This is a genomic window from Methylobacterium nodulans ORS 2060 (assembly GCF_000022085.1).
Classification (GTDB): domain Bacteria; phylum Pseudomonadota; class Alphaproteobacteria; order Rhizobiales; family Beijerinckiaceae; genus Methylobacterium; species Methylobacterium nodulans.
The window spans coordinates 5,360,056-5,414,698 of sequence record NC_011894.1 but is presented as its reverse complement, the minus strand read 5'-3'; the positions used below and the strand labels follow the sequence as shown (position 1 = coordinate 5,414,698).

Annotated in this window: 53 protein-coding genes and 2 tRNA genes (1 of these 55 cut by a window edge); 30 read left to right on the top strand and 25 right to left on the bottom strand. The window is 71.4% G+C overall.

Going from position 1 to position 54,643, the window contains the following annotated elements; translation table 11 throughout:
• The 4 genes from argC to MNOD_RS25245 all read right to left on the bottom strand — a co-directional run.
• On the bottom strand, positions 1-269 hold the 5' end (the start) of the coding sequence (argC, locus tag MNOD_RS25255; protein WP_015931791.1) for an N-acetyl-gamma-glutamyl-phosphate reductase. 679 nt of this gene lie to the left of the window's left edge; the window shows 269 of its 948 coding nt (coding positions 1-269); the start codon lies at positions 267-269; the stop codon falls past the left edge of the window.
• Positions 270-564: 295 nt separating this feature from the next.
• A complete protein-coding gene (locus MNOD_RS25250; RefSeq protein WP_015931790.1) occupies positions 565-2,052 on the bottom strand; it encodes a caspase family protein in 1,488 nt (495 codons plus the stop codon).
• A gap of 92 nt (positions 2,053-2,144) precedes the next feature.
• The gene (locus tag MNOD_RS50075; RefSeq protein ID WP_015931789.1) at positions 2,145-2,270 is read right to left on the bottom strand and encodes a hypothetical protein; all 126 of its coding nucleotides are present in this window, start codon (positions 2,268-2,270) and stop codon (positions 2,145-2,147) included.
• Positions 2,271-2,347: 77 nt separating this feature from the next.
• The gene (locus MNOD_RS25245) at positions 2,348-3,241 is read right to left on the bottom strand and encodes a DUF4399 domain-containing protein (RefSeq protein ID WP_015931788.1); all 894 of its coding nucleotides are present in this window, start codon (positions 3,239-3,241) and stop codon (positions 2,348-2,350) included.
• A 190-nt stretch (positions 3,242-3,431) separates the two neighbouring features.
• Here MNOD_RS25245 and MNOD_RS25240 point away from each other — a divergent pair, with 190 nt between their 5' ends.
• The 3 genes from MNOD_RS25240 (at position 3,432) to ssuD (ending at position 7,212) form a co-directional block, all read left to right on the top strand.
• Positions 3,432-5,102 carry an SUMF1/EgtB/PvdO family nonheme iron enzyme gene (locus MNOD_RS25240; RefSeq protein WP_244424559.1) on the top strand — a complete coding sequence of 557 codons (1,671 nt, stop codon included), beginning with the start codon at positions 3,432-3,434 and terminating at the stop codon, positions 5,100-5,102.
• A gap of 78 nt (positions 5,103-5,180) precedes the next feature.
• On the top strand, positions 5,181-5,672 hold the full coding sequence (locus tag MNOD_RS25235) for a glutathione peroxidase (RefSeq protein WP_015931786.1): 492 nt from the start codon (positions 5,181-5,183) through the stop codon (positions 5,670-5,672).
• Positions 5,673-6,048: 376 nt separating this feature from the next.
• A complete protein-coding gene (gene ssuD, locus MNOD_RS25230; RefSeq protein WP_015931785.1) occupies positions 6,049-7,212 on the top strand; it encodes an FMNH2-dependent alkanesulfonate monooxygenase in 1,164 nt (387 codons plus the stop codon).
• Positions 7,213-7,528: 316 nt separating this feature from the next.
• Here the strand turns inward: ssuD and MNOD_RS25225 are convergent, their stop codons facing one another.
• The 4 genes from MNOD_RS25225 to MNOD_RS25210 all read right to left on the bottom strand — a co-directional run bounded on the left by MNOD_RS25225 (position 7,529) and on the right by MNOD_RS25210 (position 12,320).
• Positions 7,529-8,284 (bottom strand): ABC transporter ATP-binding protein, encoded by a 756-nt coding sequence (locus MNOD_RS25225; protein ID WP_015931784.1) that lies wholly within the window; start codon positions 8,282-8,284, stop codon positions 7,529-7,531.
• Positions 8,281-10,041 (bottom strand): branched-chain amino acid ABC transporter ATP-binding protein/permease, encoded by a 1,761-nt coding sequence (locus tag MNOD_RS25220; RefSeq protein ID WP_015931783.1) that lies wholly within the window; start codon positions 10,039-10,041, stop codon positions 8,281-8,283. The genes MNOD_RS25225 and MNOD_RS25220 overlap by 4 nt, the downstream gene beginning before the upstream one ends.
• Positions 10,042-10,045: 4 nt before the next feature.
• Positions 10,046-11,083: a branched-chain amino acid ABC transporter permease gene (locus MNOD_RS25215; protein WP_015931782.1), complete on the bottom strand. Its 1,038-nt coding sequence runs from the start codon at positions 11,081-11,083 to the stop codon at positions 10,046-10,048.
• 79 nt (positions 11,084-11,162) lie between these two features.
• Positions 11,163-12,320 carry an ABC transporter substrate-binding protein gene (locus MNOD_RS25210; protein WP_015931781.1) on the bottom strand — a complete coding sequence of 386 codons (1,158 nt, stop codon included), beginning with the start codon at positions 12,318-12,320 and terminating at the stop codon, positions 11,163-11,165.
• Between the two features lie 304 nt (positions 12,321-12,624).
• Between MNOD_RS25210 and MNOD_RS25205 the strand changes: the two genes are divergently transcribed.
• On the top strand, positions 12,625-12,960 hold the full coding sequence (locus MNOD_RS25205) for a hypothetical protein (protein ID WP_015931780.1): 336 nt from the start codon (positions 12,625-12,627) through the stop codon (positions 12,958-12,960).
• A 7-nt stretch (positions 12,961-12,967) separates the two neighbouring features.
• Here the strand turns inward: MNOD_RS25205 and MNOD_RS25200 are convergent, their stop codons facing one another.
• The 8 genes from MNOD_RS25200 to MNOD_RS25165 all read right to left on the bottom strand — a co-directional run bounded on the left by MNOD_RS25200 (position 12,968) and on the right by MNOD_RS25165 (position 19,309).
• Positions 12,968-13,213, bottom strand: coding sequence for a hypothetical protein (locus tag MNOD_RS25200; protein ID WP_015931779.1), 246 nt, complete (start codon positions 13,211-13,213; stop codon positions 12,968-12,970).
• Between the two features lie 366 nt (positions 13,214-13,579).
• Positions 13,580-14,515 carry a YVTN family beta-propeller repeat protein gene (locus MNOD_RS25195; RefSeq protein ID WP_015931778.1) on the bottom strand — a complete coding sequence of 312 codons (936 nt, stop codon included), beginning with the start codon at positions 14,513-14,515 and terminating at the stop codon, positions 13,580-13,582.
• Positions 14,512-15,051 carry an SRPBCC family protein gene (locus MNOD_RS25190; protein WP_015931777.1) on the bottom strand — a complete coding sequence of 180 codons (540 nt, stop codon included), beginning with the start codon at positions 15,049-15,051 and terminating at the stop codon, positions 14,512-14,514. The genes MNOD_RS25195 and MNOD_RS25190 overlap by 4 nt, the downstream gene beginning before the upstream one ends.
• A 15-nt stretch (positions 15,052-15,066) precedes the next feature.
• Complete coding sequence (locus tag MNOD_RS25185) at positions 15,067-15,666, bottom strand: DUF447 domain-containing protein (RefSeq protein ID WP_015931776.1); 600 nt, start codon at positions 15,664-15,666, stop codon at positions 15,067-15,069.
• 4 nt (positions 15,667-15,670) lie between these two features.
• Positions 15,671-17,086, bottom strand: coding sequence for a DUF6513 domain-containing protein (locus MNOD_RS25180; protein WP_015931775.1), 1,416 nt, complete (start codon positions 17,084-17,086; stop codon positions 15,671-15,673).
• A 354-nt stretch (positions 17,087-17,440) separates the two neighbouring features.
• Positions 17,441-18,055 carry an amino acid kinase family protein gene (locus MNOD_RS25175; RefSeq protein ID WP_015931774.1) on the bottom strand — a complete coding sequence of 205 codons (615 nt, stop codon included), beginning with the start codon at positions 18,053-18,055 and terminating at the stop codon, positions 17,441-17,443.
• A 10-nt stretch (positions 18,056-18,065) separates the two neighbouring features.
• The gene (locus MNOD_RS25170) at positions 18,066-18,782 is read right to left on the bottom strand and encodes a (5-formylfuran-3-yl)methyl phosphate synthase (protein ID WP_015931773.1); all 717 of its coding nucleotides are present in this window, start codon (positions 18,780-18,782) and stop codon (positions 18,066-18,068) included.
• Positions 18,783-18,784: 2 nt separating this feature from the next.
• On the bottom strand, positions 18,785-19,309 hold the full coding sequence (locus MNOD_RS25165) for a DUF3280 domain-containing protein (RefSeq protein ID WP_015931772.1): 525 nt from the start codon (positions 19,307-19,309) through the stop codon (positions 18,785-18,787).
• A 168-nt stretch (positions 19,310-19,477) separates the two neighbouring features.
• On the opposite strand from MNOD_RS25165, the gene MNOD_RS25160 reads away from it, so the two are divergent.
• From MNOD_RS25160 to MNOD_RS25130, 7 genes are all read left to right on the top strand, one after another.
• Complete coding sequence (locus tag MNOD_RS25160) at positions 19,478-20,752, top strand: ABC transporter substrate-binding protein (protein WP_015931771.1); 1,275 nt, start codon at positions 19,478-19,480, stop codon at positions 20,750-20,752.
• Between the two features lie 102 nt (positions 20,753-20,854).
• Positions 20,855-21,847, top strand: a complete 993-nt coding sequence (locus MNOD_RS25155; RefSeq protein ID WP_015931770.1) for a YVTN family beta-propeller repeat protein — start codon at positions 20,855-20,857, stop codon at positions 21,845-21,847.
• Positions 21,848-21,974: 127 nt separating this feature from the next.
• Entirely contained in the window at positions 21,975-22,409 is a 435-nt protein-coding gene (locus MNOD_RS25150) for a cupredoxin domain-containing protein (RefSeq protein ID WP_015931769.1), read from the top strand.
• 67 nt (positions 22,410-22,476) lie between these two features.
• Positions 22,477-22,716, top strand: a complete 240-nt coding sequence (locus MNOD_RS25145; protein ID WP_015931768.1) for a hypothetical protein — start codon at positions 22,477-22,479, stop codon at positions 22,714-22,716.
• On the top strand, positions 22,713-23,462 hold the full coding sequence (locus MNOD_RS25140; protein ID WP_015931767.1) for an ABC transporter ATP-binding protein: 750 nt from the start codon (positions 22,713-22,715) through the stop codon (positions 23,460-23,462). Before MNOD_RS25145 ends, MNOD_RS25140 begins: the two co-directional genes overlap by 4 nt.
• A complete protein-coding gene (locus MNOD_RS25135; protein WP_015931766.1) occupies positions 23,459-24,337 on the top strand; it encodes an ABC transporter permease in 879 nt (292 codons plus the stop codon). The genes MNOD_RS25140 and MNOD_RS25135 overlap by 4 nt, the downstream gene beginning before the upstream one ends.
• A 19-nt stretch (positions 24,338-24,356) precedes the next feature.
• Entirely contained in the window at positions 24,357-24,962 is a 606-nt protein-coding gene (locus MNOD_RS25130) for a hypothetical protein (protein WP_015931765.1), read from the top strand.
• Here the strand turns inward: MNOD_RS25130 and MNOD_RS25125 are convergent, their stop codons facing one another.
• The 3 genes from MNOD_RS25125 to MNOD_RS25115 all read right to left on the bottom strand — a co-directional run bounded on the left by MNOD_RS25125 (position 24,963) and on the right by MNOD_RS25115 (position 28,527).
• Positions 24,963-25,757 (bottom strand): pentapeptide repeat-containing protein, encoded by a 795-nt coding sequence (locus tag MNOD_RS25125; protein WP_015931764.1) that lies wholly within the window; start codon positions 25,755-25,757, stop codon positions 24,963-24,965.
• A 560-nt stretch (positions 25,758-26,317) separates the two neighbouring features.
• On the bottom strand, positions 26,318-26,569 hold the full coding sequence (locus tag MNOD_RS25120) for a hypothetical protein (protein WP_015931763.1): 252 nt from the start codon (positions 26,567-26,569) through the stop codon (positions 26,318-26,320).
• 503 nt (positions 26,570-27,072) lie between these two features.
• On the bottom strand, positions 27,073-28,527 hold the full coding sequence (locus MNOD_RS25115; RefSeq protein ID WP_015931762.1) for an FAD-binding oxidoreductase: 1,455 nt from the start codon (positions 28,525-28,527) through the stop codon (positions 27,073-27,075).
• A 111-nt stretch (positions 28,528-28,638) separates the two neighbouring features.
• On the opposite strand from MNOD_RS25115, the gene MNOD_RS25110 reads away from it, so the two are divergent.
• From MNOD_RS25110 to MNOD_RS25095, 4 genes are all read left to right on the top strand, one after another.
• Positions 28,639-29,337, top strand: a complete 699-nt coding sequence (locus MNOD_RS25110) for a fumarylacetoacetate hydrolase family protein (RefSeq protein WP_015931761.1) — start codon at positions 28,639-28,641, stop codon at positions 29,335-29,337.
• Positions 29,338-29,346: 9 nt separating this feature from the next.
• Positions 29,347-29,817, top strand: a complete 471-nt coding sequence (locus MNOD_RS25105; RefSeq protein WP_015931760.1) for an NUDIX domain-containing protein — start codon at positions 29,347-29,349, stop codon at positions 29,815-29,817.
• Between the two features lie 99 nt (positions 29,818-29,916).
• Positions 29,917-29,991: transfer RNA gene (locus MNOD_RS25100), tRNA-Gly, on the top strand.
• A gap of 195 nt (positions 29,992-30,186) precedes the next feature.
• Positions 30,187-30,261, top strand: a tRNA-Gly gene (locus MNOD_RS25095).
• Positions 30,262-30,351: 90 nt separating this feature from the next.
• On the opposite strand, the gene MNOD_RS25090 is transcribed toward MNOD_RS25095, so the two are convergent.
• Entirely contained in the window at positions 30,352-30,765 is a 414-nt protein-coding gene (locus tag MNOD_RS25090) for a VOC family protein (RefSeq protein WP_015931759.1), read from the bottom strand.
• Positions 30,766-31,049: 284 nt separating this feature from the next.
• Here MNOD_RS25090 and MNOD_RS25080 point away from each other — a divergent pair, with 284 nt between their 5' ends.
• From MNOD_RS25080 to MNOD_RS25070, 3 genes are all read left to right on the top strand, one after another.
• Positions 31,050-33,404 (top strand): xanthine dehydrogenase family protein molybdopterin-binding subunit, encoded by a 2,355-nt coding sequence (locus MNOD_RS25080; protein ID WP_015931758.1) that lies wholly within the window; start codon positions 31,050-31,052, stop codon positions 33,402-33,404.
• The gene (locus MNOD_RS25075) at positions 33,401-33,712 is read left to right on the top strand and encodes a DUF2218 domain-containing protein (protein WP_015931757.1); all 312 of its coding nucleotides are present in this window, start codon (positions 33,401-33,403) and stop codon (positions 33,710-33,712) included. Before MNOD_RS25080 ends, MNOD_RS25075 begins: the two co-directional genes overlap by 4 nt.
• A gap of 64 nt (positions 33,713-33,776) precedes the next feature.
• Complete coding sequence (locus MNOD_RS25070) at positions 33,777-35,033, top strand: aminopeptidase (protein WP_015931756.1); 1,257 nt, start codon at positions 33,777-33,779, stop codon at positions 35,031-35,033.
• A gap of 362 nt (positions 35,034-35,395) precedes the next feature.
• Here the strand turns inward: MNOD_RS25070 and MNOD_RS25065 are convergent, their stop codons facing one another.
• Both MNOD_RS25065 and MNOD_RS25060 read right to left on the bottom strand, forming a co-directional pair.
• On the bottom strand, positions 35,396-36,355 hold the full coding sequence (locus MNOD_RS25065) for a copper chaperone PCu(A)C domain-containing protein (RefSeq protein WP_015931755.1): 960 nt from the start codon (positions 36,353-36,355) through the stop codon (positions 35,396-35,398).
• A gap of 62 nt (positions 36,356-36,417) precedes the next feature.
• Positions 36,418-36,780: a hypothetical protein gene (locus tag MNOD_RS25060; RefSeq protein ID WP_015931754.1), complete on the bottom strand. Its 363-nt coding sequence runs from the start codon at positions 36,778-36,780 to the stop codon at positions 36,418-36,420.
• 249 nt (positions 36,781-37,029) lie between these two features.
• Here MNOD_RS25060 and MNOD_RS25055 point away from each other — a divergent pair, with 249 nt between their 5' ends.
• From MNOD_RS25055 to MNOD_RS25030, 6 genes are all read left to right on the top strand, one after another.
• Positions 37,030-38,310: a L,D-transpeptidase family protein gene (locus MNOD_RS25055; RefSeq protein WP_015931753.1), complete on the top strand. Its 1,281-nt coding sequence runs from the start codon at positions 37,030-37,032 to the stop codon at positions 38,308-38,310.
• A gap of 86 nt (positions 38,311-38,396) precedes the next feature.
• Positions 38,397-38,606: a SlyX family protein gene (locus tag MNOD_RS25050; protein ID WP_015931752.1), complete on the top strand. Its 210-nt coding sequence runs from the start codon at positions 38,397-38,399 to the stop codon at positions 38,604-38,606.
• A 328-nt stretch (positions 38,607-38,934) separates the two neighbouring features.
• A complete protein-coding gene (gene glyA, locus MNOD_RS25045; protein ID WP_015929983.1) occupies positions 38,935-40,236 on the top strand; it encodes a serine hydroxymethyltransferase in 1,302 nt (433 codons plus the stop codon).
• A 115-nt stretch (positions 40,237-40,351) separates the two neighbouring features.
• Entirely contained in the window at positions 40,352-40,933 is a 582-nt protein-coding gene (gene nrdR / locus MNOD_RS25040; protein ID WP_015931751.1) for a transcriptional regulator NrdR, read from the top strand.
• 41 nt (positions 40,934-40,974) lie between these two features.
• On the top strand, positions 40,975-42,096 hold the full coding sequence (gene ribD, locus MNOD_RS25035) for a bifunctional diaminohydroxyphosphoribosylaminopyrimidine deaminase/5-amino-6-(5-phosphoribosylamino)uracil reductase RibD (protein ID WP_083786691.1): 1,122 nt from the start codon (positions 40,975-40,977) through the stop codon (positions 42,094-42,096).
• Positions 42,060-42,701 carry a riboflavin synthase gene (locus MNOD_RS25030; RefSeq protein ID WP_015931749.1) on the top strand — a complete coding sequence of 214 codons (642 nt, stop codon included), beginning with the start codon at positions 42,060-42,062 and terminating at the stop codon, positions 42,699-42,701. Before ribD ends, MNOD_RS25030 begins: the two co-directional genes overlap by 37 nt.
• A 23-nt stretch (positions 42,702-42,724) precedes the next feature.
• Here the strand turns inward: MNOD_RS25030 and MNOD_RS25025 are convergent, their stop codons facing one another.
• Positions 42,725-44,005, bottom strand: a complete 1,281-nt coding sequence (locus MNOD_RS25025; protein WP_015931748.1) for a c-type cytochrome — start codon at positions 44,003-44,005, stop codon at positions 42,725-42,727.
• A 155-nt stretch (positions 44,006-44,160) separates the two neighbouring features.
• On the opposite strand from MNOD_RS25025, the gene MNOD_RS25020 reads away from it, so the two are divergent.
• Positions 44,161-45,075: a manganese catalase family protein gene (locus tag MNOD_RS25020; protein ID WP_015931747.1), complete on the top strand. Its 915-nt coding sequence runs from the start codon at positions 44,161-44,163 to the stop codon at positions 45,073-45,075.
• A gap of 80 nt (positions 45,076-45,155) precedes the next feature.
• Here the strand turns inward: MNOD_RS25020 and MNOD_RS25015 are convergent, their stop codons facing one another.
• A complete protein-coding gene (locus MNOD_RS25015; protein WP_015931746.1) occupies positions 45,156-45,593 on the bottom strand; it encodes a MerR family transcriptional regulator in 438 nt (145 codons plus the stop codon).
• A gap of 537 nt (positions 45,594-46,130) precedes the next feature.
• On the opposite strand from MNOD_RS25015, the gene MNOD_RS25010 reads away from it, so the two are divergent.
• From MNOD_RS25010 to MNOD_RS25000, 3 genes are all read left to right on the top strand, one after another.
• Positions 46,131-49,730 carry an SEL1-like repeat protein gene (locus MNOD_RS25010; RefSeq protein WP_015931744.1) on the top strand — a complete coding sequence of 1,200 codons (3,600 nt, stop codon included), beginning with the start codon at positions 46,131-46,133 and terminating at the stop codon, positions 49,728-49,730.
• Between the two features lie 376 nt (positions 49,731-50,106).
• Complete coding sequence (locus MNOD_RS25005) at positions 50,107-51,030, top strand: sulfite exporter TauE/SafE family protein (protein WP_015931743.1); 924 nt, start codon at positions 50,107-50,109, stop codon at positions 51,028-51,030.
• Positions 51,030-51,797: a TIGR02186 family protein gene (locus tag MNOD_RS25000; protein ID WP_015931742.1), complete on the top strand. Its 768-nt coding sequence runs from the start codon at positions 51,030-51,032 to the stop codon at positions 51,795-51,797. The genes MNOD_RS25005 and MNOD_RS25000 overlap by 1 nt, the downstream gene beginning before the upstream one ends.
• 51 nt (positions 51,798-51,848) lie before the next feature.
• On the opposite strand, the gene MNOD_RS24995 is transcribed toward MNOD_RS25000, so the two are convergent.
• Positions 51,849-52,757, bottom strand: coding sequence for a LysR family transcriptional regulator (locus MNOD_RS24995; protein ID WP_015931741.1), 909 nt, complete (start codon positions 52,755-52,757; stop codon positions 51,849-51,851).
• Between the two features lie 118 nt (positions 52,758-52,875).
• Between MNOD_RS24995 and MNOD_RS24990 the strand changes: the two genes are divergently transcribed.
• Together MNOD_RS24990 and MNOD_RS24985 are read left to right on the top strand one after the other, a co-directional pair.
• Positions 52,876-53,805 (top strand): ring-cleaving dioxygenase, encoded by a 930-nt coding sequence (locus MNOD_RS24990; protein ID WP_015931740.1) that lies wholly within the window; start codon positions 52,876-52,878, stop codon positions 53,803-53,805.
• Between the two features lie 95 nt (positions 53,806-53,900).
• Positions 53,901-54,509: an alpha/beta hydrolase gene (locus MNOD_RS24985; RefSeq protein WP_015931739.1), complete on the top strand. Its 609-nt coding sequence runs from the start codon at positions 53,901-53,903 to the stop codon at positions 54,507-54,509.
• Positions 54,510-54,643 lie beyond the last annotated feature (134 nt).

Below are 54,643 nucleotides of genomic sequence, written 5' to 3'. Positions count from 1 at the left end.
CTCGCATCGAGGATGCGCGGGCCGCCGCCCGGCAGCCCGTCGGCCATCGCGACCGTCTCCCTGGCCGCGTCGTCGGGCAGGCAGAGGACCACGAGGTCGACCTCGGCCAAGAGCGTGCGCTTGGCCGCCGGATCCTTGCGCTGCTCGTGCGGGATCGAGCGCAGCGCGATGTCGTCGAAGGCCTCCAGGCGCTCGCGGATGCCGAGGCCGGTCGTGCCGGCCTCGCCGTCGATGAAGACGCTGGGGCGCTGCAGGGGAGTGCGGCTCATGGGTGGCTCCGCGCGGCGTTGAAGGAGGGACGCCGGGACGGATGCTGGATGAGGTCAGAGACGTCGCAAGTCAATCGCCCGGGGATCGTCATCGCGCCATCGCCCGCCATCGCGCCGCGGAGCCCCGCCGCGCCGCCGGGGCCGGCTCATCCGAAATCCGATCGCTTGCTCGGCGATTGCTGTCGCAATCGCGCGGCAATGCGGATTTCGGCTCCGCTCAGGGAGGCGCGGAGCTCTGCTCCGCGCCGCGCGGGCTTGGTGATCCGGGTTCCGAACCGATCGTCCGGAACCCGGATCACTCGTCGTCCACGCTCTCGCGCAGCCGCATCACCTGCGGACGCAGATCCTGGCAGGTGAGGTCGCGGGCGAAGCGGTCGATGGCCCGCTTGTCGCGGGTGTTGCGCAGCGTCGCGAGGGTCTGCGCCTCCTGCTCGCAGCTCGAGGCGGAGGGCGTGGCCCGCGCCAGCGCGGGCGAGGCGGGATCCGGCTCGCGGAAGGGCTGCGGCGGAACCGGATCGGGTACCAGCTTCGGCCGGGCCGGACCGTCCGGCGGCTCCATGCTCTCGATCAGGCGTGCCACCTGCGGGCGCAGTTCGTCGCAGACCAGCTCGCGCTGGAAGCGCAGGATCTCGTCGGGCACGCGGCGGGCCCGCAGGCGAGCGAGCGTCTCGGCATCCCGCTGACAGGCTCCCGCCCGCCCGGCGCCCGGCGGCTGGGCCGCGGGACCCGGCGCCACCGCGGCCGTCGCCGGATCATGGGGAATCGGGCGTGTCTGCGGCAGCGGCTTGCGCTCGGGCAGTGGCGGTGGCGGCGGCGGCACCGCCGCCGTCCCCGTGCTGCCGGTGAGCTTGGCCACCTGCGCCCGCGCCAGATCGGCGTAGAACCCGGTCGGATGGGCGGCCAGGAAGGAGCTCCAGGCCTCCCGCGTGCCCACCCGCTCGGCGAATTCGTAGTCGCGCCGGGTCTCCCGCTGCGCGCGCTCCGCGCCGCCGGGGTCGAGGGTCTTGTCGTCCGGGACGAGGGCCGTGATGGCGCCGCCGAGGGAGCCGTAGACGAAGGGCTCCTGCTTGCCGCCCGTGAGCCGCAGCACCTCGTCGCGCACTCGCCCGAAGGCGACCCGCACGTCGAGGCCCGGCACCGGCAGGTGTTTGAGGAGCGCAGTGGTGAAGGGGCTGTGCTCGCCGGCGCCGTCCTCCGCGACGGAGCCCGCCCGCGCCGCGAAGGCGACGAGCGTGTCGCTGACCGCGGGCTCGACCTTGGCGAGGCCGTTCGCCACCGCCCGCACGCTCACCATCCGCTGCATCGCGGCATTGAAGGGGTTGTTGCGGCAGGCATCCAGGATGACGAGGCGCAGCCGCCGCGCGGGCTCGATGGCGCGCACCACGCGCTCCAGCGACAGGCCCTCGTCCTCCACATCGAAGTCGCTCTTGAGCCGCGCATCGGTCGGGATGAGATAGTTGATGCCCGAGACTTCGATGCCGTGGCCGGCGAAATAGACGAGCGCGATATCCGCCTCGCGGGCGGTCTGCATGAATTCGCGCGTGGCGCGCTTGAGCTCGACGGTCCCGAGATCCTGCCGCAGCTCCACCGAATCGAAGCCGGCGCGGCGCAGCATCTCGGCCACGGCGGCGGCATCGCGGCCCGGATTGGCGAGCACCGGGACCGAACGGTAGGCGGAATTGCCGATCACAAGAGCCACCCGGCGTTCCGCCGCAACGCCGTTCGTGGTGATCACGAGGAACCCGGCCAGTACCAACACGGGCGCGAGGATCCACCTCTGCATCGCTGGCCTCCGCTCGCGGCGGCATGGGGTCGCCACGCCCCGCCGATCGTTCCTCTGCCTCCCGGGGGCTGTCTCCGCTGCGTCGTCGGCGGTCAGGCCCTCGCCTTGGCGGGGTGGGGGATCACCCGCGCGGGCGCCGGCTGCGGCTGCGCCGGTTTGTCGGGAAACCACATCTTCACCGTCGTCCCCGTGCGGGGGTCCAAGATCGTGAGGGTCATCGACGCCTCCTGTTGCCGTGATCCGGACCATTTCAGTTTTCGGCGCAGGCGGATGTGCCGGGCCGCACGCGGGGTGGTCAGGGCCGGACGGGCCGTGCCACCCGGGCCCGGGGCGGCCGTCCGGACACGGTGACGAGCACCCGGATCGGCTTCGAGTAGATCGGGGGATCATGCGGCACGTGATCCTCGTCCGCCAGGAGCAGCTGCAGCGTGTGGCGGCCGGGGGTCAGGGTCACGCGCGCCTCGGTCTGGCCGGCGCCGAAATGCAGGTGGTTGAAGTCGTTCGGGATCGGCCGGTCGGGGGGCGGAAGCGGCGTGTCGATCAGCAGGTGGTGGTGGCCGGTATTGGCCTTCACGACGCCGGCCGGCGCGACGCCCATGCCGATGAGACCGAATCGCACCAGCACGGTCCGGGGCACGACGGCGCCGTTCGGCGGGCTCGCGATGTAGACCTTGGCGCCCTTCGGCGAGGGATGGCGCGTCCCCGGCTTGCGCGCGGCGACGCCCGGCACGGGGGCGCCCTCGCGCACCACGATGCGGATTCGCTCGGACAAGATCGGGGGCGTGTGCGGGATGTGCTTGTGGTCTGCCAGCAGGAGCTGGAGGGTATGCTCGCCGGGGGGCAGGTTCAGCTCCGCCTCGGTCTGGCCGGCGCCGAAATGCAGGTGGTTGAAGTCGTTCGGGATCGGCTCGCTGAGATTCGGCAGCTCCGTGTCGACCAGCAGGTGATGATGGCCGGCATTGTCGCGCTGGATGCCGGCGGGCGCGATGCCCATCCCGCGCAGGCCGAAATGGATCGTCGTGTTGGGCGGGATCACCGCGCCGTCCTTCACGTCCACGAAGTAGACGCTCGCCCCGGCCGGCGCCGGGGACGGCCCACCCTTCAGCGCCTCCTGCGCGGTGCCGGGCCGCGACAGGCAGAGAGCCGGCAGGCTCATCAATAGGACCGGCACAAGCCTGATCGGTCGCATCGTCCTCTCCCTGTCCGGTCGGTCGCGACAGTCAGATCTCACCAGATGATCACCCGCATGCAAAGCACAAGATGATGTTTTACTGCCCGGTCGTCAGTCGAGAGACGTTTTGTGATGCGGCAAAATGCCGCTATCTGAGTTTTTCCCTATGACGCTCCGGCAATCCGTTGTTGGCTGTGCTGCGGGTTGCATGATGACGTGGTTCTGCGGAGCGAGCACAGACGGAATCGGGAGGGACGCCGCGGCGCGAGCGGCCGCGCGCAGCGTCGTCATCCTGCTCTGGCTGGTCATCGGCATCGGCGCCGCCGCGGCGCAGAGCCGGGCGGTCGTCACCGACACGAGCCCGCGGCTCGCCCTCGTCCTCAGCAACTCGGCCTATGCGGGCGGCGGCCCGGACCCCCTCGGCACCAATCGCAGCGCGCGCCTCGTCGCCGAGGAGCTGGCGCGGCTGGGCTTCGACGTCGAAGCGGGGGAGAATCTCACCAAGGCCCAGATGCAGCAGCGCGTCGCGGAGGTCACGGCCCGGGTGGGCCGCGGCTCGGCGGTGGTGTTCTTCTACAACGGCTACGCGATCCGCTCCGGCCAGCAGAATTTCCTGATCCCGGTCGGCGCCACGGTGCGCTCCGAGATCCAGGTGCGTCAGGAGGGCCTCGAGCTTGATTCGATCCAGGCCGAGTTCGCGCGGCGCGGCGCGTCACCCCGAATCGTGATCATCGATGCCGCCCGCCGAAATCCCTTCGAGGAGACCTTCCGGCGCCCGCCCGAGGGCTTGGCGGCGCTTGAGATGCACGACGGCATGCTGGCGATCTTCAGCGCCGCCCTCGACAGGCCGCCGGAGGAGGCAGATGACGGCAGCCTGTTCGTGCGCGAGCTGCTGCGCCAGATTGCGACGCCGGACCTGAGCGCCGAACAGGCCTTCGCCCGCACCCGCATGGCGGTCGCCCGGGCGACCGGGGCGAAGCGCGTGCCCTGGGTCTCCTCCTCGCTCCTGGAGGATTTCTACTTCGTCGCGCCGGGCATGGCCCCCAAGGCGCCGCCTCCCGCCCCGGCGCCGTCTGCGGGCGCAACCCCGCCACCCGGCGCGGCGCCGCGTCAGGCCGCACCCCCCTCCGTCGCGGAGGCACCGCCGCCGGGGAGCCTGCCCAAGCCGGGCGAGACCTTCCAGGACTGCCCGACCTGTCCGGAACTCGTCGTGGTGCCGCCCGGCGACTTCGTCATGGGCGGCGATGCCCCGTACGAGAAGCCCGCCCACCGCGTGACCATCCGCAAGCCCTTCGCCATCGGGCGCCATGAGGTGACCTTCGCGCAGTGGGACGCCTGCGTCGCCGCCGGCGGCTGCAAGGCCGATATCGACGACCACGGCTTCGGGCGCGGCGACCGCCCGGTCATCGACGTGAGCTACGACGACGCGCAGAGCTACCTGCGCTGGCTTTCGGCCCAGACGCGCCAGACCTATCGCCTGCCGAGCGAGGCCGAGTGGGAATATGCCGCCCGGGCGGGGGCGAGTTCGCCCTTCTGGTGGGGCTCCACGGTGGGGAGCGGGCGGGCCAATTGCGAGGACTGCACCCAGAGCCCGGCCCACCGGACAACCGCCGTCGGCTCCTACCGGCCGAACGGCTTCGGGCTCTACGACACCGCCGGCAACGCCGCCGAATGGGTCGAGGATTGCTGGAACATGGGCTATCGCGGGGCGCCCACGGATGGGTCGGCCTGGCGCAGCGGCCAATGCGACCTGCGGGTGCTGCGCGGCGGCTCCTTCACCGGCCGCTCCGCCACCGCGCGCTCGGGCGCCCGGTTCCGCTACGACCACGACATCCGCTACTACGCCAACGGCTTCCGGGTGGTGCGCGAGCTGCCGTGAGCGCCCCCGGGGTCTTGCCTTGCCGCATGGTCGGGCGGAGAACTGGCCCCCCTGGGACAGGCCTGAGCCGCCGACCGCATGACCGCGATCTACGACTTCTCCCCCGCTGCGGCCGATGGCACGCCGCACCCGCTCGCCGCCTACCGCGACCACGTCCTGCTCATCGTCAACACGGCCTCGCGCTGCGGCTTCACTCCGCAATACGAGGGGCTGGAGGCGCTCTGGCGCCGGCACAGGGCGGCGGGCCTCGTGGTGCTCGGCTTCCCCTGCAACCAGTTCGGCGCCCAGGAACCCGGCGATGCCGACGAGATCGCCCGCTTCTGCCGCCTCACCTACGCGGTCTCCTTCCCGGTGCTCGCCAAGGTGGCGGTGAACGGGCCGGGGGCCGATCCGCTCTTCGTCTACCTCAAGCGCGCGCGGCCGGGGCTCCTCGGCACCCGGTCGATCAAGTGGAACTTCACCAAGTTCCTGGTCGGGCGCGACGGAAGCGTCATCGGCCGCTACCCGCCGCGCACGCGGCCCGCCGCCCTGGAGGGCGCCATCGTGGCGGCACTGCGCGCAGCCGCCTGAGCCGCCCGGTGCGGCCCGTCGTCGTTCGGGGGCACCGCGGTCCGGAAGACCCGCCACGGCCGAACTCTCGCTGACGATCGCGACGAAAGACCGCTGGCATCCCGATTTATGGAGAATCGATTTCTCCACGCTGCCGAATAAATAGCATAAATGGCTCCAATCGCACCATAATGTGAAATTGACTGGATCGGCATCCGCCTCTATTTCCTGTGAAAGATCATCCAAGACAGTTGGATACGCCCGGCGAGATCGTTCCAGATCTGTCGAGACGGCGATCATTGTCGTGGAAGGACGCCGCGATGCGGCGGCTTTCTGAGGAAATTCGGGGCGTCTCCGACCGGGCCGGAGGCGCCGTGGCTGCGTGTGGAGACCGCCGATGAGCGCACAGACCGATGTCCTCTGGTTCCTGCCCACCCACGGCGACGGACGCTATCTCGGCGCCAGCGAGGGCGCCCGCGAGGTCTCGCTCGCCTATCTGCGCCAGATCGCGCAGGCGGCCGACGAACTCGGCTATTTCGGCGTGCTGCTGCCGACCGGCCGCTCCTGCGAGGATTCCTGGATCGTCGCCTCGGCGCTGGCGCCGCTCACCAAGCGTCTGCGCTTCCTCGTCGCCGTCCGGCCCGGCCTGCAGGAGCCCTCGATGGCTGCCCGCATGGCCGCGACGCTCGACCGCATCTCGGACGGGCGGCTCCTCATCAACGTGGTGACGGGGGGCGACCCGGTGGAGCTGCGCGGCGACGGCGTCTTCCTCGGCCACGACGAGCGCTATGCGGTGACGGACGAGTTCCTGCACATCTGGCGCGGCCTGATGGCGGGCGAGAGCGTCACCTTCCAGGGCAGGCACCTGCGCGCCGAGGATGGGCGCCTGATCTTCCGGCCCGTGCAGGACCCCTATCCGCCGCTCTATTTCGGCGGCTCGTCGGATGCGGGCATCGAGGTCGCGGCCGATCATTGCGACGTCTATCTCACCTGGGGCGAGCCCCCGGCCCAGGTGGCGGACAAGATCGCCCGCGCCCGGCAGGCCGCCGCGAGGCGGGGCAGGAGCTTCTCGTACGGCATCCGCCTGCACGTGATCGTGCGCGAGACGGAAGGCGAGGCCTGGGAGGCGGCCGAGTCGCTGATCTCGCGGCTCGACGACGCCACCATCGCCCGCGCGCAGGAGACCTTGAAGCGCCAGGACTCGGTCGGGCAGAGCCGCATGATGGCGCTGCACGGCGGCGACCGCGGCCGGCTCGTGGTCTCGCCGAACCTGTGGGCCGGGGTCGGCCTCGTGCGCGGCGGCGCGGGCACCGCCCTCGTCGGCTCGGCCGATCAGGTGGCCGACCGGATGAAGGAGTACATCGATCTCGGCATCGACCGCTTCATCCTTTCCGGCTACCCGCATCTGGAGGAGGCCTATCGCTTCGCCGAGCTGGTCTTCCCGAAGCTGCCCCTGCGCAGCACCACCGGCACCGGCCCCCGGGTGGCGCGCAACGACGGCCCCTTCGGCGAGGTGATCGCGAACGACATCGTGCCGGCGCGCCGGGTCGGGGCGCATTGAGCCGGGATCGCAGTCCGCGGAAGCCGGACGCCGCGAGGCGGAAGGGATCCTGGGAATCGAGAACTCGCCACCTTGGGATGCGGCACTCCGCAGGGCGGTTCGTGACGCTTCATCCGTCAGGGGCGGCCCGGCCGGTGGCACCTGATCCGGTTTCCGGACGGACCGTCCGGAGACCGTCGGCTCGCCCGGCTTCCTCTCGCCTTCTCCTTCCGCTGGCGCTGCAGTCGTGCAGGCCCGAACGGGCCCGGAAAGAGGGTGCGGGGAAGGGGCGGAGACCCTATGATCCGGTTGGCGAACGCTCCGTCCGGAAACCGGATCACCCGCGCGGGAGGGGCCCCTCCGGCGCGGTCTGATCCGCCGAGAGCACGCCGAGATAGGTCTCGACCACCCGCTCGTCGGCCCGGAGCGCCGCGCTCGGCCCCTCCAGCACCACCGCGCCGCCGTCGAGCACGTAGCCGTAATCCGCCACCTGCAGGGCTGCGCGGGCGTTCTGCTCGACGAGAAGCGCGGCCACGCCCTCGTCGCGCAGGTGCGCCACCTTGCGCATCACCTCCGCGACGACGAGAGGAGCCAGCCCCAAGCTCGGCTCGTCGAGCATGAGGAGACGGGGCCGGCCCATCAGGGCGCGGGCCATGGCGAGCATCTGGCGCTCGCCGCCCGAGAGCGTGCCGGCGAGCTGGCGGCGGCGCTCCTTCAGGCGCGGAAACAGCGCGAACATCGCGTCGAGGTCGCCGCCCCCGCCGCGGCCCCGGAACCGGAAGGCGCCGAGCCGCAAATTGTCCTCGACGCTCATGCTCCCGAACAGCTCGCGCCGCTCGGGGATCAGGCTCAGGCCCACCGCCACCCGCTCCTCGACGGGGAGCCGCGCGAGGTCCCGGCCCTCGAAGCGGATGCTTCCCCTGGCCGGCAGGATGCCCATGAGCGCGTTGAGCAGCGTGGTCTTGCCCGCCCCGTTCGCGCCGAGCACCGTGACGACGCGGCCCGCCGGGACCGTGAGCAACACGCCGCGCACCGCCTCGACCTTGCCGTAGGCCACCCGGACGTCGCGGGCCTCGAAGAGCGGCGGGCTCATGCGGCGCGCCCGAGATAGGCCTCGATCACCGCCGGGTCGGAGCGGATCGCGGCGGGCGGCCCCTCGCAGAGCTTGGCGCCGAAATTCATCACCACGAGCCGGTCGGCGAGGCCCATCACGAAATCCATGTCGTGCTCGACGAGGAGGATGCCGAGCCCGTCCGCCCGCAGGCGGCGCAGCAGATCGGCCAGGGCCTGCTTCTCGCGCAGGCGCAGGCCCGCGGCCGGCTCGTCGAGGAGGAGCAGCGCGGGCGACAGGCACAGCGCCCGCGCGATCTCGACGATGCGCTGCTGGCCCAGGGCCAGGCTCCCGGCGGGCCGCTCGGCGAATTCGGCGAGCCCGACCCGCGCGAGCTGCCGGCGCGCCTCGGCGAAGATCGCGGCCTCCTCGGTGCGGTCGAGGCCGAGCGCGCCGCGCAACGCCCCCGCCCGGCCGCGCAGATGCGCGCCGAGCGCCACGTTCTCGATCACCGACATGCCGCCGACGAGCTTCACGTGCTGGAAGCTGCGGGCGACGCCGAGCCGCGCGATGGCCCGGGCCGGCTGCCCCGCAACCTCGCGGCCGAACAGGGTGATGCGCCCCGCATCGCAGCGCGCGACCCCGGTGACGAGGTTGAAGGTCGTGCTCTTGCCCGCCCCGTTCGGGCCGATCAGCGCGACGATCTCGCCGGCCCGCACCGCGAGGTCGATGCCGTCGACCGCGACGAGGCCCCCGAAGCTCTTGCGCAGGCCCTGCGCGTCGAGGAGGGGAGTGCCCGCCGGCGCGGACGGTCGCGCTGGGAGGACGGCGTCCGTCTCGGGGTGGCGCGGCGGCAGCGGCGTCGCGCGCCGCGTCAGCAGCGGCCAGAGGCCGTCCGGCGCCCGCTGCAGGATCAGCACGAACAGCAGGCCGAACACGATCGCCTCGAAGTTGCCCTGCGTGCCGAGAAGGAGCGGCAGCACGTTCTGGAGCTGGTCCTTGAGGACCGTCACCAGCGTCGCCCCGAACACCCCGCCCCAGACCGAGCCCGCCCCGCCGAGAACCGTCATCAGCAGGTACTCGATGCTGGCGTTGAGGCCGAAGGGGGTCGGGTTGATGGCCCGCTGCACCTGGACGTAGAGCCAGCCCGAGAGGCCCGCGAGCATCGCCGCATACGTGAAGGCGACGATGCGCGTGCGGCCCGTGTCGATCCCGAAGGCCTCGGCCGCGACGGCGCCGCCCTTGAGCGCCCGGATCGCCCGGCCGGCGCGTGCGCGCAGGAGGCGGCGGGTCAGGAGGATGCAGAGGGCGAGGCTGAGCCACACGAGCCAGAACAGGGACGGGCCGCTGGTGATCGGGGTGCCGAAGAGCGTAAGCGGCGGCAGGCCCGCGAGTCCGTCGAAGCGCCCGAACGCGTCCGTGTTGCCGAGCGCGTAGAAGAAGGCGATGGTCCAGGCGATGGTGCCGAGCGGCAGGTAATGTCCCGACAGCCGCAGGGTGATCGCCCCGACGCAGAGGGCGGCGAGGCCCGCGGCCGCCACCGCGGCCGGCAGGGTCAGCCAAGGCGGGAGGCCGAGGCGCAGGCTCAGGAGCGCGCTCGCATAGGCGCCGATGCCGACGAACATCGCCTGCCCGAACGACATGATCCCGGCGATGCCCGTGAGCACCACGAGGCCGATCACCACGATGGCCGAGAGGCCCGCATAGGTGAGGAGCGTGAGCCAGAACGGCTTCAGACCGGCGAGGGGGAGGGCGGCGACGAGGGCGAGGCCGGCGAGGGGCAGGAGGCGGGAGGGCATCGGACTACTCCTCGTCCTCGACCGGGGCGGCGCGGGCCGAGCGCCAGAGCAGCACCGGGATGATCGCCAGGAAGACGATCACCTCCTTGTAGGCGCTGGCCTCGAAGGCCGAGAGGGATTCGATGAGGCCGACGAGGATCGCGGCCGCCGCCGCGCCCGGGTAGCTCGCGAGGCCGCCGATGATCGCGGCGACGAATCCCTTCAGGCCGATGAGGAAGCCGGTGTCGTAGTAGATCGTGGTGAGGGGCGCGACGAGGATGCCGGAGAGCGCCCCGATGAAGGCTGCGACCGTGAAGCTGAGGCGGCCGGCCATGGCCGGCCCGATCCCCATCAGCCGCGCCCCGAGCCGGTTCACCGCGGTGGCCCGCAGCGCCTTGCCGAGGAGCGTGACGCCGAAGAAGAGCCAGAGGCCGGCGATGATCGCCAGGGTCAGGCCGATCATCCAGAGCGACTGCCCGCTGATCACCAGGGGGCCGGCGGGGAGCATCGCATCCGAGAGCGGCGGGGTGCGGGACCCCTCCGCCCCGAAAAAGACGAGGCCGAGGCCGGTGAGCGCGAGATGCACCCCGACCGCCGCGACGAGGAGGACGAGGACCGACGCCTTCTCCAGGGGGCGGAACGCGACCGAATGGAGATAGGCGCCCATCGGGGTGACGATGGCGAGGGTGAGCGCGATGCCAAGGGCGAGGCCCGGCTTGCCCGGGCCGAGGGTCACGGCCAGCCCCGCCACGAGGGCGGGCAGGGCGAGATCGCGCAGGGCGAGGCGCAGGAGCACCCGCGCCCCGAGGGCGTGGCGGGTCTCGACCAGATCCGCCGCGAAGGCGGCGGCGCCGAGCGCCAGCAGGAGCGGGACGGTCCCGGGCACCGTGCCGGCCTCGAAGCCCGCGAGCGTCAGCGCCCCATAGGCCACGAACTCGCCCTGCGGGATCAGGATCACCCGGGTGACCGTGAAGACGAGCACGAGGGAGAGGGCGATCAGCGCGTAGATCACGCCGTTCACCACCCCATCCTGGAGCAGCAGCAGGAGAATCGTGGCGTCCACGGGAGAACTCGTCGCGGTTCGGCCTCCCTCCGCGGTGCGGCGGGAGGCCATGGCTGACCGGCGGGGGCGCGGGCTCCGCTCAGTTCGTCTGGGCGAGCAGCTTCCAGCGCCCGTTCTCGATCGTCACCATCACCCGCGCGCGCTCGTCCTGGCCGATATGGTCGGAGGGGCTCATCGTGGCGACGCCGTGCGTGTAGACGACCTCGCGCAGCCCTTCGAGCGCGTCCCGCAGGGCGGCGCGGAATTCCGGCGTGCCGGGCTTGGCGGATCGCAGCGCGACCGGCAGGGCGTTGGCGAGGAGCAGGGCGGCGTCGTAGGCATGGCCGCCGAAGGCCGCGAGCGTGCCCGCGCCGTACTTCGCCTCGTAGGCGCGGGTGTAGTCCAGCGCCACCTTGCGCACCGGATTGCCCTCGGGCAGCTGATCGGCGACGAGGAGCGGCCCGGCCGGCAGGATCGTCCCCTCGACGTCCCGGCCGCCGACGCGCAGGAAATCGGCATTGGCGACGCCATGCGTCTGGTAGATCTTGCCGGAAAAACCCCGTTCCTTGAGGGTCTTCTGCGGCAGGGCGGCGGGCGTGCCGGAGGCGGCGATCAGCACCGCGTCGGGGCGCGCCGCCATGAGCTTGAGGGCCTGGCCCGTTACGCTGGTGTCGGTGCGGGCATAGCGCTCGCTCGCCACGAGCCGAATGCCCTTCGCCTCCAGGCGCGGACCGATCTCGCCGAGCCAGCCGTCGCCATAGGCATCGTTGAAGCCGATCATTCCCACCGACTTCACGCCCGCCCGCGCCATGTGCCCGACGATGGCCTCGGCCATCAGGCTGTCGTTCTGGGCCGTCTTGAACACCCAGCGCCGCTTGTCGTCCATCGGAGCGACGAGCTTGGAGGAGGCCGCGACCGTGATCATCGGCACCTTCGCCTCCGCCGCCACCTCGACCATGGCGAGCGAGACCGGGGTAATCGACGAGCCGATGATCGCGTCGACCCTGTCGTCGCTCGCGAGCTTGCGGGTATTGGCGACGCCCTTGGTGGTGTCCGAGGCGTCGTCGAGCACGATCCATTCGACCGGCGTGCCGCCGATCTCGGCCGGCATCAGCCCGACGGAGTTCGACTGGGGGATGCCGAGCGAGGCTGCCGGTCCCGTCTTCGAGATCGTCACGCCGATCCGGATCGGCTCCGCCACCGCCCCGAATGCCAGCGCGACGCCCGCGAGCGCTCCCGCCCAGACCGACCACCTCATGACCATGCTCCCTGTCGACTGGCCGGGCCGCCCGCGCGGCGCGACCGTCTCGCCCGTGTTCTGGCCTCGTCCCGTTGTCCGGGGTCTTCTTGTCCTGCGGCGCTCCGGTCGTGCCGGGTCCGCCCCGCAGGTGCGGCGCGTATGCGCTCTTAGAGTTTGCCGGGCGCCGTGGGAAGCGGCCCGGCGGATTCCGATCGGCCGCCGGCCCGCAACGGGTGGGGCGTGGCGCGGAAACCCGGCCCGATCGTGAGAATGCGCGCCTTGCGATTCACCGCCCGGCGATCGTCTTGCGCGAGGATGGGGTATGCCTGCCGATCCGATCAACGCGAGAACGCTCGCGGCTGCCCTCGCACTCGGCGGCCTCGCGACCATGATGCTGGCGCCGGCCCCGTCCTGGAGCAGCGTCGGCATCGGCGTCGCATCGCTGGTCGCCTATGGGATCCTGTCCCTGCTTGCCGGCCGCCAGGCTCGGCCGCCGGGCGACGGCCCGCGGCACATCACGGTGGAGGTCGTGGTCGAGGACCGCCCGCGCCGGCCGAGGCCGGCACCGCCGCCCCCGCCGCCCGCGATTCCACGCGCTCTCTCGGCCGCACACCCGGCGATCTACAAGGCCATGCGGGTGAGGCGGATCGGGCGGTAGCGGCGGCTCACGGCGCGAGTGGGCGCCAGCCGACCGGGGGATCGCCCTCGGGCAGGCGGTGTCCGCCGCGATCGCGCCACGCGACGGCGCCGAGCGTGAAGGCCGGGTCCTCGGTGACCACCAGTTCCGGATCGTCGAGCCGCGCCTCGATCACCGCACCGCTCGCGAGCCGCAACTCCACGGGCTGCCCATCGAAGGGCGGCTCCATGAAGACCGGCCGTCCGATCCTCCGCCAGTCATAGACTTCGCCCATGGCGAGCCCTCCTCGCTGAAGCCTGCGGTCCGGGCGCGGCTGCGCCCTTCAGGATGTTATCCGGTTTCCGGTCGAATCGCTGCGAGGTGATCGTCTGCGCCCTTTCCGGCGACAGCATTCCCTCCCTTTCCCGGACGACTGCGGCGTCAGCGGAAGGAGATCCGGAATCCAGCAGGAGGACTTGCCGCGAAGCGGCTCCGATTTCCAGCGCCGCTGGTGAAAGGCGGTCGCTGCGCGGCCTCCTGTGCTGGGTCCCGGGTCGCATTCCGCTGCCGCTTCATGCGCCCGGGACAGGAGCGGGTCAGGCGCGCTGCCGATGCCGCAGACATTCGCCTGATCAAGCGATCACATCGGGGTGCGCGACCGTCAGCGCAGGAAGTCTCCGAAGGACCGCGGCCCGTCGGAGGTCGTCACCTGCCCGGTCACGCGCAGGCTGGCGGCATCGATCACGCTCATGGTGTTCGATTCCCAGTTCGCCACGTAGACCAGCCGGCCGTCGCGGCTCGCCGCGATGCCCTCCGGATACTCGCCGACGTCGATGCGCGGTCCGGGTTTGAGCGTCGCGAGGTCGAAGGTGCTGACCGTGCCGCCATACTGGTCGGTGACGAAGGCGCGTCCGCCCGTCAGCGCGACCGCGTAGGGCCGCTCGCCCACCGGCACCCGGGCGATCTCCCGCTGCGTCGCGAGGTCGATGACCGAGACGTCGTTCGAGCCGACATTCGCCGTATAGGCGCGCCTGCCCTCCGGGTCGATCGTCACCCCGAAGGGGCGCATGCCGACCTTGACCACCGCAAGGCGCTGGCGCGTGCCGGCATCCACCACCGACACCGCATCGTCGTCGCGGTCGGCGACGAGGATGAGGCGTCCGTCCCGCGTCACCGCGATCCCTGAGGGCGAGGTGCCGACCGCGATCTCGCCCTCGAGCGTCAGCGTCGAGGGGTCCACCGCCCAGAGGCGCTTGGCGTACCAGTCGGCGACGTAGACCGTGCCGCTCACCGGGTTCACGCCGACGCCGAGCGGGCCGCCGCCGAGCGGCACCGTCCGCTCGATGCGCCGGCCCGCGACGTCGATCACCACCAGCGCCTTGCCCTCGGGGGCGGTGACATAGGCGCGAGTACGGTCGGGCGAGAGCGCGATCCCGGCCGGTGCGCCCGGCACGGGGATCGTCGCCTCGACCTTGCGCGTGTCGAGGTCGACGATGTCAACCGCATTGGCGTTCTGGGCCGTGACGATGGCCTCCGCGGCGCTGGCCGGAGCGATCAGGCCGGCGCCGAGAAGCATTCCCGCGAGGAGAGCCTTCACGAGCCGCTCTTCTCGAGCTTCGTCTTCAGGTTCTCGAGCCCGGCCTTGTAGAGCTCGGTCACCGCCTTCACCGCCGCCTCGTCGCTCAGCTCGGGCGGCGGGTCGTTGTTCATGTAGCCCCGGTAGAACGCGCCGTCCCACGTCACCGTGGATTTGCCGCCCTCGGACGGCTCGACCTTGATCGTCGAGGAATAGTTGTTGACCGGCAGAACCTTCAGGTCGACCTTGTTGATGCGGTACGACAGGCTCTTGTTCTCTGCCGAGTACTTGTAGAGCTCTTCCTCGACGGTGGCGCCGCCCTTGAGCGTGAGGGTGCGGGTGGCCTTGACCTCGTTGCCGCCCTTGCCTTCGGTCTTCTCCACCGGCGGCAGCCAGCTCATGTCCTGGAAGTTGCCGACGACGGCCCAGACCTTCTCGGGCGCGGCGTTGATGGTGACCTTCTCCTCGACCTTCTTGCGGGTCGGGCCGTGGGCCTCGGCCGCAAGCGGCGCGAGCGCGACCAGCGCCGCGACAGCGCCCCCGATCAACAGCTTCATGGGATGGTTCTCCTCTCAAGCCTCGGTGTCGTCGACGAGGAGCCGGTCCGCCGCGGCAAGGTTGAGGGCGGCGGCGACCTTCTCCTCGATCCAATGCCACGCCTCGCGCTCGGCGGGGCCGGCCGTCTTGGAGACCGCGATATGGAGGTATCGCATCTCCGAGAGCACTTTGTCCGGGGGCAGCCGGTCGAGCCGCGTCGACAGGATCGCGGCCTCCAGCACGGCGGCCTGCGCCCGGTTGTAGCCCGTGAAGGGGCGGTGGGCGGCCTCGTGGACGATGCGCGCCCGGAAGCGCGGACGTAACGGATCGTCCTCCACCGCCACGACCTCGAATTCCCGGTGCCCGTAGGCCTCGGCGAGGCGCCGGCCCGGAATGCGCTCGCAGGGCAGGGTGGCCCAGTCGCGCCGGCCGGTGACGCAGCCGGCAATCACCCGCATGTCGGCGGGCGCGGCGGCGGCGAAACAGGGATTCGACTCGAGGTTGGCGATGGTCGGAGAGGGCCGGAAGGGCGCGAGCACGAAGTGCGCTCCTAGTGCGATGAGGCCGAACGGCACGAGGTGCAGGCGGCCATCCGCTCCTTGCGTCGTGACGATGGTCTCCAGGATCAGCGGCACCGCCTCACTCCGTCCCCTCGGGCTCGCGCGCCGGGCGGCGGCCGTGCAGCGTGTGCCCGACCTCCTTGAACGTGGTGGTGTCCTCCGCCACCGCATCCACCGCGCAGCCCCAATCCAGGGGCTCGTCCTGCACGTAGCGCTTGCCGAGCCGCCAGGCGAGTTCGGCTTTGGTCAATTCCCCGCCGAGATAGAAGGCGTGCCCGCCATCCGTGGCGACGTCGAGGTCGGGGAAGAACGCCATGGCGTCGGTGCCGACCTTGTGGATCGCGCGGTTGTAGATGTGGACCCCGTCCTCCGCGACCGCCACGCGGTAGTTCGGGTCCCGCACCTCGGCGGCGAGCGCGGCGATCTCTTCCGGCGTCTGCACGTAGGGCTGCTTGTCGTGCAGGCTCAGGAGCTGGCGCCCATAGCCCTTCGGCAGGGCGCCGTCGGCGCGGGCCGCGTACATCACCCGCCGCGCCGCGTCGTGCTCCTCCACCGTGCGCCGCGTGTGCTCCGAGACCTGCACGATCAGCACGTTGCGGATGGCGAGTTCCGAGCACAGGCCGACCAGCATCGCCGTGACCCCGACGCTGTCGGCCTCGGTGAGTTCCGTGAGATTGCCCGTCCCCATCATCATCTCGATGTCGGGATGGCGGCGGCGCGTCTCGTGGTAGCGCACGATCGAGGCGGCGAAGCCGAAATGGATCGGCTCCAGGATCGGGTCGGCCAGGAAGGGCCGTCCGGCCTTCCGCATGCGCTCGATCGCGCGGTCGAGGGAGGCGAGGTCGTCGGGCCGCACCGGCACGAGCACCGGCACGGCGTCGGTCTCGAAGGCGAGGTCGAGACTCTCCTCGCTGAGGCTGAGGAGGAAATCCGCCCCGGCCTTCGCGCCGCGGGCGAGTTCGTCGCGGTCGAACGAATCGACGCTGACCTTGAGGCCCGCGCCCTTCAGCAGCCGGACCGTGTCCTCGAGATGCGGGAAGGGCGTGTCCGGCAGGCCGCCGAGATCGATCACGTCGGCGCCGCGGCGGGCGAGGTCGAGGGCGCGGGCCAGGATCTCGTCGGGCGTGAGCTTCGAGGCGTCGACGATCTCGGAGAAGATGGTGAGGTCGTGCCGAGACAGGTCGACCTTCCGGCCCGTGAGGCCGAGATAGGCCGGCAGGTCCACGATCTCGTCGGGACCGCGCTCGACGGGCACGCCGAAGAACTCCGAGAGCGCCCCAGTATCGGCCCGGCAGCGCCCGGGCAGGATGATGCGGTCCGCCTCCGCCGGCACCGTGACCCGGCGGCGGATGATCTCTTCGGTCATCAGGGCGGCGACCTTCACGCCCGCATCCGCGATGGTGCCGGCGAATCGGTCGGCCGGCAGCGCCGCGACGATCTTTTCGAGGCGCGGCCTGGCCAGCCGGCCGGTGACGAAGACCAGGTGCTCCGTCATGGGCAGCCCATGCGGATCTGAGGCGCGGACAAGGCGGGGAATCTTTCCGTGCGAGCGGGGGGCATGCCTGCGGAGGCTTGCGCGCCTCGACGAGTCCTCAATCGAACCTGACCTGCGTGGAGGCCGCCCCGCTCCTCATGCTGAGGTGCGCGCGAAGCGCGCCTCGAAGCCCCCCTGAACCGATTTCCCATCCACCAGAGCCTTGGACCAGCGGTCCTCATGCTGAGGTGCTGGCGAAGCGAGCCTCGAAGCATCCCTGTCGCGCTCCACTGGAGCCCTCCTTCGGGGCCGCCGGCGCTGCGGTACCTTAGGACGAGGGACGGGATGGCGAAGGCGATGGCGGTCCCGCGCATCTCAGGCTCCCGCATGCGCCGGGAGCCTCGGCGCGACAGCGTCGTCGATGCGGAACGACGCGTCGGGCGTCCAGCTCCGCTCGCTCCGCGGGCCACGCAGCACGATCTCGCCGCAGAAGCGCCGCGCGAAGCGCGGGAAGGCCGCGTCCACCAAGCCCTCGGTCGCCGGATCCCCGGCCTCCGCCGACTTCACCAGCACGCAGCGTTCTGCCCCGAGTTCCGCGGCGAGCCAGAGCGCGAGGCTGTCCGAGGTCACCTCCCAGCACTCCGGGATGTCCGCATGCCCGTCCTTCAGCAGCGCAGGATCCCAGACCGGCACGCGCCCCCGGCGGAGATCCGCCGCGGGATCGACCGACACCGTGAGCCGCGGTTCGAGCGCCTGAAGGATCCGGGCCATGCCGCTCATCGCGTCGAGGGCGAGGCGATGGGCGAGCGCGTCGTCGAAGGCGAGGGCCGCTTGAGCTTTCCGCACCGCCTCCGCCAGCGGGCCGCCGCCCGGCACGATCACGGCGGGCCCCTCGGCCCCGTCCGCCAGCCCGCGCAGCACCGTGCGCAGCCGCACGGCATCCGCCGTCAGGCTGCCGCCGAGCTTCACCACGCTGAGACCGGGCGCCATGCCGGGGTCCTTACGCCGCTGTCGGGCGGACCGCAGCCGCGGCGAGGCGTCGCGCCGCCTCGGCGATGCGCGCGGGATCGAGACTCGTGCGCCGGTCGCTTGCCGCGCACAAGCCGCCCCGGAAGCCGAGATAGCCGGGCGCGAGGGGAAGCAGCACCGGGATGTCGTCGAGGGCGAGCGAGCCCGCAAGCCCCGAGAGCAGCCCGAGGCGCCGGCAGGAGGCCGCGAAGGCGGCGAGGTGGGGCAGGGCGAGGTGATCGGTGAGGCGCCGCCCGTCCTTGCCGCGCGTGTCGATCATGGCGCCGCGGAACCCGGCCGCGGCCAGGGCCGGCATCATCTCCGGGCTCGGACGATCCTCCGCGAACAGGACCGCGATCACGGGCGGACCGGCCGGCAGGGTCAGCTCCGAGACGGGGAGGCCGGGCGGGAGCGCGATCTTCAGGAAGTCGGCGCCGGTGCCGCCGAGCGCCGCCAGCATTGCGGCGGCCTCCGCCGCATCCGCCGGCTCGCCCGCGACCGCGCTGGTGAGTCCGCCCGCTGCCGCTGCCACGATGGCCCGGACGCTGTCGGCGGGCAGGGCCCCGAGCGCCCCGCGAGCGGGATCCTTGGCGTCGACGAGGTCGGCGCCCTCAGCGCGGGCGAGGGCCGCCTCGTCCGCGTCGCGCACGCTCACGAGGAGCCGCACCCGCGGGCGGTCCGGGGCAGCGGGGGACAGGGGGTGGGGCACGATCAGGACCGGTTCGGCAGGGGTTCGGCGAAGAGGCGGTTCTTCACCAGCCAGCGCACGCTGTGAAGCCAGGTCTCGTCCGTGTCGCCGCGGATCACCACCTGGCCGCCGCGCAGCACCTTCCCGTTCTCGGCGTCCGAGATGGTGATGCTGAGGTTGAGGATCTGGTTGGTGTTGCGCTGGACGTAGCCGTAGATCGCGAGGCTCGCGCCCGCCTCCCTGGCGATGCGCTCGGCGCAGCCCTCGCACTTGTAGAGCGGCGCCTCCTTGCGGATCTCGGCCGCCTGGGGCGCGAGATCGACGGATTCGACCGCACCCTGCGCCGCCACCGCCTTGCGCAGCTCGTCCGTGGCGAGCGCGAGGCGCCGCGACTCCTCCGGGCGAGGGGGACGTCCGCCCACAACCCCGGGATCGAGGAGTTCGATCCCGAACACCGCCGCCTTCTCGGGCGCGGCCAGGGCGACGCCCGGCCGCAGGGCGCCCGGCAGCACCAGGGCGGCGAGGAGGATGAGGCGGGCCGGCAACATCGGCGGACACTGCCATGACGGGCGAGGCGGGCGCAACGGAGCGGGCGGGGATTGTCCCGCCGGCACCGCCTTGAACTTTCGGGTGCGGCGGGGGCACCTTCAACTTAAGTTTCCCTTAGCGATAAGACGTTGAGATCGCGCGAGAATTCTTGGTAGCGTGCGGCCCGCATGGCCCCTTCTCCACGCGCTCTCCTCTGGCGGACCGGTCTTCTCTCGGCGGCGCTCCTGGCCGCTTCGGGGCCGCTTCCGTCCCTCGCCCAGCCCGCGCCGGCGGCCCCGCCCGCCGCCGAGGTGGCTCCGCCCGGCGCCACCGAGATCCGCATCGGCCTCGTCTACCGGCCGCAGGACGCGCCCTCCTCCTACGACGCGCAGGCCGTGCCCGGGGACGAGGGCGTGGCGGGCGCCCGCATGGCGGTGCGCGACAACAACGCGACCGGCCGCTTCACCAAGCAGGTCTACGCCCTGGAGGAGGTGGCCCTCGCCAACCCGCGTCCGGGCGAGCCGCCGCCGAAGGATCCCGTGGCGGCCGCCCGGGACCTCGCCGACCGGGGCGTGCGCTTCATCGTGCTGGCCCTCACCGGACCCGAGGTGCTCGCGGTGGCGGACGCCCTCAAGGATTCGGGCGTGGTGCTGTTCAACGCCGCCGCGCCGGACGACCGCCTGCGCGCGGCCGATTGCCGGAGCAACCTCTTCCACATCGCCCCGAGCCGGGCGATGCAGACCGACGCACTGGTGCAGTTCCTCGCCTTCATGCGCTGGCGCAAGCTCTTCCTGATCGTCGGGCCGCAGGAGGGCGACAGGCTCTGGGCCGAGGCCCTGAAGCGCTCGGCGAAGAAATTCGGGCTCCAGATCGCGGCGGAGAAGCCCTGGACCTTCGGCCCGCTCGCCCGGGCCCGCGGCGACACGCCGACCCGCGCCGAGGCCCTCGTCTTCACCCGGGGGCTCGACTACGACGTGGCGGTGGTGGCGGACGAGGCGGGGGATTTCGGCGACTACGTTCCCTTCCACACCGCCGATCCGCGGCCCGTGGTCGGCACGCAGGGCCTGTTCCCGACGACCTGGCACCCGACCCTCGAGGTCTGGGGCGCCGCCCAGGCGCAGAACCGCTTCCGGCGCCTCACGGGACGGCTGATGCGCCCCCTCGACTACCAGGTCTGGACGGCGATCCGCGCGGTCGGCGAGGCGGCGCTTCAGGCGAAGAGCGCCGATGCGGCTTTGCTCGGCCGTTTCCTCGCCGATCCGGCCTTCAGCCTGCCGGCCTACAAGGGCGTGGCCTTGAGCTTCCGCCCCTGGGACCACCAGCTCCGGCAGCCGATCCTGCTGGTGCAGCCGAGCGCTCTCGTGGCGGTTGCGCCCGAGCAGGGCTACCTGCACCAGCGCACGCCCCTCGACACGCTCGGCTTCGACCAGCCCGAGAGCCAGTGCAAGCTGTCGAAATCGTGAGGCGCCGGACGGCGCGCCCTGCGGCATCAGGCGGGAAACGGACCTATACGGGCCTTCGAGCCCTCGACGGGCCTCTGGACGGAACACGGGGAGAGAAACGGAATGAGCCGCCACCGGATGAGGGACGCGCTCGCCATCGGGGCCGTAATGCTCGGCCTTGGCGTGGTCGCCGCGGCGCCCGCCCGGGCCTACACGGTCTACGTGACCAACGAGAAGGGCAATTCGGTCAGCGTCATCGACTCGACGACCCTGCAGGTGACCGCGACCTGGCCGGTGGGGCGGCGGCCGCGCGGCGTGACCATCAGCCACGACGGCAAGCAGCTCTTCGTCTGCGCCAGCGACGACGACCGCATCGATGTCGTCGACACGGCGACCGGCAAGATCACCAAGTCCCTGCGCTCGGGGCCGGATCCGGAGCTGTTCATCCTGCATCCGAGCGGCAATCCGCTCTACATCGCCAATGAGGATGACAGCCAGGTCACGGTGCTCGACGTCGAGAAGAACCGCATCGTCGCCGAGATCCCGGTGGGCGTCGAGCCGGAGGGCATGGGCCTCAGCCCCGACGGCAAGGTCCTGGTGAACACCTCCGAGACCACCAACATGGCCCACTTCATCGACACCACGACGCATCAAGTGATCGACAACGTGCTGGTCGATGCCCGGCCGCGCTTCGCCGAGTTCTCGGCGGACGGGAAGTGGCTCTGGGTCTCGGCGGAGGTCGGCGGCACCGTCTCGGTGATCGACGTCGCGGCGCGCAAGGTGGTGAGGAAGATTTCCTTCAAGATCCCGGGCGTGACCGACGAGCAGATCCAGCCGGTCGGCGTGCGCCTCACCCGGGACGGCACCCGCGCCTTCGTGGCGCTCGGCCCGGCGAACCGGGTGGCGGTGATCGACGCCAGGACCTACGAGGTCGAGAAGTACCTGCCGGTCGGCCAGCGCGTCTGGCAGCTCGCCTTCACGCCCGACCAGAAGCAGCTCTTCACGACGAACGGCACCTCGAACGACGTCTCGGTGATCGATGTCGAGAACCTGAAGGTGGTGAAGAGCATTCCGGTGGGCCTTCTGCCCTGGGGCGTGGTGGTCTCGCCGCAATAGCGACCCTGACATTTCACGGTTTCACAGTGAGGCGCGGGCAGCACGGGGATCCCCTCTCCCGTTTGGGAGAGGGGATCCCGCGCTTCCAGCATCATCGCGATCGACGACCTGCCATCTGGAAAGCCCCATGCACACGCCCCTCCGCATCGCCGGCCTCGCCGCTTCTCTCCTGTGCGCCGCCCTCCCGGCCTCCGCCCGCGACCTCACCAAGGGGCGCACCGATCTGCCCGACCTCGTCCTCGGCGACGATCAGGGCAACGACTACGCGGTCTCTGCCAAGGACATCGAAATGGAGGCGGGCAAGGCCTACCGGCTGCGCATCACCGCCAAGGGCCAGAAGGAGTACAAGTTCTTCGCGCCCGAGTTCTTCCGCGGCGTCTGGATGAATCAGATCATCGTCAACCACCTCGAAGTCCACATGGCTGGGCCGCCCCATCACCTGGAGTTCGACGACCAGGGCACGATGGAGGTGGAGTTCGTGACCGTGCGGGCCGGCGAGTTCCCGTGGTTCGTCCAGGGCCTGGAGAGCCGCGGCATGACCGGGCGCTTCATCGTGAAGTGACGGCCGTTTCACCCGCGGCCGAGCCATCCTACATGAGCCGCAAAATCAGGAGGAAACCGGAACCCCGATGCGCCTGACCCTCTGCCTGCTGGCCTGCCTTGCGGCCGGCGCCGCCCGCGCCGACGACGAGTCGGAATGCCGCGACGGCATCACCATGATCCGGGCCGAGCTCGCCAAGCCGCCCGCCGAGTCGCTTCAGCGCAGCCTCAGGAAGGCCCTGCGCGTGGCCGAGCGCGAGCAGGGCGAGGGCGAGTTCAACGAATGTGTGGACGCGGTCCGGGACGCCCGCAAGGCCCTCGGCCGATGAGCACGGCCGCTCCCGCGCTGAGTGTCGAGCATGTCAGCCACCGCTTCGGCAGCCGCGCGGCCCTGGACGATGTCTCGCTGCAGGTGCCGAGGGGACAGTTCGTGGCGCTGCTGGGCCCGAACGGCGCGGGCAAGACCACGCTGTTCTCGGTCGTCACCCGCCTCTACCACAACCAGGACGGGGCGGTGGCGATCTTCGGCCACGATCTGCGCCGCGAACCCTCGCGGGCGCTCGCCCGGCTCGGCGTCGTGTTCCAGGCGCGCACCCTCGACACCGATCTGACGGTACGCCAGAACCTCCTCTATCACGCCGCCCTCCACGGCATCGCCCGCAGGGCCGCGGAGGCCCGCATCGCCGCTCTCCTCACCCGCGTCGGCCTGCTGGAGCGGCGGGACGACAAGATCCGCACGCTCTCGGGCGGGCAGTCGCGGCGGATCGAGATCGCCCGCGCCCTGATCCACTCGCCCGATCTCCTGCTCCTCGATGAGCCGACCGTCGGCCTCGACCTCGAAGCGCGCTCGGACATCGTCGCCATCGTGCGCGCGCTGGTGCGCGAGGAGGGGCTCTCGGTGCTCTGGGCGACCCATATCTTCGACGAGATCGAGCCCCAGGACCGCGTCGTGGTCCTGCATCGGGGCAACGTCGTGGCCCGGGGCCTCGCCGGCGCGCTGAGCGAACCCTCGGGCTCCCTCGAAACCTCCTTCCGCCAGATGGTGGCGGAGCCCGGCCGGAGGCAGGTCGCATGAGCCAGGCGCCATCCCCCACCCTCGCGGGGCCCGAGACCCACGCGGTGCGCGGCCGCCTGGATGCAACCGGCTACCTGATCTGCTTCCTTGGCATCGTGCGCCGGGAATTGCTGCGCTTCTTCAACCAGAAGGAGCGGTTCTTCTCCGCCCTGGTGCGCCCGCTCGTCTGGCTCTTCATCTTTGCGGCCGGGTTCCGCAACACGCTCGGCCTGTCGATCACGCCGCCCTACGAGACCTACGTGCTCTACGAGGTCTACGTCGTGCCGGGCCTCGCGGCGATGATCCAGCTCTTCAACGGCATGCAATCCTCGCTCTCGATGGTCTACGACCGGGAGGTCGGCTCGATGCGGGTGCTGCTCACCAGCCCCTATCCGCGCTGGAGCCTGCTCTTCGCCAAGCTCGCAGCGGGCGTCGCGGTCTCGATCATCCAGGCCTACGTCTTCCTCGCCGTCGCGGCCTTCTGGGAGACGGACATCCCGCTGATCGGCTACCTCGCGGCCCTCCCGGCCTTCCTGGCCTCGGGGATGATGCTGGGGGCCATCGGCCTGTTCCTCTCCTCGCTGGTGCGCCAGCTGGAGAATTTTGCCAGCGTGATGAACTTCGTGATCTTCCCGATGTTCTTCGCCTCCTCGGCGCTCTATCCGCTCTGGCGGGTGAACGAGTCGAGCGCGACGCTCTACTGGATCTGCCAGGCGAACCCCTTCACGCATGCGGTCGAGCTGATCCGGTTCGCCCTCTACGGCGCCTTCAACCCGGTCTCCTGCGCGGTCGTGCTCGGGACCGGGATCCTCTTCTTCGTCCTGGCGGTGATCGCCTACGACCCCGGCCGCGGCCTGCTCGCCCGGCGCGGCGGTCCGGCGGGCGAGGCCGCCTGAATCGTCACGGGATTGTCCGATGCTCCGTTCGCTCCTTGCCGCCGCCCTGATCGCCGCCGCGTCGGCGGCCCTCGCGCAGCCGAAGCCCTATCCCGACTGGCCCTGCCCGCAACGCAAGGTCTCGACGCTCGGCTTCGGCGCCGTCTGGACCGGCCCCGACCCGACGCAGGCCCTCCAGGACTGGGGCCAGGACCGCGAGGCGGCCCAGCTCGCCCAGAAGCTCGCCTCCCGCAAGACCCCGCTGGAGGAGGTGGACCCGCTCCTCTCCGAATTCGCCGAGAAGGCCGGCCCCGAGAAGCAGCAGCGCCTGACCCGTGTCTTCGCGGGCGTGTTCGAGCTGATCAACGGCGAGCGCGACAAGGTGGTGGCCGGCATCGGCCGCTACGCCCGCGGCCAGCGCGTCATGGCCGAGCGCATCCGCGACGAGGCGAGCCAGATCAGCGAGATCAAGACCTCGCCCGACGTGAAGGAGACGAAGGAACTCGCCGATCTCGAAAGCCGCTTCACCTGGGACAAGCGCATCTTCCAGGAGCGCAGCCAGTCGCTGACCTATGTCTGCGAGGTGCCGACCCTGCTGGAGCAGCGCCTGGGCGAGATCGCCCGGAAGATCCAGGCGAAGCTCTGATCAGTCCCGGCGCGCGCGGTCGCCGTTCACGACCGCATCGAGGCCGTGCGCGGCCTCCGCGCCCACGAGCCGCACGAGCCGCGCGCCGCTGACATCGGCCCCGGTCAGCGTCGCGCCCGCGAGCCGCGCGCCCGTGAGGTCGGCCCCCGACAGATCGGCACCCGTGAGGTTCGCGCCGGAGAGATCCGCTCCCTTCAGGCTCGCGAAGTCGAGCTTGCCCCGCGACAGGTCCGCGCCCGAAAGATCGGCGCCGTCGAGCTTGACGGAGATCAGCACCGCCCGGATCAGCCCCATGGACTGGTTGCGCATGTCGGCCCCGCCGCGGGCCTCCCGCAGGCGGGCTCCGGTGAGGTCGCTGCCCGTCAGATCGGCAACCAGCCGCGCCCGCGACAGGTCGGCCTTCACCAGCACGGCGCCGCGCCCTTGCATCGCGAACAGGCTGGCGCCGCCCAGTTTCGCGCCGGTGAAGTCGGCCTCGAGCGCCCAGGCCTGATCGAGCGTCGCACCGGTGAGGTCGGTGCCCCGGAGCTTCGCCCGGTTGAGCCGGGCAAGACGCAAATTGGCTTGGGCGAGATCGAGTCCGGAGAGGTCGAGACCCGAGAGGCGCTTGCCCGAGAGGTCGAGGGGCTGCCCGGCCGCAGCCGCGATCATCGCCTCGACCGCCTCCCGGGTGGTCTCGGCCTGCGCCATCTCCGGCGACGACAGATCGACATGGCGCATCATGTCCTGAGCCGCGGCCGGCAGGCTCAAGGCGGCGGCCAGTCCGACCGCGACCGCGGAGCGCCTGCTGCGCATGCCCCGTCCTCCCGGTGCCGGGCTCTCGACGGCCCGCAGGGCATCAGACGCGCGGCTGCTTCCCGCCGCAAGGCAGGACCGCTGCGGCGCCTCCGGCATCACGCCATTGTGACCGCCGTCGCGGTTCTCCCGTCGTGGGCTAACCCTTTGTCGCGCCTGCGGACCCGGCGTCCGGCCGGCCGGCGCGGGGGGCATCGGCCGCAGACCCCGGCGGGCCGATCGGCCTGTGGCTTGACAGGAGACCTCCCGCATGCGCATCACCGTTACCGTGGCGACCATCCTGGTCGCGTCCTCCGCCGTCATGCGGGCTGGACAGCGCGGGAATGGCCTCCGTCACGGGAAGCACCGGCATGCAGACCGGTTCGCCCCTCGCGCTCCCGACGCCGCCCGGTGGTCAGCCGAGCGTCAAGCCCGATCCGTAGAAGATTGCTCAGGCGACCGGCCTGATCGCGAAGGCGCGCGAACAGGACGAGGCCGGCAAGGCCGACGCCTGTGAGGAGACGATGACTTAAGTGGAGACGCTGATCGCGTGCTGCCCTGACCGGGCCGTAGCGTCAGCGTCAGGGTGACCTGGAGACCACGGAATCGGTCGGTGTGAGAGCGGCCGTCCGGCGCCGTTCGCAGGCGACCTTGAGGTAGTTCGTGTCGCGATCGACGAGGTTGCTCCGCGCCGCGAGGGTCTCGCCCTGCATCATGCAGGCGACCGGAGAGGGGGCGGGTGCAATCACGACGTCGATCGCCGTGTCGCGCGAGCAATCCGGTCCCGCGAGCGTCTTGGCGCAGATGAGCGCCACCGTAAGGTAATCGGCCATACCACCTCCACCGGCCTCTGCGGTCACGCATCGGCGGCCTCCGAGCCGGGACAGAGGCGCGCCGTACTGAACGGCGACGACGCGATTTGTGTGCCATGCCCGGCCCGCAAAATCGGAGCGCGACCTTATGTTGCAGTGCAGCGACGCGGCGTGCCAACAGCCGGAGGCGAGTTGACGGCAGCCGGCCCGGGATGGCGGCAGGCGGACCATCCGCGCGGCTCTCGGGTGGCGCAGAACGCCGGACATCAGGCGCGACTGCGGATTGTCAGGAATTTTTTCTGAGTTCCGTAAAGTCGTTGGCGAGCGTTCTTGCGATCCTGCGTGAGGCGGATGTGCGCCCGGACGAGTGCGCGGACAGGGCCAGGACACGGTCCCGATCGTTACCGCCGATCGTTCTGCCGCACTGCGAAATCCCTGAATGGCCGGCGCAGAATTTTTTTGGCCACGGACCGGCCCGTCGGCGCGTCCCGGAGAAACCGGATGGTGGGGAGCCGTCTCTCCGGTCAGGGGCCGGCGCCCGGCGGGGCAGAGGCGGCCGCGCCGGATTCGGACGGCACCACCTTCCCGGGATTCAGGATTCCGTCCGGATCGAGGGCTGCCTTCAGGCGGCGCATCAGGTCGAGGGCCACCGGATCCTTGTAGCGCAGGAGCTCGTCGCGCTTGATCAGCCCGACGCCGTGCTCGGCCGCGATCGACCCGTCCATCGCGTGCACGATGTCGTGGACGATGCGGTTGAAGCGCGGCCACAGGTCGAGGAAGGCCGCCGCCTCCATCCCGATCGGCTGGGTCAGGTTGAAGTGGATGTTCCCGTCGCCGAGATGGCCGAAGGCGCAGACCCGCACCCCCGGAAGCGCTGCCTCGCAGGCGGCGCTCGCCCGCTCCAGGAATTCGGGCACGCGCGACACCGCCACCGCGACATCGTGCTTGATCGAGGCGCCCTCCCGCCGCTGGACCTCCGACAGGCTCTCGCGCAGGCGCCAGAGAGCCTTGCTCTGCGCGGTGCTCCGGGCGACGACCGCATCCTCCGCGAGTTCGTCCTGCAACGCTTCCCCGAGGAGGTCCTCCAGCAGCGCCTCGGCCTCCGGCCCCTCCGAGGAGATCTCGACCAGCGCATAGGCCGCGTGGTCGCCCGCGAACGGCCGGACCACGCCCTCGGCGTGGCGCAGCACGATCTCCAGGCCGAAGCGCGGCATGTACTCGAAGGCGGTGAGACGCCCGCCGGCGCGCGAGCGCAGGCGCGTGAGCAGCGCCAGCGCCGCTCCGGCCGAGGCGAGGCCCACGAAGGCGGTGGCCGTCGAGGCGGGCCGGGGATGAAGCTTCAGCACCGCCGCCGTGATGATGCCGAGCGTGCCCTCCGACCCCACGAACAGCTGCTTCAGATCATAGCCCGCATTGTCCTTGCGCAGGGCCTTCAGCCCGTTCCAGATGCGCCCATCGGCCAGAACCACCTCGAGGCCGAGCACGAGGTCGCGGGCATTGCCGTAGGCGAGCACGGCCGTGCCCCCCGCATTGGTCGCGAGATTTCCGCCGATGCGGCAGGAGCCTTCGGAGGCCAGGGACAGCGGGAAGAGCAGGCCGGCCGTCTCTGCCGCCTCCTGCACCGTGGCGAGGATGCAGCCCGCCTCCACGGTCATGGTCGCGTTGACCGGATCGAGCGACCGCACCCGATCGAGGCGCGCGAGGGACAGCACGATGCCGCCCGCGGGCACGCCGCCGCCGACGAGCCCCGTATTGCCGCCCTGGGCCACGAGCGGCACGCCGGCCTGCGCGCAGGCCCGCACCGTCAGGGCGACCTCCTCCGTATTGGCCGGGCGCACGACCGCGAGCGCCGTCCCGCGGTAGAGGCCGCGCATCTCGGTGAGATGACCCGCCATCGCGTCGGACGCGGTGATCACCTGCGCGGGCCCGAGCTGCGCGCGCAGGGCATCGAGAAGGTCGGCGTGGGAGGAAGGAGACATGTCGGCCAGGGGTTGGGCCGCCAGGATGGCGTCCGGCGTGGGGCGCCTCTAGATAGCGATTCGTCCCGGCCGGCCCAAGCCATGGGCCGGCTGTCCGGAAGACAAAGGCCCATGCTCTCCGTGATCCCCAATCCCCCGCGCACCGCCCTTCCCATCGAGGGCACGCAAGACCTGTTTCCGGTGCGGCGCGTCTATTGCGTCGGCCGCAACTACGCGGCCCATGCCCGCGAGATGGGCGCCGACCCGACCCGCGAGCCGCCCTTCTTCTTCATGAAGCCGGCGGACGCCCTGCAGATCGTGCCGGATGGCGAGACGGTCGAGCATCCCTATCCGCCCAAGACCGCGAACTACCACTACGAGGTGGAGCTGGTGGTGGCGCTCGGCCGCGGTGGCCGGGACATCCCGGTCGCATCGGCCCTCGATCACGTCTACGGCTACACGGTCGGACTCGACATGACCCGCCGCGATCTCCAGGACGAGGCCAAGAGCCTGCGCCGGCCCTGGGAACTCGGCAAGGCCGCGGACGCCTCCGGCCCCGTGGGCGTGCTGCGCCCGGCCTCCGTCATCGGGCACCCGTCCCGCGGCGCCATCACGCTTGCGGTCGACGGTATCCTCAAGCAATCGGGCGACCTCTCCGACATGATCTGGTCCGTGGCCGAGCAGATCGCCTATCTGTCGGCCTATTTCGCCCTGGAGCCGGGCGACGTCATCTTCGCCGGCACCCCGGAGGGCGTTGGCCCGGTCGTGCGCGGGCAGACGATGGTGGGGAGCATCGCGGGGGTCGGCGAGATCCGGCTCGCCGTGGTCTGAGGGGCCGCCATGGCGACGCGCGCCCAGCGTCTCATGCTCCGGGGTGCCCATCTGGTCTGGCGCGTCTCGCGGGGCATCACCCTCGGCGTGCGCGGCGCCGTGATCGACGCGGATGACCGGGTGTGTCTCATCCGGCACACCTACACGGACGGCTGGCATCTGCCGGGCGGCGGCGTCGAGCCCGGCGAGACCGCGCTCGCGGCGCTCGTGCGGGAGTGCCGCGAGGAGGCCGAGATCGAGATCGATCCCGGCGCCGCCCGCCTGCACGGCTTCTACTTCAACACCAGCGCCTCGCGGCGCGACCACGTGGTGCTCTACGTCGCGCGCGCCTTCGCGGTGCGCGCGCCCAAGCTGCCCGACCGCGAGATCGCGGAAGCCGCCTTCTTTCCCCTCGCGGCGCTCCCGCCCGGCACCACCCGCGCCACCCACGCGCGGCTGGCCGAGATCGCCGGCGGCCTGCCGCCGGCGACGCACTGGTAGCCGGCGCGAAAAAAGCGTCGCCGCTCCTCTTGCGCCTGCGGCCGGAATGGTGTTTATCCCGGCCATCGGCGGCGCCACGGCGCCGGTGCCGACCAGAGAGCGGGTGTAGCTCAGGGGTAGAGCACAACCTTGCCAAGGTTGGGGTCGAGGGTTCGAATCCCTTCGCCCGCTCCAGTTTTCCCAACCGTCATCATGAATTGAGCGCTGGTCAATTTCTGGCCGGCGCTGCTGTGCTTGCGGGTAGGTTGCCCGAGCGAGGGCGCGTTCGTGCCGTGAGGCCGATCCGGCGTGCGGCAAAGGTGCTTGCGCCTGCGGTCGGAATGGTGTTTATCGCGCCCATCGGCGGCGCGGCGTAGCGCCGACCAGAGAGCGGGTGTAGCTCAGGGGTAGAGCACAACCTTGCCAAGGTTGGGGTCGAGGGTTCGAATCCCTTCGCCCGCTCCAGTTTTCTAAAAGAAAACAGTCGCTTGAAAGGCGCCCCGAAGGGCGCCTCTTGCTTGCACGGCCTCCTTGCCCCTGTCCTGTAAGCACTTTTCACCGCAAGAGCTTTTCCAGTTCGGCGGTGTGGACGAAGCAGAGCTTGTTGCCCTCGGGATCGCGACAATAAGCACCGTAATAGTCGGGACCATAGTGTGGGCGCAGGCCAGGCGCTCCTTCGTCCTTGCCGCCGTTTTCGATCGCGGCTTTCCAGGCCTTGTCGACGGCATCTTGAGAGGGAGCGGCGAAGCTGACTTGGACGCCATTGCCCCAGGTGGCCGGGAGACCATTGATGGGATACTGGACGATGAAGTGCGGCCACGTGGAGCCTGGGCGTCGCCAGGCGCGATAGCCCGGATCTCCGTCGTCTTCCTGCGGGCTTCGCTCAAGTCCGAGTAGCGCGAGCACCGCGTCATAAAAGCTCGCGAGCTTCTCGAGATCGCGCGTGCCGAGCATAATGTGGCTGAACATTGCAGGTTACTTCCTTTCTTGGCGTAGAGGATGGCGTCTCATTCTTGTGGGACCGCACCGTCGTCCACGAATGGGAGCACGACTGCGTCAGTTTCGAGCTGAAGCATGTCTCGATCAAGACATGCATGTCCGTCCGCGGTGCTCGGCTGAAGCCTTCGTGACTCGCGGGGGGGCGAAATGTTTCGCGGGAGCCGTGACCTTTTGGCCGGGCTGCCCCGCTTTCGGCCACCTTGCACGATCCCGCCGAATCGCTAGCTGGGAGTTTCCCTTCCGGAGAGCACGGCATGAACGCCCGTCCCGACGCTCGCGACTTTGCGGCCCCCCAGAAGTTCGGAATCGGCCAGCCGGTGCCGCGGGCCGAGGATCCCGTGCTGGTCCGGGGTGAGGGACGCTACACCGACGACCTCGCCCTGGACGGCCAGGCCTACGCGGCCTTCGTGCGCAGCCCCGTCGCCCATGGCCGGCTGAACGGCATCGACGCCGAGGCCGCCCGCGCCATGCCGGGCGTGCTCGGTGTCTTCACGGCGGCGGATCTGGACGGGTACGGCCGCATCGCCAACGGCATGCCGTTCACGAACCAGGACGGCTCGCCCATGCACAAGCCGCCGCAGCCCTCGCTCGCGACGGACAAGGTGCGCTACGCGGGCGAACCCGTGGCGGTCGTCGTGGCCGAGAGCCTCGTGCAGGCGCGCGATGCCGCCGAGGCGGTGGTCCTCGACATCGAGGACCTGCCCGTGGTGACGACGCCCGAGGAGGCGGCCGCCCCGGATGCCCCACTCCTGCATGACGACGTGCCGGGCAACCGCGCCCTCGATTTCCAGATCGGCGACCGCGCCGCCTGCGAGGCCGCCTTCGCTCGGGCCGCTCACGTCACCAGCCTCCCCCTCGTCAACAACCGCCTCGTCATCAACCCGATGGAGCCCCGCTCGGCCATCGGCGTCTACGAGCCGGAGGCGGAGCGCTACACCCTGCATGTCGGCTCGCAGGGCGTGTTCGGCCTGCGCAACGGCCTCGCGGACGGGGTGCTCAAGGTTGCGCGCGACAAGGTGCGGGTGCTCACCGGCAATGTGGGCGGCTCCTTCGGCATGAAGGCGCCGGTCTATCCCGAATACCTGCCGCTCCTTCACGCCGCGAAGGTGCTGGGCCGCCCGGTCAAGTGGACGGATCTGCGCTCGGAGAGCTTCCTCTCCGACCATCACGGGCGCGACGTCACGGTCACGGCGGAGCTCGCCCTCGACGCGCAGGGGCGCTTCCTCGCCTTCCGGGTGTGCGGCCACGCCAATATGGGCGCCTATCTCAACCCGCTCTCGCCGCTGTTCCAGACGGTGAACATCGCCCGCAACATGGTGGGGGTCTACCGCACGCCGGTCTTCGACGTGGCGGTGGAGTGCCTCTACACCAACACCACGCCGATCGGCGCCTACCGGGGCGCGGGCCGGCCCGAGGGCAATTACTTCATCGAGCGCCTGATCGACGCCGCCGCCGCCGAGACCGGCCGCGACCGCGTGGCCTTGCGCCGCCTCAACCACATCCGCCCCGAGGACATGCCCTACGCGGCGCCCTCAGGGCTCACCTACGACAGCGGCGACTTTCCGGCCGTGCTCGACCGGGCGCTCGCCGCCGCCGATTGGGACGGGTTCGAGGCGCGCCGGACCGAGAGCGCCGCGCGGGGCAAGCTCCGCGGCATCGGCATCGGCGACTACCTGGAGATCACCGCCCCGCCCACCAACGAGATGGGCGGCATCCGCTTCGAGGCCGACGGAACGGTGACGATCATCACCGGCACCCTCGACTACGGCCAGGGCCACGCCACCCCCTTCGCGCAGGTGCTGCACGACCGACTCGGCATCCCGCTCGACCGGGTGCGGCTGCTGCAGGGCGACAGCGACCAGCTCATCGCGGGCGGCGGCACCGGCGGCTCCAAGTCGCTGATGGCGAGCGGCGCGGCCATCGTCGAGGCGAGCGCCCAGGTGATCGAGAAGGGCAGGGCCGCCGCCTCCGCCGTGCTGGAGGCCGGCCCGGCCGACATCGCGTTCGAGAACGGCCGCTTCGTCATCGCGGGCACCGACCGCGGCATCGGCCTTCTCGACCTCGCCGCGCGGGTGCGCGCGGGCCTCGCGGATCCCGAGGCGCCGACGAGCCTCGACGTCGCCCATATCCACGCGGCCTCGCCCTCGGCCTTCCCCAATGGCTGCCACATCGCCGAGGTGGAGGTCGATCCGGAGACCGGCGTCGCGGCGGTGGTGCGCTACACCACCGTCAACGATTTCGGCACGGTGGTGAACCCGCTCCTCGTCGAGGGGCAGATCCATGGCGGCGTGGTCCAGGGCATCGGCCAGGCGCTCCTGGAGCGCACGGCCTACGACGAGCAGGGCCAGCTCGTGACCGGCTCCTTCATGGATTACTGCCTGCCGCGCGCGGCCGATGCGCCACTGATGAGCTTCGAGAGCCATCCGGTGCCGGCCAAGACCAACCCGCTCGGAGCGAAGGGCTGCGGCGAGGCGGGCTGCGCCGGCGCGCTGCCCTCGGTCATGAACGCCCTTGTCGACGCGCTGCGCCCGCGCGGCGTCACCCACATCAACATGCCGGCGACGCCGCGGGCGATCTGGACGGCGCTGCGGGAGGCCGAATCCGCATGAGCGAGCCGGTCACCCTCTTGGCCGAGGCGCGCGTCGAGACGCCGGCGGCGAGCCGCTATCTCGCTCAGCTCTGCAAGCACTGGAGCCATAAGTTCCCCGAGACCGTGTTCTCGCCGGAGCGGGGTGTGGTGCCCTTCGGCGAGGGCCGCTCCGCGACCTTCGAGGCCGATGCCGAGGGGCTGACGCTGCGGGTGGCCGCTCCCGACCTCGCGCGCCTGACCCGGCTCGAAGCCGTCGTGGCCGAGCACCTGACCCGCTTCGCCGCCCGGGAGAATCTGGGCGGGATCGCCTGGACGCGGCTCGCCTGACGGGTAGGCTCTCCGCGATCCCGAACGCTGCCGTCACGAGGACTTGCCGAAAGAGGACTTGCCGATGACCGTCCACGTTCCCGAGAGCGCCGCGCAGGATGCCCGGCTCGACCGGCTCGCCGAGGTGGCGGTCCGGGTCGGGCTCGGTCTGCAGCCCGGACAGGAATTGGTGATGACCGCGCCGCTGGAGGCGCTCGGCCTCGCGCGGCGCATCACCGCCCAGGCCTATGCGGCGGGCGCCTCCCTCGTCACCACCCTCTATTCCGACGACGAGGCGACGCTCGCCCGCTTCGCCCAGGCGCCGGACGACGCCTTCGACCGCGCCGCCGGCTGGCTCTACGAGGGCATGGCAAGCGCCTACCGGAGCGGGGCGGCGCGGCTTGCCATCGTGGGCGATGACCCCGCGCTCCTCGCCGGCCAGGATCCCGACAAGGTGGCGCGCGCCAACCGCGCTCGCTCCAAGGCCTACCAGCCGGCCCTTGAGCTGATCGCCACCTTCGCCACCAACTGGACCATCGTCTCGGCCGCGACCCCGGCCTGGGCCCGGGCGGTCTTCCCCAACCTGCCCGAGGAGGAGGCGGTGGCGCGCCTCTGGGACGCGATCTTCGCGGCTTCCCGCGTCGACGGCCCGGATCCGGTGGGCGCCTGGGCGGCGCACAACGCGGCCCTGCATCGCCGCACCGAGACGCTGAATGCCCGCCGCTACGCGGCTCTGCGCTTCCGCGGCCCCGGCACCGACCTGACCGTGGGCCTTGCCGACGATCACGAATGGTGCGGCGGCGCCTCGGCCTCGAAGACCGGCATCCTCTGCAACGCCAACATTCCGACCGAGGAGGTCTTCACCACCCCGCACCGGCTGCGGGTGGAGGGCCGGGTCGCGGCGACGAAGCCGCTCTCCTACCAGGGCACGCTGATCGAGGACATCGCGGTCCGCTTCGAGGGCGGGCGCATCGTCGAGGCGCAGGCGCGCCGGGGCGGAGATGTGCTCGCCAAGGTGCTCGACACCGACGAGGGCGCCCGGCGCCTCGGCGAGGTCGCGCTGGTGCCGGCCTCCTCGCCGATCTCGGCCTCCGGCCTCTTGTTCTTCAACACCCTCTACGACGAGAACGCGGCGAGCCACATCGCGCTCGGACAGGCCTACAGCAAGTGTTTTCGCAATGGCGGCCAGGGGTTGAGCGAGGTGGACCTCGCCGCGCGCGGCGCCAATCGCAGCCTGATCCACATCGACTGGATGATCGGCTCCGCCGACGTCGATGTCGATGGCGTGACCGCCGAGGGCGCCTTCGAGCCGGTGATGCGCCGGGGCGAGTGGGTGGATTGACCGGGCGGTCCGCGGCATCCGCGTGATGGCCGTCATCATGCGGACGCCGGTTGATCTGTTCCGAGACGAGTACGCACAGGGAACCCCTCTCCCGAGTGGGAGAGGGGCAGGGGTGAGGGTGGAGACGGTGCAGCAAGAAGACTGAACCGTGCCGCTGCCGGCGCTGCGCTCAGTGCGTTGTTCTGAACCGTGCCACCCTCACCCCTACCCCTCTCCCACTTGGGAGAGGGGATCCCGCGCCCTCTTGTCTCCGAACGGATCAACCAGAAGCCGTATGATACGGCCTCCGGTCAATCCATTCGACGGCGGGAATGCGCAGGAAGCCCCGCCCCCGCCAGGGGCGGGGCTCCTGTGCCGCCGGCTCAGTGCTGGTGCTGGTGACCCCCGCCGCCGGGGCCGGCCGCCCCGATGGCGCCGACCTGGAACCGGACCGGCACCGAGCCGGCCCGCTCGAAGGTCAGCGTGCCCTCGACCGTCTCGCCCGCCTTCACGGGGGATTTCAGGTCGAGGAACATCAGGTGGTAGCCGCCCGGCTTCAGCTCGACGGTCTCGCCCGGCTTGATCGTCAGGCCGCCCTCGACCGGCGCCATCCGCATCACGCCGCCATTCATCGACATCTCGTGCACCTCGCCGCGGCCGGCGAGGGGGATCGATGCGCCGAGGAGGCGGTCGGGCGCGGTTCCGGTGTTCGTCACGCGCAGATATCCGCCCGCGACCTTGGCGCCGCCCGGCGTCGCCCGCATCCAGGGCGTCTCGATGGTGAGATCGCCGGCCCTCGTCGCGGCGGCGGGGGCCGCCGGCACGCCCGCCGCGACGATCCGCACGCCCGGCGCCGGGCTCTTCAGGTCGTGGGCGCTCTGCCCGGCTGCCGGAATCTCCGTCCAGGCGAGGCTCCCCTCGCTGCAATCCTGGCGGACCGGGAAGTACACCGTCTCCCCGGACGCGAAAGCGTCGGAGATCCGCGTCTGGACGGTGAACTCGTCGAAGTGGTCGTCGGGCAGGCTGCCGCCGCTCCAGGTGATCTCCTTCACGCCCTCGCGGATCTCGCCGCGGTAGGAGGGATAGGCGCGGGCGTAGGGGCCCGTGACGGTGGTGAGCGTCCAGCCGGGCTTCGGCATCGGCTTGGCGCCGATGACGCCCTCCGGGACGGTCACGGTGACGCGGGTGGTCGGCTTGCCGTCGCAGCCATGGCTGATCTGGATCACGGCCCGGTAGGACCGGTTGGGGCTGGCTTCCCCCCGCTCCAGGACGGCGTGGGCGAGAGCGGAAGCGGACGAGGCGACGAGTGCGGCGCACAGGCCGCCGGAGAGAAAGCGGATCATCGAAAAAGGGTCCATTCGCCTGAGGGATCGGTGCGGCCGCACGGGCAGCCGCGCGGATGCGCTCAGGCGAGGGGAGGACCGCGGGCGGAGGAGGGCCGCGGCGGCGGGCCCCGGGCCGGCGCCTCGGAGGCGGGCTGCCACGCCACCGCGATGACGCGGCGGGACGGCCAGGCGGCCTGTCCGCCGGGCGGCAGGCAGGGCGCGATCGGCCCGAGGCAGGCGGCGATGCAGCAGACATGGCCCGGATGCGGCCCCGGGCTCTCCCGGCCGGACTCGTGGGCGGCGCAGATCACCCCGGCGGCGGAGGCGGCCGGAACGGAGTTCAGGCCCGTGAGGAAGGCCTGGAGCACCAGCCCATAGAGCGCGAGCATGGCGACGGCCGCCCGCAGGCGCGATCTCCGCTGATGCTGCCGCTCGTCCGTCATGCGGCTCCTCTACCCGAGCGGAGGCGCTCCCGCCATGGGCGCCACCGTGGCAAAGATCCTGTCACGCGTCACGCCTGTTGCCGCAAGGACGCAGTCCATCACGAACGGCCATGCTCCACAGGGCGGCTCCGGCCCCGCCACAATCTGGCCCGCTCCTCATGGAGTCTTAACCGCACACCGACACGGTCGCCTCGACCGGTGACGTGCCGTCCGGCACGCCCTCCCCCAAGGTTCACGAGCTTGCTTCCCATGCTGACACGCGGTTCCTTCAGCGGTTCGCTCGGCCTGGCGCTGCTGGCCGCCGTCGCTCTTCCGGCTGCGGCCGAGGAGCGCGGCCTCACCCAGGCCGAATGGGCGCAGAACTACGACTCCGCCTCCACGATGCGGGTCCAGCGCTCGAACACCCCGATTCTCTCGCCGCAGACGCTCGCGGCCACCGAGCAGATGATCGAGCGCTATCGCGACATCGTCGCCCGCGGCGGCTGGCAGCCGGTCTCCGGCGCCGAGCGGCTGCGCGTCGGCGCGAGGAGCCCGGCGGTGGTGGCGCTGCGCCAGCGCCTGATCACCTCGGGCGACCTCGACCCGGCCGCTGGCTCCTCGCCGGTCTATGATTCCTACGTCGAGGCGGGCGTCCGCCGGTTCCAGGCCCGCCACGGCCTCAACCAGACCGGCGCCATGAACATCACCACCGTCCAGGCCATGAACGTGCCGGCGGATGTGCGGCTGCGCCAGCTCGAACTCAACGCCGTGCGCCTGCGCTCCTATTCGGGCAACCTCGGCGCCCGCTACGTGATCGTGAACATCCCGGCGGCCCTCGTCGAGACGGTCGAGGGCGACCATGTCGCCACCCGGCACGCTGCCGGCGTCGGCAAGATCGACCGCCAGTCGCCGATCATGAACGCCAAGATCCAGGAGGTGAACTTCAATCCCTACTGGACCGTCCCGGCTTCGATCATCAAGAAGGACTTGATCCCGAAGATGCAGAAGGAGCCGAACTACCTGACGGACAACAAGATCCGCATCTTCGACGGTGACCGCGAGATCCCCCCGAGCCAGGTGAACTGGCGCTCCGACGAGGCGACCCGCTACCGCTTCCGGCAGGATCCCGGTGTCGATCTGAACTCGATGGGCTTCGTGCGGATCAACATCCCCAACCCGCACGGCGTCTACATGCACGACACGCCGGCCAAGGGCATCTTCGGCGACGATTTCCGCTTCGTCTCCTCCGGCTGCGTGCGCGTCCAGAACGTGCGCGACTACGTCGCCTGGATCCTGCAGGGCACGCCTCAGGGCAACCCGGAGACGATCGAGGCGATCATCCAGAGCGGCCAGCGGGTCGATGCCCGCCCCGTGGCGCCGATCCCGGTCTACTGGACCTACATCACCGCGTGGTCCACGCCGGACGGCCTCGTCCAGTTCCGCGACGACATCTATAAGCGCGACGGCGTCGGTGCGCCGAGCGCCGCCATGGCGGCGGCCGCCCAGGCGCCCCGCAACTTCGCGGACGAGGACGACGGCCAGACGAACTGACGCCGTCCCGCCGTGGTCGACATGACGGCCCGGGCCTCGCCCGGGCCGTTTTCGCGTCGGAGGATCTCTTCTCGTCGGAGGATTGCATGGCCGAACCGGATTCCCGCCTCGACGATCTCGAGATCCGCATCGCGCACCAGGAACGCACCATCGACGACCTCAGCCGCACCGTCGCCGAGCAATGGGCGCGGGTCGACCTGCTGACCCGGCAGGTCGCCGCCCTGCATGAGCGCCTGCGGGAGATGGCGGAGCGTCCCACCGCTCCCGGCGACGAGCCGCCGCCGCCACATTACTGAGCGGGGACTGGGCCGGGCTCTGTCATTCCAACTTTTTCTGCATAGCCATTAAGTTTTTCTATTCAATGGCTTCCTTGACTTAAATCGTGTTGAGCGGCTACCACCGCCGGGTGGTGCCGTGCATCCCGGCTTTCCTGCAGGGAGCACGGCGCAGCAGGGCCCTCATGGGACACCGTCCCCGCGCTCGCGGGCCGCACTTTGGTCCGATGCGGCGGACCGGGGCGCGCCCTTGGCCGGGGTTCCGGCCCCGTGTAGAACCCGGTCGACGGGACGCGACCCACTCAACCAACCGTCCTCGGGACGAAACTCTCCAACAGTCGAGGTCACCATGAGCGCGGGCTCCGCCAAGACATCCCTGTCCAACTCCTTCTTCTCGGCCTCGCTGGCGGAGGTCGATCCGGAGCTCGCCCGCGCGGTTGATCAGGAGCTCGGCCGCCAGCAGCACGAGATCGAGCTGATCGCCTCCGAGAACATCGTGTCGCGGGCGGTGCTGCAGGCGCAGGGCTCGGTGCTCACCAACAAGTATGCGGAGGGCTATCCGGGCCGCCGCTACTATGGCGGCTGCCAGTTCGTCGACATCGCCGAGAATCTCGCCATCGAGCGCGCCAAGCGCCTGTTTGCTTGCGAGTTCGCCAACGTGCAGCCGAATTCCGGCTCCCAGGCCAACCAGGCCGTGTTCATGGCGACGATGCAGCCGGGCGACACCTTCCTCGGCCTCGACCTCGCCGCGGGCGGCCACCTGACCCATGGCGCGCCCCCGAACGTGTCGGGCAAGTGGTTCAAGCCGGTCTCCTACACGGTGCGCCGCGAGGACCAGCGCATCGACATGGAGCAGGTCGCCCGGCTCGCCGCGGAGCACAAGCCGAAGCTGATCATCGCCGGCGGCTCGGGCTACCCGCGCCACTGGGACTTCGCGCAGTTCCGCGCGATCGCCGACAGCGTCGGGGCGGTGTTCTTCGTCGACATGGCGCATTTCGCCGGCCTGGTGGCGGGCGGGGTGCATCCCTCGCCGTTCCCGCATGCGCATGTGGTCACCACCACGACGCACAAGACCCTGCGCGGGCCGCGCGGCGGCATGGTGCTGACCAACGACGAGGCGCTGGCCAAGAAGATCAACTCGGCAGTGTTCCCGGGCCTGCAGGGCGGCCCGCTGATGCACGTCATCGCCGCCAAGGCGGTGGCCTTCGGCGAGGCGCTGACGCCCGAGTTCAAGCTCTACACCAAGCAGGTGGTCGAGAACGCCAAGGCGCTGGCCGCCACCATCAGCGCGGGCGGCTTTGCCATCACCACGGGCGGCACCGACAACCACCTGATGCTGGTCGATCTGCGGCCCAAGAGCCTGACCGGCAAGGCCGCCGAGGCGGCGCTGTCGCGGGCCGGCATCACCTGCAACAAGAACGGCGTGCCGTTCGACCCGCAGAAGCCGACCGTGACCTCGGGCATCCGCCTCGGCACGCCGGCGGCGACCTCCCGCGGCTTCGGGGTCGCCGAGTTCAAGAAGGTGGGCGAGCTGATCGTGGCGGTGCTCGATGGGCTGGCCCGCGCGGGCGAGGCGGGCGACGCCGCCGCCGAGGCGAAGGTGCTGCAGGAGGTCCACGCCCTCACCGGCCGCTTCCCCATCTACAGCTGATCGATTACACGGCATCATTGAGGGCCGGGCCCGTGGGAGCGGGCCCGGCCCCTTGTCGTTTTCGTGCGTCGCCGCCCGGGCCGGGGCGGCGCGCCTCACGGAGGGTCGACGGCCGATGCGGTGCCCCTACTGCGGCGGCCTGGATACGCAGGTGAAGGATTCCCGGCCGAGCGAGGATGCCTCGGCCATTCGCCGCCGCCGGATCTGCCCGGATTGCGGCGGCCGCTTCACCACCTTCGAGCGGGTGCAGCTGCGCGAACTCACGGTCGTGAAGCGCTCCGGCCGCAAGGTGCCGTTCGACCGGGACAAGCTGCAGCGCTCCATCGACGTGGCCCTGCGCAAGCGATCCGTCGAGAGCGACCGCATCGAGCGCCTCGTGAGCGGCATCACCCGGCAGCTGGAGAGCAGCGGCGAGCCGGAGGTGACGAGCGAGGCCATCGGCGAACTCGTCATGGAGGGCCTCAAGGGGCTCGACGATGTCGCCTATGTGCGCTTCGCCTCCGTCTACAAGAACTTCCGCGAGGCCAAGGATTTCGAGGAGCTGCTCGGCCGCCTCAGCGCCGATCAGCAGGATGGCGCCGTGCCGCAGGCCGAGGCCGACCGGCCGATCGGGGCGGGGCCGCCCTCCGAGGCGGCACAGCCCGCAGCAGGGGAGGGCGGCGACGCGCCGATGCGCCGCGCCCGGTCCCGGGCGTGACGCTTCCGCCCGACAGGCAATCCGCCCTCGACCGGCGCTACATGCGCCTGGCGCTCGCCCTCGGCCGGCGCCATCTTGGGGAAACTTGGCCGAATCCTTCGGTCGGGGCCGTGCTGGTCGCCGGCCCGCCCGGGGCGGAGCGCATCCTCGCGCAGGGCGTGACGCAGCCCGGCGGGCGCCCGCATGCGGAGCGCATCGCGCTTGCCGCGGCGGGCGAGGCGGCGCGCGGCGCCACGCTCTACGTCACCCTGGAGCCCTGCTCGCATCACGGCCGGACCTCGCCCTGCGCCGACGCCGTGGTGGAGGCCGGAATTGCCCGGGTGGTGAGCGCCATGGCGGATCCCGACCCGCGCGTCGCCGGCCGCGGCCACGGGCGGCTCAGCGCGGCCGGCATCGCCGTCACGGTCGGCACGCTGGGGCAGGAGGCCGCCCGCGACCATCTGGGCCACGTCACGCGGGTGACGGCGGGCAGGCCGGCGATCGACCTCAAGCTCGCCCGCACGCCCGACGGCTTCGCCGCGGGCGGGACCGGGCGGCTCATCATCACCGGCCCGCTCGCCAATGCCCGGATCCACCTGATGCGGGCGCATAGCGACGCCATCATGGTCGGCGTCGAGACGGTGCTGGCGGATGATCCGGAACTCACCGTGCGCCTGCCGGGCCTCGGCGACCGCTCGCCCGTGCGTGTCGTGCTCGACCCCGCCCTGCGCACACCGCCGCAATCCCGGCTGCTGCGCACGAGCGACCGCGTCCCGACCCTGATCCTGTGCGGCCCCGCGGCCCCGCCGGAGGCCGAGCGGGCGATCCGGGCCGCCGGCGCCGATGTGGCCCGGATGCCGGTCGATCCGGACGGGCGGCTCCAGCTGCGGGCGGCTTTGCATGGTCTCGGGGAGCGGGGCTTCACCCGGGTGTTCTGCGAGGGCGGCCCGACGCTCGCCAACGCGCTTGCCCGCCACGGCCTCATCGACACCTGCCTCATCGTCACGGGCGCGCGTCCCCTCGACCGAGCGGGGCTGCCCGCCATTGGTCCCGACCTCGCCGACCTGCTCGCGAGCGGCGCGTTCGGCCTCGCGGAGGAGACGCGCGCCGGCCCCGACCTCTTCACCTCCTATGCGCGGAGTTCGCCATGTTCACCGGCCTCGTCTCCGATGTTGGACGCGTGATCGCCGTCGAGGGCGGCGAGCGCCTAAGACGCATCACCATCGAATCCGCCTATGATCCGGCGACGATCGCGCTCGGCGCCTCGATCGCCTGCTCGGGGCCGTGCCTCACGGCGGTCGAGGTCGTGCCGCACGGGGCGGGCTGCCGCTTCTCGGTCGACGCCGCCGCCGAGACGCTCGCGCGCACCACCGTCGGTCGCTGGGGGCCGGGCACGCGCGTCAATCTCGAGCGCTCCCTGCGCATGGGGGACGAGCTCGGCGGCCATCTCGTCACCGGCCATGTCGACGGGCTCGCCGAGATCGTCGCCCGGGAGGCGGTGACGGGAGACGGGAGCGACGGCTGGGCGCCGAGCGACCGATTCGTCCTGCGGGCGCCCGCGTCTCTGTCGCGCTTCATCGCCGAGAAGGGGTCGGTCAGCCTCGACGGCACTTCGCTCACCGTGAACGGCGTCGAGGGCGACACCTTCACGATCCTGCTCATCCCGCACACGCTCGCGGTGACGACCTGGGGCGAGCGGCGGGTGGGCGATGCGGTCAATCTTGAGGTCGACCTGATCGCACGCTACGCCGCGCGCCTCACCGAGGCGCATGCCGTGCGGCAGGGCTAGAGTCCCTCCGGACGGATGCTCGATCAGCGGGTCGCTCTCTCCAGGAAGCGGACCAGGGCCTCGCGATCGCCCGGGTCCCGGATCGTCTGCTCGGGCATCTTCGTGCCCGGCGTGTAGCGCGAGGGGCCGATCTCGAACAGCTTCGCGATCGTCTCGGCGTTCCACACGATATCGAGGCGCCGCAGCGCCTGCGAGAACGTGTAGCCGGGGGCCGTGGCGATCGGCCGGCCGAACACGCCGTGGAGCGTCGGGCCGGCGCGGTTGCCGCCGTCGGCCGTCAGCGTGTGGCAGGCCGCGCAGGCCCGGAATACCTCCGCCCCCCGCTCGCCCTTGAAGGCCGCAAGGTCGTCGGATGGGCGCGTGAGTGCCAGAGGGCCGATCGGCTCGCCCGTTCGCACGTCCCAGCGGCGCACGAGCCGGTCGCTGCCGCCGGTGAGCAGCTCGCCATCCGAGCGGAAGGCCAGAGACCAGACCGGCAGCCCGGGCCCGACCAGCGTCAGCAGCAACCTGGCCTCCCGCCGGTCGATCACCGCCACTGCGCCCCCCACGGTCGCGGCGGCGACCCTGGCGCCGTCCGGCGACAGGGCGAGGGCGGTGACCGGCGAGGGCGGAATGGCCACGGCGGCCCGCTCACTGCCATCCGCCCTCAGCATGCGGACGCTGCCGTCGGCACAAGCGGTGACGATCTCGCCGTCCTTGGTCGCCGCGACGGCATTGAGCGGGGACGGGAGCGTCACCGACAGGGCCGCTCCGTCCTCGGGCCAGATCCGCAGGGTCGCGTCGTAGCCGGCTGAGACGACGCGTCCGTCGGGCAGGAAGGCGACGCCGTTCACATTGCCCTTGTGCTCCGCCAGGACGCGCGTCGCGCCGCCCGCGAGCGCCCACACCCGCACGGTCCCGTCCCAGGCGGCCGAGGCGAGGCGTGCCCCGTCCGGCGAGACGGCGAGCCCGGCGACCGGCCCGGCATGGTCGGCGAAGACCGCGACGGGCTCCGCCCGGCCGGGCTGCCAGAGCGCCACGCGCCCGTCCTCGCCGCCCGTCGCCATGCGCCCGTCCGGCAGCGCCGCCACGGCGTTGACGGCGCCGTCGTGGAAGCGGAGCACGGCGAGCGCCGTCCCGTCCTCGATCCGCCACAGGATCGCCGATTGATCGAAACTGCCCGAGATGGCCAGCCGGCCGTCCGGCGACACGGCAAGCGCCCGCACCGGTCCGCCATGCCCGCGCATCGGCGCGTCGGCCCGGGCCGGGACAAGGGCGAGGAGCAGCAGGAGCACGGCTCCGGCGACGAGCAGGGAACGGGGCATGGTGCGGGGCAGCCGGCCGGACACTGCCGCATCAGACCGGATGCGTCGGCATGGCGCAACCTCTCGCGGCAAACAAGTTCACGCGCGAGAGGAACCGGGGCCTGGCCCGATCGTATCACCGGGGAAGTCCGACGCGCCTTGGGAGAGAGCCGCTCATGTTCATGCGCATCGACCGTCTGCAGGCCGCCCTGCCGGAGCCGAAGCAACCGGAGCCCAACGCCGCTGCCGCCCTGCAGGAATTGCTCGGCGGCAAGTACGGTGAAATGTCGACGCTCGGAAACTACATGTTTCAGAGCTTCAACTTCCGCAATAAATCCAAGCTGAGGCCCTTCTACAGCCTCGTATCGAGCATCTTTGCGGAAGAGCTCGGGCATGTCGAGCTGGTCTCGACCGGTGTCGCCATGCTGAACAATGGTCCGGGCGACCCGACGCCGGGGGTCGACATCGCGAAGGCGCCGTTCAAGGACATGCAGGATATCCGCCTCGCCGGCAGCTTCTTCAGCAATGGCGGCGGCGCGATGCCGATGAACAGCAACGCGGCATCGTGGAACATGGACATGGTGACCACGACCGGCAACATCATCATCGACCTGCTGCACAATTTCCATCTGGAATGCGGTGCACGGCTGCACAAGCTGCGGGTCTACGAGTCGCTGACGGCGCCGACCGGTCGGGAGGTGTGCGGCTATCTGCTGGTGCGCGGCTCGGTGCATGCGCATGCCTATGCGCTCGCGCTGAAGAAGCTGACCGGCGTCGAGATCGAGAAGATGCTGCCGACGCCGAACATCGACCTCAGCCGCATCCCGGAATGCCAGAAGTATCTGGAAGAGGGCAGCCACCGCCGCCTCTATCGCTTCAGCCCGGACGACTACGCCGAATCCGCCGGCATATGGTCCAACGACGAGGTCGCGCTGCCGGGCGACCCGCCGGGAAATCTCGAAGTAGTCGACGGCCTGCCGGAGGGTGGAAAGATACCGGAGCTCGACGGCAATTATGGCGCCTTCGCGCCGAACTATGCCCCCGAGGAGATCTTCGAGATCGCCAGCAAGCTCTACAAGAAGAGCCGGTAAGTGCAGGCGGTGACAGGGCCGTCGGGCCGGTCCGTCGGCGTGGCCGGGCGGCCGCGCCCACGGTTTCCTGGCCCACCTGGTCAGGCGCTGGCTTTCGGCTTCCCGTAGCTGCGCAGCGCGACCAGGGCGCGCTCGATCTCGGCCTTCTGATTCTCGAGATGCGCGATCTGCTCTTCGACCTGGGCGGGGGTCAGCGTGAGACTTGGCTCGGCTCCCGGCTCGCCCATCTCGTCGCCATCCACCATGGCGGCGATCTCACGAAGCGTGAAGCCGAGTTCCTTGCCGCGCAGAATCGTCGCGAGACGGGTCCGATCCTCCTCGGTGTAGAGACGCGTGGTGCCGCGGCGCTGCGGGTGCAGCAGACCCTTGGCCTCGTAGAAGCGCAACGCCCGAAGGGTCACGCCGAACTCCTCCGCGAGGTCGCCTATCGTCAGCGTCGCCGGGGCCGCATGGCGGCTTGCGGCGCTGCGCCCGGATCGCGCGGAGGGAGTGCTCGTCCGCCCAGAGGCCGTCCTCATCGTCCCCCCCTCTCTTTCATATCCCATCCGAAAACCCCACGGCTCACCCCGCGGCCAAGGCGCTCGATCCGCGGCCCCTCGATCCCGCGTCGCTCGACCACTATGACACGAAGAAGGTCACCTGACCTACCTAAGGGAAAGGTAACGTCAACTTGGGCGTGTGTTACTTACGGTAAAACGGCTGCTGATTCAAGGCTTTGTGGCGAAAAACAGCTTACGGTTTCGTGCGTGCCGACGGTCCGTATGCGCCGTCAGGGATGTTTATGATCGCCGAAATTCGCCTGGTAGTTGTGAATGTAGGATGCCCAGTCCGTGCTGCCGGGCAGGCCCGGCCGCCGGCGTGAGTCGCCGGTCCGAAAGTGTCCCTCCTTCCGCAGCTTAACACCTTGTTTACCCTGCGCAGGAGAAAGTCCGGTCCGGGGCTTCTGGGCCCCGTGCCGTTGACCCCGCATTGATGTTTGCCTCCGCGGTGACGCAGCCCCGCCTCTCTGCACGGCGACAGCCCGGTGCCGATTCTCTTCAGGTCCAGAGCCGCTTATGAGACGGAACGCACCCCCCAGCCTCGACGCCTTCGACCCGGATGTGCGGCAGGCCGCCCGGGAAGCCGCCCGCCGCGCCGGCATGTCCGTCGAGGATTGGCTCGCGGCCACGATCTCGCAGGAATCGGCGCGCATCGGTGTGCGGACTCGCGCGCGGGCGGGTGGCGACGCGAAATCGTCCAATCGGGCCGGCGGTCGCCCGCGCACCGAGGCTTTGCGGGATTCCGGGCCGCGCTTCGCCGAGCCGCCGCGGCTCGCCGAGCCGCCGCACCGGGAGCGCGCGGCGGCTCCCATCCGGCCCGCGCCGCAGGCCGCCGGATCCGACCTCGGCGAGGCCTTCGCGGCAATGACCCGGCGGCTCGACGAGATCGACAGGCGTTTGAACGAGAGCATCGAGACCGCCGATCGGGCAGCGGCGCGCGCCGTCGAGGGAGTGGAGAGCCGGCTCTCCGAGATCTTGCGCGAGCAGGCGGGCTCAGGCGATCCCGCCCGCCTGAACGAGCTTCTTCAGGCCGAGATGGACCGCCGCCTCGCCGAGAGCCGCGAGGTCGTCGACCAGGCGGTGGTGCGGGCGGTCGAGGGAATCGAAGCCCGCCTGCAGGAGCTGCTGCGGACGGGTTCCGGCACCGCCGAGCCCGCTGGCCTCCAGGCGATGCTCCAGGAATTCGAGGCGCGCATCACCGCGCTCGGCGAACGGATCGCGGCCAGCGGCCAGCGGCCGATCGGCCGGCGCGGCCTGCCGGTCCAGGACGAGCTGCGCGCGGCGGTGGCGGAGATCCGCCAGCGCCAGCAGCAGCTCGAGGAGGCGGACGGCGAGGCCGGGGCGCAGGCCGAGGACGTCATCGATGCCATGCGCCGCGACCTCAACCGGGTGGCGGACAGCGCGAAAGCGGCCTCCGAGGCGCTCTCGCCGGCCATTGCCGGGCTGCAGGCGGAGACCATGCGCCTGCGCGATTCGGTCACCGGGCTCGCCACGAGCCGCGACCTCGGCGCCATGGAGCAGGCTTTCCGCACCCTGGCCGACGAGGTGAAGCGGGCGCGCCAGCCCGAAGACCTCGCGGGGATCGCCGGGACGATCGACCTGATGCGCATGCAGGTGAACCGGCTCGCCGACGATGTCGCGGCGAACGTTCACGGCCGCCTCGTCCAGGACGTGGAGAGCCTCTCGCGCAAGGTCGACAGCGCTCTCAACACCTCCGACGCGGGCAGCCTCGCCAACCGGGACGCGATTGCGAACCTTTTTCGCGAGCTCGATGCGATCCGCCGGCAGATCGCCGCGCTGGCAACGCCCGAGCGCATCCAGTCGCTCGCCCACTCGGTGGAGGAGCTGAACGCGCGCATCGCCGATCTCTGCAGCGGGGTGGCCGAGCAGCAGCCGATCGTGGCCGAGATCAAGCCGCTTCTGGAGGAGATCCGCAGCGGTCTGCGGGCTCCGGGCGCCACGGCGCCCGCGATCACCCGGGGGCTCGCCGATCTCGACCGCAAGCTCGACGACCTGCGCGCTCAGGCCGCCGCGAAAGCGGCCCGCGACGTGCCCGATGCGGCGGACGACATCATCGGGCGCATCGATGCGCTCTCGGAGAAGGTGGACAAGGTCGCGACGGGCGGTCCCGTCGGCGCGATGATCGAGCGGCTGGAGCAGATCGGCGATTCGCTCCGCCGCCCCGCCGTTCCGGGCGGCGATCTCGCCTCGATCCACGGCATGCTGCGCGCGCTGGCCGACAAGCTCGACCGTGTCGGCGAGGGCGCCGGCAGCGAAGCGCTCGACGGGCTCGAGAAACAGGTGCTGGCCCTGGCCTCCCGCATCGACACCCGCGGCAGCGACCCGGCCCTGGCCGGCCTGGAGCGCACGATGGGCGATCTGCTCGCGCAGGTCGCGCTCCTGCGCGAGGAGGCGCCGATCCAGGCCGCTGCCGAGCGCGCTGCCCGCCACGCGGTGGCAGACACGATCGGCGCCGGGCTCCCGGCGGGGGCCGGGCCAGCCGCGGGCCAGCTCGGCACGCTTCAGGCGACCCTTGCGGAGCTGCGTGCGCAGCAGGAGGCTTCGGAGCGTCGCATGCAGGCGACCATGGAGGGCGTCCACACGGCCCTCGAACGCCTCGTCGCGCGGCTCTCCCAGATCGAGACCGAGCGCCCGCGCGCCGAGGCGGCGCCCGCAATGCCCCCGCGCCGCCGCCAAGCCCCGACGGTCCGTGAGGCGCTTCCTGAGAGCGTCGCGGCGCCCGCTCGCCCGGGGCGGGGCACTACCGCACCCTCTCCCGCCGCCCATCCGGCCGACGAGATGCTCGAGCCGGGTGCCAGCCGGCCGCGCGCCGGGCGCCCGGCGTCGGAGGCCGGGGAGGCGGCACCCGACATGCCGGCTGCGGACATCAAGGCGAATTTCATCGCCGCGGCGCGCCGCGCCGCGCAGGCCGCCGCGGCGGAGGCCGCCAGCGGCAACGCCGCCAAGGCTGCCCGCGGGAGCGACCGGGGCGACACCGCCGCGGCGCTTCGTCCCGATATCTCCTTCGCGCCCGGTCTCGTCGGACAGCTTCGGGCGACCCTGGACCGGCGGCGCCGGCCGCTGCTCCTCGGCCTTGCCGCCGTGGTCCTGGCCCTGGGCACGCTGCAGGCCCTGAACGGCTATCTGGGCGGGCCCGCGAGCCCCCCGGCCCCGCTCGCGGCGCGCTCCGCCGCCGAGACCGCGGCTCCGGCCGATCCGGCGACCACCCAGGCGCTCGGCGAGGTTCCAGAATCCGAATTGGCCAAGCCCGCCGCCCGCATTCCGGATGCGGCGCCGGTCGCGGCCGAGAAGCCGCTGCTCGTGCCGCGCGTGGCGGCGGCCGCCTCCCTCGGGCCCGATCTCGCCGGACTGCCGGCCTCATTCGCGAGCCTGCGGCAGGCCGCCCTCGACGGCGACGGCGCCGCCCTCTACGAGCTGGCGAGCCGCGAGGCGGATGGCCGCGGCACCGTGCGCGATCTCGCGCTCGCCGCCAAGCTGTTCGAGCGCCTCGCGAGCCTGGGCTATGCCCCGGCGCAGTACCGTCTCGGCAGCCAGTACGAGAAGGGCATGGGCGTGACCCGCGACGTCTCCCAGGCGAGGCTCTGGTACGGCAAGGCCGCCGAACAGGGGCATGTCCGGGCGATGCACAATCTCGCGGTGCTGATGGCGGAATCCGGCGGTGCCGGCGGCAAGCCCGATTACGCGGCCGCCGCCGCGTGGTTCCGCCGGGCCTCCGAGTTCGGCGTGCGCGACAGCCAGTACAATCTCGCGGTCCTGCTCGCCCGCGGCCTCGGCGTCCCGCAGGATCTCGGCCAGTCCTACGGCTGGTTCGCCGCCGCGGCCGCGCAGGGCGACGACGATGCCGGGCGCAAGCGCGACGAGGTCGCGGCCAAGCTCGGGGCGAAGGAGCTCGCCGCCGCCAAGGCCGCCGCCGAGGCCTGGAATGCCCGGCTTCCCGACCCGGCGGTGAACGAGCCCCCGCCGCCGCGGCCGGAGCCGGCTTCCGCCCAGTCCGCCGCGCCGATGTCGCTGATCGGCGCCCCGCCGCCGGTCGCCGCCGCACGCCCCGCCGAGGCGAAGCCGAGGGCGGGCAAGGCCGGCGGGCCGGGGGTTTGATCCGGTTTCCGGTTGATCTGTTGCGAGACGAGTCAGCGCGGGGAACCCCTCTCCCGTGCGGGAGAGGGGCAGGGGTGAGGGTCTTGGTGGTTCAGCAAGAAGACTGAACCGGGCCGCTGCCAGCACTGCCGTCAGAGTTTTATTCTGAAGGGTCCGGGACCCTCACCCCTACCCCTCTCCCGCACGGGAGAGGGGATCCCGCGCTGCCCGCGCCCTCTTGTCTTCGGACGGATCAATCGGAGACCGTATGACCCCGGGCGGCCTGCGCGATCCCGCAGGTCGCCCCGGTGGCGATCCGACGCCTACTTCGACGGTCAGTCACCGTTCATCGGCGCCGGTCTAACGTCGGCGCGTTTCCGTCCGGATCGCCCCGCCCTTGCAGATCTATCTTCCGATCGCCGAGATGCCGGTGAGCGTGCTCCTGCTGCTCGGGCTCGGAGCGGCGGTCGGCTTCATCTCGGGCGTGTTCGGGATCGGCGGCGGCTTCCTGATGACGCCCGTGCTGATCGTGCTCGGCATCCCGCCGGCCATCGCGGTGGCGACACAGACGGCGCCGATCGTCGCCTCCTCCACCACCAGCGTGCTCGCGGCCCTGCGCCGGCGCGGCGTCGATCTGCGCCTCGGCCTCGTCCTCGTCGGGGGAGGTCTCCTCGGCACGGCGCTCGGCGTCTGGTTCTTCGCGGCGATGCGCCGGGCCGGGCAGCTCGATCTCGTCATCACGCTCGCCTACGTGACGCTCTTCTCCGTGGTCGGCGGGCTGATGCTGCTCGAATCGCTGCGCGACCTGTGGGCGCGGCGGGGCGGGCGGCCCGCAGCCTTGCGCCTCGGGCGCGAGCATCCGGCCTACATGGCCTGGCCCCTGCGGATGCGCTTCCCGCGCTCGCGGCTCTATGCCAGCGTGCTGCCGATCCTCGGCCTCGCCCTCTTCGTCGGCTTTGCCGGGGCGGTGCTCGGCATCGGCGGCGGCTTCATCCTGGTGCCGGCGCTCCTCTATCTCCTTCGGGTGCCGACCGGGGTGGTGGTCGGCACCTCGCAGTTCCAGATCCTGTGGACCGGCCTCGTCGGTCTGATCCTGCACGCGGTGCAGAACCAGGCCGTCGACATCGTACTCGCGGTGATCCTGATCGCCGGGAGCGTGTTCGGGGCGCAGTTCGGGGCGCGGCTCGGCCGGAACCTGCGGGCCGATACCTTCCGGCTGCTGCTCGCCGTCCTCGTCCTCGCGGTCGACCTGCGCTTCGTGCTGGAACTGGCCCTGCGCCCGGCCGAGCCCTTCTCGATCGCGGCCGTCGAGGGGCGCTGATGCGCGCCCGGTCGCTGCTCCTCGGCTGTCTCACCTGCGGCCTGACGACGGGGCCGGCCGCCGCCGAGGCGCTGGTGGTGAGCCTCTCCTTCACGCGTCTCGCCATCACGTCGACCTATGCGGGCTCTTCCGTGGCGATCTTTGGCGCCATTGAGCGCAACGATCAGGTCGCCGCCCGCCGGGGCGCCTACGACGTGGTGGTGACGATCCGCGGTCCGCGCCAGTCGCTCACCGTGCGCGAGAAACAGGCGCTCGGCCCCCTCTGGGTCAATCGCGCCCAACGGAAATTCGCCACGGTGCCGGCTTTCCTGGTCGTGCTCTCGTCGCGACCGCTGGCCGAGGTGGCGGACGAGGCGACGCGGCGACGCCTGCGCCTGGGGCTGCGCGCCATCGTGGAATCGCCCGACCTGACCAGCGCGCCGCCGCAGGACGATCCGTTCCGCGACGCGCTCCTGCGCCTGCGGCGGAGCGAGCGGCTCTTCGTCGAGAACGAGGCGGGGGTGCGATTCCTGACGCCTTCCGTCTTCCGCGCGACGGTGCCGCTGCCGGCGAGCGCACCCGTAGGCGGCTACGACGTCGAGGTGACGCTTCTCGCCGGCACCGTGCCCCTCGCCCGCGAGATCGCCCGCTTCGACCTCGTCAAGACCGGCGTCGAGCAGGGCCTCGCCAGCGTCGCCCGCGACTGGTCGCTGCTCTATGGCGTCGGAACCGGCGTGCTGGCGCTGCTCTCGGGCTGGCTTGCCAGCGTGATCTTCCGGAGGGATTGACCGGGGCGCGATGCACCTGCTCCGGGCGCGGGCTCGTCGCACCCTCATCGGTCAGCTCGCCCAGGGCGCCGCCGCGAAGTGCCGCTCGATGAAGGCGATCAGCGCGGCGACCCGGGCCGGCCGCAGGGAGCCTGGCGGCATGACGAGGTTGAGGGCGATCGGCGGGGGCGCCCAGCCGGGCATCACCCGCTCCAGGCGGCCGGAGGCGAGTTCTTCCCAGATCAGGAAGTCCGGCTGCACCGCAAGGCCGAGCCCGGCGAGGAGGGCGGGGGTGAGCGCGTCGGCGTTGTTCGCCCGCAGGCGTCCGGACGGCGTCACCGAGACCTCGCCGCCGGGACCCGCGAAGTGCCAGCGGTCGGGATTCGGCAGATAGGCGTAGCCGAGGCAGGCATGGCGGGCGAGATCCTGCGGGTGCGCGGGCCGGCCGGCCCGCGCCAGATAGGCCGGCGCCGCGACGAGCGAGCGGCGCACGCCGCAGAGGCGCCGCACCCGCAAGGAGGAATCGGCGAGCGCCGCGATGCGCAGGCCGAGATCGAAGCCCCCACCGACGAGGTCGACCAGGGCGTCGCTGAGATGCAGGTCGACGGCGACCTCCGGGAAGGCGGCGAGGAAGTCCGGCAGCAGCGGCGCGAGGTGCTTCAGTCCGAAGGACATCGGGGCGGCGACGCGCACGAGGCCGCGCGGCTCGCGCGCGCCGGCCTCGGCGTCCGCCTCCGCCGCCTCGCCGGCCGCGACGATGCGGGCGGCACCCTCGAGGGCCGCGCGGCCCGCCTCCGTGAGGGCGAGCCGCCGCGAGGTGCGGTGGAACAGGCCGGTGCCGAGCCGGGCCTCCAGGCGGCTCACCGCCTTCGACACGGTGGCGGTGGAGAGGCCGAGCTCGGCGGCCGCCCGCGAGAAGGAGCCGGCCTGCGCCACGCGGGCAAAGACCGCCCAGGCCTCGAAATCGGGAAGCGCGCTCATCCGTCAGTTTCCGAAACGATGCCTTTCCATCGTTTCCGTTTCGGGGCAAAACGGCAAATCCTAAATTCTGCCTCGACCCGATCGGGACCGCGGAGCCGGTCCCCTCAAGGAGGCAGAGATGACCGCCACCGGCCTGCACCACGTCACCGCGATTTCCGGGCCCGCCCGCCGCAACCTCGACTTCTACACCCGGGTTCTCGGCCTGCGCCTCGTCAAGAAGACGGTGAATTTCGACGATCCGGGCACCTATCACCTCTATTACGGCGATGAGACCGGCCAGCCCGGCACGATTCTGACCTTCTTTCCCTGGGAGCAGGTGGCGCCCGGCCGGATCGGCGTCGGCGAGACGCAGGAGACCGCCTTTCGCGTGCCGCAAGGGTCGATCGGCTACTGGACACACCGCTTCATCGCGGCGGGCGTGGCTCACGAGGCGCCCGCCAAGGTGTTCGGTGAGACCGTGCTGCCCTTCCGCGATCCCGACGGCATGGTGCTCGCCCTGGTGGGCATCGCCGGAGCGGAGGCGGAGCCGGCCTGGAGCGGCAGCGAAATCCCGGCTGAGCACGCGATCCGCGGCTTCCACGGCGTCACCCTGCTCCTGCGCGAGGAGGGGCCCTCGGCGGCGATCCTCACCGACGTGTTCGGCTTGGCAGAGACCGGGCGCGAGGGCGCGCTTACCCGCTTCAGCGGCAGCGCGGATCGCGGCGGCCACGTCACGATTCGGGCCGTGGGCGACTTCCTGCGCGGCCGGCCAGGTGGCGGATCGGTCCACCACATCGCCTTCCGGGCGGCGGACGACGCTGCGCAGACCGCGATGGTGCGCCGCCTGACCGGGACCCACGGCCTCGCCGTGACCGAGCAGCGCGACCGCAACTATTTCCGCTCGGTCTATTTCCGGGAGCCGGGCGGCGTCCTGTTCGAGATCGCGACGGACATCCCCGGCTTCGCCGCCGACGAGCCCGTCGAGAGCCTGGGACAGGCGCTCAAGCTCCCACGCTTCCTGGAGCCGCATCGCAGCGAGATCGAGCGCGTCCTGCCCGCAATGGCGTGACCCCGCCGGGCGGTGTGCGGGCCCCATTCTCCAACCGGGAGAGGGGCCTAGCGCGCCGTCCCGCGCGACCCGCTGACCCTCATGGAGGTTCCCTCATGTCCCCCGCCAGCTTCATCCACCGCTACGAACCTGCGGCCGCTCCGGACCGGGCGCCGCTCCTCCTCCTCCACGGAACCGGTGGCGACGAGACCGACCTGATCCCGCTCGGCCGCGCGCTGTCGCCCGGCGCGGCGCTGCTGTCGCCGCGCGGGCCGGTGCTGGAGAACGGTATGCCGCGCTTCTTCCGCCGGCTCGCCGAGGGCGTGTTCGACGAGGCGGACCTGCGCCGCCGGGCGGCCGATCTCGCCGGTTTCGTCCGGGAGGCCCGCGCTTCCTACGGCCTCGCCGCACCCGTCGCCGTCGGCTTCTCGAACGGTGCCAATATCGCGGCGGCCGTCCTGCTGCTGCATCCCGAGGTGCTGGCGGGCGCCGTCCTGCTGCGCGCCATGGTGCCGCTCGCCGAGCCGCCCGCCGCCGACCTCGGCGGCAAGCCGGTGCTGATCCTGTCCGGGCGCAGCGATCCGATCGTGCCCGCGGCCAATGCCGCGCGGCTCGCCGGAATGCTGGCAGAAGCGGGGTCAAGCGTCACCCACGAGGTGCTGCCGGGCGGCCATGGGCTGATGCAGGCGGATCTTGTGCGGGCGCAGGCCTGGCTCGCCCGCTGACGGGTGATCGTTGCGCCAGCCGAGAGAGTGTCGTTCCGAACGTGGGCTTTCTGCGCCGGCGGGTCCGCGCCTAGTCTTGAGGCCATCCCCACCGGGAGCCCGGTTATGCGACGCTTCCTCAAGACCCTGTTCAC

What these genes read in the sequence shown, in the direction of transcription:
- MNOD_RS25250 (WP_015931790.1), bottom strand. Translation starts at nt 2,052, where the DNA reads ATGCAGAGGTGGATCCTCGCGCCCGTGTTGGTACTGGCCGGGTTCCTC.
- MNOD_RS50075 (WP_015931789.1), bottom strand. Translation starts at nt 2,270, where the DNA reads ATGACCCTCACGATCTTGGACCCCCGCACGGGGACGACGGTGAAGATG.
- MNOD_RS25245 (WP_015931788.1), bottom strand. Translation starts at nt 3,241, where the DNA reads ATGCGACCGATCAGGCTTGTGCCGGTCCTATTGATGAGCCTGCCGGCT.
- MNOD_RS25240 (WP_244424559.1), top strand. Translation starts at nt 3,432, where the DNA reads ATGATGACGTGGTTCTGCGGAGCGAGCACAGACGGAATCGGGAGGGAC.
- MNOD_RS25235 (WP_015931786.1), top strand. Translation starts at nt 5,181, where the DNA reads ATGACCGCGATCTACGACTTCTCCCCCGCTGCGGCCGATGGCACGCCG.
- ssuD (WP_015931785.1), top strand. Translation starts at nt 6,049, where the DNA reads ATGAGCGCACAGACCGATGTCCTCTGGTTCCTGCCCACCCACGGCGAC.
- MNOD_RS25225 (WP_015931784.1), bottom strand. Translation starts at nt 8,284, where the DNA reads ATGAGCCCGCCGCTCTTCGAGGCCCGCGACGTCCGGGTGGCCTACGGC.
- MNOD_RS25220 (WP_015931783.1), bottom strand. Translation starts at nt 10,041, where the DNA reads ATGCCCTCCCGCCTCCTGCCCCTCGCCGGCCTCGCCCTCGTCGCCGCC.
- MNOD_RS25210 (WP_015931781.1), bottom strand. Translation starts at nt 12,320, where the DNA reads ATGAGGTGGTCGGTCTGGGCGGGAGCGCTCGCGGGCGTCGCGCTGGCA.
- MNOD_RS25205 (WP_015931780.1), top strand. Translation starts at nt 12,625, where the DNA reads ATGCCTGCCGATCCGATCAACGCGAGAACGCTCGCGGCTGCCCTCGCA.
- MNOD_RS25200 (WP_015931779.1), bottom strand. Translation starts at nt 13,213, where the DNA reads ATGGGCGAAGTCTATGACTGGCGGAGGATCGGACGGCCGGTCTTCATG.
- MNOD_RS25190 (WP_015931777.1), bottom strand. Translation starts at nt 15,051, where the DNA reads ATGAAGCTGTTGATCGGGGGCGCTGTCGCGGCGCTGGTCGCGCTCGCG.
- MNOD_RS25180 (WP_015931775.1), bottom strand. Translation starts at nt 17,086, where the DNA reads ATGACGGAGCACCTGGTCTTCGTCACCGGCCGGCTGGCCAGGCCGCGC.
- MNOD_RS25175 (WP_015931774.1), bottom strand. Translation starts at nt 18,055, where the DNA reads ATGGCGCCCGGTCTCAGCGTGGTGAAGCTCGGCGGCAGCCTGACGGCG.
- MNOD_RS25165 (WP_015931772.1), bottom strand. Translation starts at nt 19,309, where the DNA reads ATGTTGCCGGCCCGCCTCATCCTCCTCGCCGCCCTGGTGCTGCCGGGC.
- MNOD_RS25160 (WP_015931771.1), top strand. Translation starts at nt 19,478, where the DNA reads ATGGCCCCTTCTCCACGCGCTCTCCTCTGGCGGACCGGTCTTCTCTCG.
- MNOD_RS25155 (WP_015931770.1), top strand. Translation starts at nt 20,855, where the DNA reads ATGAGCCGCCACCGGATGAGGGACGCGCTCGCCATCGGGGCCGTAATG.
- MNOD_RS25150 (WP_015931769.1), top strand. Translation starts at nt 21,975, where the DNA reads ATGCACACGCCCCTCCGCATCGCCGGCCTCGCCGCTTCTCTCCTGTGC.
- MNOD_RS25145 (WP_015931768.1), top strand. Translation starts at nt 22,477, where the DNA reads ATGCGCCTGACCCTCTGCCTGCTGGCCTGCCTTGCGGCCGGCGCCGCC.
- MNOD_RS25140 (WP_015931767.1), top strand. Translation starts at nt 22,713, where the DNA reads ATGAGCACGGCCGCTCCCGCGCTGAGTGTCGAGCATGTCAGCCACCGC.
- MNOD_RS25135 (WP_015931766.1), top strand. Translation starts at nt 23,459, where the DNA reads ATGAGCCAGGCGCCATCCCCCACCCTCGCGGGGCCCGAGACCCACGCG.
- MNOD_RS25130 (WP_015931765.1), top strand. Translation starts at nt 24,357, where the DNA reads ATGCTCCGTTCGCTCCTTGCCGCCGCCCTGATCGCCGCCGCGTCGGCG.
- MNOD_RS25125 (WP_015931764.1), bottom strand. Translation starts at nt 25,757, where the DNA reads ATGCGCAGCAGGCGCTCCGCGGTCGCGGTCGGACTGGCCGCCGCCTTG.
- MNOD_RS25120 (WP_015931763.1), bottom strand. Translation starts at nt 26,569, where the DNA reads ATGGCCGATTACCTTACGGTGGCGCTCATCTGCGCCAAGACGCTCGCG.
- MNOD_RS25115 (WP_015931762.1), bottom strand. Translation starts at nt 28,527, where the DNA reads ATGTCTCCTTCCTCCCACGCCGACCTTCTCGATGCCCTGCGCGCGCAG.
- MNOD_RS25110 (WP_015931761.1), top strand. Translation starts at nt 28,639, where the DNA reads ATGCTCTCCGTGATCCCCAATCCCCCGCGCACCGCCCTTCCCATCGAG.
- MNOD_RS25105 (WP_015931760.1), top strand. Translation starts at nt 29,347, where the DNA reads ATGGCGACGCGCGCCCAGCGTCTCATGCTCCGGGGTGCCCATCTGGTC.
- MNOD_RS25090 (WP_015931759.1), bottom strand. Translation starts at nt 30,765, where the DNA reads ATGTTCAGCCACATTATGCTCGGCACGCGCGATCTCGAGAAGCTCGCG.
- MNOD_RS25080 (WP_015931758.1), top strand. Translation starts at nt 31,050, where the DNA reads ATGAACGCCCGTCCCGACGCTCGCGACTTTGCGGCCCCCCAGAAGTTC.
- MNOD_RS25075 (WP_015931757.1), top strand. Translation starts at nt 33,401, where the DNA reads ATGAGCGAGCCGGTCACCCTCTTGGCCGAGGCGCGCGTCGAGACGCCG.
- MNOD_RS25070 (WP_015931756.1), top strand. Translation starts at nt 33,777, where the DNA reads ATGACCGTCCACGTTCCCGAGAGCGCCGCGCAGGATGCCCGGCTCGAC.
- MNOD_RS25065 (WP_015931755.1), bottom strand. Translation starts at nt 36,355, where the DNA reads ATGATCCGCTTTCTCTCCGGCGGCCTGTGCGCCGCACTCGTCGCCTCG.
- MNOD_RS25060 (WP_015931754.1), bottom strand. Translation starts at nt 36,780, where the DNA reads ATGACGGACGAGCGGCAGCATCAGCGGAGATCGCGCCTGCGGGCGGCC.
- MNOD_RS25055 (WP_015931753.1), top strand. Translation starts at nt 37,030, where the DNA reads ATGCTGACACGCGGTTCCTTCAGCGGTTCGCTCGGCCTGGCGCTGCTG.
- MNOD_RS25050 (WP_015931752.1), top strand. Translation starts at nt 38,397, where the DNA reads ATGGCCGAACCGGATTCCCGCCTCGACGATCTCGAGATCCGCATCGCG.
- glyA (WP_015929983.1), top strand. Translation starts at nt 38,935, where the DNA reads ATGAGCGCGGGCTCCGCCAAGACATCCCTGTCCAACTCCTTCTTCTCG.
- nrdR (WP_015931751.1), top strand. Translation starts at nt 40,352, where the DNA reads ATGCGGTGCCCCTACTGCGGCGGCCTGGATACGCAGGTGAAGGATTCC.
- ribD (WP_083786691.1), top strand. Translation starts at nt 40,975, where the DNA reads ATGCGCCTGGCGCTCGCCCTCGGCCGGCGCCATCTTGGGGAAACTTGG.
- MNOD_RS25030 (WP_015931749.1), top strand. Translation starts at nt 42,060, where the DNA reads ATGTTCACCGGCCTCGTCTCCGATGTTGGACGCGTGATCGCCGTCGAG.
- MNOD_RS25025 (WP_015931748.1), bottom strand. Translation starts at nt 44,005, where the DNA reads ATGCCCCGTTCCCTGCTCGTCGCCGGAGCCGTGCTCCTGCTGCTCCTC.
- MNOD_RS25020 (WP_015931747.1), top strand. Translation starts at nt 44,161, where the DNA reads ATGTTCATGCGCATCGACCGTCTGCAGGCCGCCCTGCCGGAGCCGAAG.
- MNOD_RS25015 (WP_015931746.1), bottom strand. Translation starts at nt 45,593, where the DNA reads ATGAGGACGGCCTCTGGGCGGACGAGCACTCCCTCCGCGCGATCCGGG.
- MNOD_RS25010 (WP_015931744.1), top strand. Translation starts at nt 46,131, where the DNA reads ATGAGACGGAACGCACCCCCCAGCCTCGACGCCTTCGACCCGGATGTG.
- MNOD_RS25000 (WP_015931742.1), top strand. Translation starts at nt 51,030, where the DNA reads ATGCGCGCCCGGTCGCTGCTCCTCGGCTGTCTCACCTGCGGCCTGACG.
- MNOD_RS24995 (WP_015931741.1), bottom strand. Translation starts at nt 52,757, where the DNA reads ATGAGCGCGCTTCCCGATTTCGAGGCCTGGGCGGTCTTTGCCCGCGTG.
- MNOD_RS24990 (WP_015931740.1), top strand. Translation starts at nt 52,876, where the DNA reads ATGACCGCCACCGGCCTGCACCACGTCACCGCGATTTCCGGGCCCGCC.
- MNOD_RS24985 (WP_015931739.1), top strand. Translation starts at nt 53,901, where the DNA reads ATGTCCCCCGCCAGCTTCATCCACCGCTACGAACCTGCGGCCGCTCCG.